Source organism: Streptomyces europaeiscabiei, from assembly GCF_036346855.1.
GTDB lineage: Bacteria > Actinomycetota > Actinomycetes > Streptomycetales > Streptomycetaceae > Streptomyces > Streptomyces europaeiscabiei.
In genome coordinates, this window is sequence record NZ_CP107841.1 from 3,044,347 (window position 1) to 3,102,017 (window position 57,671).

Consider the following 57,671-nt stretch of genomic DNA (forward strand, 5'->3'; position numbering starts at 1 on the left):
GTCTCGATGTCGGACTGGAACAACAGCCCGCCCTTGCCGCTGCTGCTGTGCGAGAAGCCCTGCTTGCCGAAGTACCACACCAGCAGCGCCACCGTGTTGGTGCCGCTGGTCAGGTACGGGGCGAGGTCGATCTCGTCGTAGTACGTGTCCGTACGGTTCGGGCCGCGCTTGAGCCCGCCCTCGAAGACCACCAGCGTGCCGTTGACCCACAGCCAGTACTTCGAGTCCGCCGCGATCTGCGTCACGGCCTTCGAGGGCGCGGAGTCCAGGGTGAACGATCTACGGAACGCCACCCACTGGTTCGCCGAGCTGGACGGAGCCCAGATCCACTTCGCGGTCCACGAGACCGCCGCGGACGCCGTCGGCGCGAGGCCGGGCAGGATCAGGGACCCCAGGGTGGGGGCCATGGCCACGGCTATGGCCGAGCGTAGAGCGGACCGGCGCGTTACGTCGTGCATCGCGGGCTCCTAGAGATGTGCGGGGAGGGTGGCAAACACGTCGGCAGCGCGGACGGGGAGGGGGCGGAATTATTGGTTCCGCGCTTTTGAAACGTTTCAATAACGTGGTTGCAGGCGAGATCTTTGTCCTGTTCATAGCGCTGTGTCAATGGTTGTGCGGTCGGCATTCTCGCGAGCCGCCCGAGCATGCAAGGAGGTCCCCGCAGTTCAGGCGGGTGGAGCAGGCGAGGCCTCACCGCCATGAGCGGTCGATGACGCGAGCGCGAGGGTGAGGGCGAGGCATCGAACTGGCCAGTTCCATTGACGTACCCCTGACCGACATCTATCTTCTGCTCGAACTTGCGAACAATGTTCGATTTTTCGAACCATGGCCGTCAAAGGAGACAGCCCGTGTTGCGCATCCGTCTCCGGCGCACTCCTGAGTCGGCTCCTCTGTCGGCCTTCTCAGCCGCCTTCGTCACCCGCCGGACCGCCACTGCGGCGGTGCCTCCGGTCGCTGCCACACCCCTGCGGAAACCGCGGCTCCGCGGGCGCTGACCGCGCATTGCGCGACATCCCACGGCGCGCGGAGCAGGTACTGCCCCAGCGGCACGAAGGCCGGGCCCCACCCTCGGGCCGGGCCCCACTCTCGACCTCACTCGCACCTGATCATGGCACCCACAAAGACAGGAACCCATATGCCCGCGGTTCTCGCTCGGCTGGCGGCGGTATTCGTCGCCGCCTGCCTGCTCTTCACAGCCCAAGTCGTGACCACACCTCAGCGGGCCGCCGCCGCGGACCCGGGTTACCTGATGACGCACTTCATCGGGGAGGGGTCGACCGGTCAGCAGATGTACTTCTCGTACAGCACGGACGGTCTGAACTGGACCGACCTCAACGGTGGCGGGATGACCCTGCGCTCCACCGTGGGCACCCGTGGGGTGCGTGACCCCGCCCTGGTCCGCTCACCCGACGGCAGCAAGTACTGGATCATCGCGACCGACCTGTGCATCGGCTGCGGCCAGTCGTGGGGCGACTCCACCTCCAACGGCAGCCGCAACCTCGTCGTGTGGGAGTCCACCGACCTGGTCACCTGGTCGGCGCCGTGGCTGCTGAACGTCGCCGGCGCGATCCCCGACGGACGCAACGCCTGGGCCCCTGAGGCGATCTGGGACCCGGCCACCAACAACTACGTCCTGTACTGGGCGACCAACGCAACCCTCAACGGCGTACTGAAGCACCGGATCTACTACGCCCGCACCACCGACTTCCGCACCGTCACCACTCCCCAGGTCTACATCGACCGCCCCGGCACCCAGGGCATCATCGACACCCAGATCGTCGAGGTCCCCTCCGGTGTCGGCAACTTCCGCTACGTACGGGCCTCCGGCGACGGCCAGATCACCCTCGAAGGCAGCAACTCGATCCTCGGCACCTGGACCAACCTCGGCAACCTCTCCGGCATCGGCCTGACCGGCTCCCAGGTCGAGGGCCCGATGTGGATGAAGTTCCGCGACCGCAACGAGTGGACCCTCTACCTCGACCAGTACGCGGCCGGAAAGGGCTACATGCCGGTCACCACGACCAACCCCTCCGCCTCCGGCACCTACAAGCTCCCGACCTCGGGAACCTACTCCCTGGGCGGAACGAAGAAGCGCCACGGCTCGATCCTGAACCTGACCGCCGCCGAGGACGCCCGGATCCAGGCCCGCTGGGCCAACGTGGCGGGCAAGCGACTGCAGTCCTTCAACTTCCAGGACCGCTACGTCCGGCACAGCAACTTCGACGTACGCATCGACCAGAACGTCACCAACGATGACGCCAAGTTCCGGCCGCGGCCCGGCCTGACCGGCACCGGCACCGTCTCCTTCGAGTCGGTCAACTTCCCCGGCTACTACCTGCGCCACGACGGATCCGACTTCCAGCTCGTGTACAACGACGGCACCACCCAGTTCGCCGCGGACGCCACCTTCCGCCAGGTCGCCGGCCTCGCCGACTCGACATGGTCGTCCTTCCAGTCCTACAACCACCCCGACCGCTACATCCGCCACTACGCCTACCAGCTGAAACTCGAAACGATCACCACCGCGACGGGACGCAGCGACGCCACCTTCCGACTGACGAACTGACCAGACCGGGATGCCGGCGCCCTCAGGCGACGCCCCACCTGCCGCCCTCCCCTCCGAGGAAGGCGCCGGCATCCCACCCGCGAACGCGACGCGACACCAGATGTCATTCGGGCGGAACGCGGCACCTCGGCCGAGGCGTCGCGTCCCCCTCCGCAGGCATGTCCTCTTCACCGGCATGTCTTCTTCAGGGGATGTGAACCATGCACAGCGTGCGACTTCAGTGCCGCCGGAGATTCCGGCTGGGCGCCCTGGCCGCCGTGGCCGCCGCCTCGCTCATGGTGGGCGTCGTCGGCCCGGCGGCCCCCGCCCAGGCGGCGGAGATCACCGACGGCCTGGCTCTGTGGTACAAACTCGACGCCACCTCGGGCACCGTGGCGGTGGACGCCTCCGGCAACGGACGCGACGGCACCGTCAACGGCACCGCGGGCTGGTCGGGCAACGGCGAGGGGCTCACCTTCAACGGGTCCAGCACCTACGTCAAAGTGCCGGACAACATCATGAGCGGCATGAACTCGATCACCGTCTCGATGGACGTGCAGATCGACGCCGCCCAGGCCACGCCCTACTTCATCTACGGCTTCGGCAACACCGCGAGCAGCGGCACCGGCAACGGGTACCTGTTCACCACGGGCAACTCGTTCAGGACCGCGATCGCCTCCGGGAACTCGTCCACCGAGCAGAACACCCGGACCTCCGTCGCGTTGCAGCGCTCGGTCTGGAAGCACATCACCTACACCCAGACCGGCACCACGGGCGTCCTGTACGAGGACGGCGTGGAGAAGGCCCGTAACACGTCGGTCACCCTCACCCCCGGTTCCATCGGGTCCGGCATCACCACGGCCAACTACATCGGCAAGTCGGTCTACAACAGTGACAAGCTCTTCAAGGGCAAGATCCGCGACTTTCGGGTCTACGACCGCGCGCTGGCGCCCACCGAGGTCCTCGAAGTCAGCGGGAACACCACGGGCATCGGCGCGGCCACCCACCCCAGGCTGAAGATCGACGCCATCGTCGACAACGCCAACAGCAAGATCACCCTCCCGCTGACCGAGGGCACCGACCTCACCACGCTCGCCCCGCAGTTCACCATCGCCCAGGGCGCGACCCTCAGCCCTGCCTCAGGCGCCCCGCGCGACTTCACCAACCCCGTGACGTACGAGGTGACCGGCTCCGACGGCGCCAAGCGCACCTGGACGGTCGAGGCGCTGGTCATGAAGAGCCCGGTCCTGCCGGGGCTCACCGCCGACCCGAACATCGTCCGGTTCGGTGACACCTTCTACGTCTACCCGACCACCGACGGCTTCGCGGGCTGGAGCGGCACGAAGTTCAAGGCGTACTCCTCCAAGGACCTGGTCCACTGGACCGACCACGGCGTCATCCTCGACCTCGGACCCGACGTCACCTGGGCCGACACCCGGGCCTGGGCCCCGACCATGGCCGAGAAGAACGGGAAGTACTACTTCTACTACTCCGCCGACACCAACATCGGCGTCGCCGTCTCCGACTCGCCCACCGGCCCGTTCACGGACCCCCTGGGCAAGCCGCTGATCGCCCGCGGTGCCTTCACCGGCCAGATGATCGACCCGGCGGTCTTCACCGACGACGACGGCAAGAGGTACCTCTACTGGGGCAACGGCCGCGCCTACGTCGTCCCGCTCAACGACGACATGGTCTCCTTCGACTCCTCCAAGGTCACCGACATCACCCCCAGCGGCTACAACGAGGGCACCTTCGTCATCAAGCGCAAGGGCACCTACTACTTCACGTGGTCGGAGAACGACACACGTGACGAGAACTACCGGGTCGCCTACGCCACCGGCTCCTCGCCCACCGGCCCCTGGACCAAGCGGGGCGTGATCCTGGAGAAGGACCTTTCCGTCGGCATCAAGGGCCCCGGCCACCACTCGGTGGTCGATGTCCCGGGCACCGACGACTGGTACATCGCCTACCACCGCTTCGCCATCCCCGGCGGAGACGGCACCCACCGCGAAACCACCATCGACACAATGGAGTTCGACTCCAGCGGCCTGATCAAGAAGGTCGTCCCCACCCTGGAGAGCATCGACCCGGTCACCGTCGGCGCCGTCCTGCCGACGCACACCAACCGCTCGCTCCAGTCGGTCAACTTCACCGGCCGCTACGCCGCCGTCCGTTCCGACAGCCTCGGCTACATCGACCCGGTGACCTCCTCCAGCACCACCGCGGTCAAGCAGAGCGCCACCTTCACCATCGTCCCCGGCCTGGCCGACCCCACCTGCTACTCCTTCCGCGACTCGTCCGGCCGCTACCTGCGCCACAAGGACTTCCGGGTCCGCGCCGACGCGAGCAACGGCACCGCGACCTTCAACCAGGACGCCACCTACTGCGCCCGGCCGGGTTCGGCCACCGGCTCGGTCAGCCTGGAATCGTTCAACTACCCCGGCCGCTACCTCCGCCACTACAACTTCGAGTTGCGCATAGACCCCTTCCAGGACACCGCCACCTTCCGCGCCGACAGTTCCTTCAGGCCGGTCAACCCCTGGGCCTGACCGCCTCTTCTCGCTCGTCGGCCGCCCCGCACGACTATGCCGTGCGGGGCGGTCGGCACGACTATGCCGTGCGGGGCGGCCGGCACGCGTGGACGCTTCTACACCGGGCGATAAACAGCCTGGTCCGGGTCCGGTCTCACGATCAGGCCGTCCTTGGCCAGCTCACGCAGGTTGTGACGGGCCTCCTTGCCGGCGGCTTCGTCGCTTGTCGGCTCGTATCCGGCGACCCGCAGGGCCAGTACGGCGCGTTCCGTGTCCCAGGTGCCGCCCAGCGCCTGGATCACCGTCGCCAGTGCTTGCTTGTGCGTCAGCGGCTTCTCGGTCATTTCGCCCTCCCCATCGAAAACGGCCACAGCATGACACATGACGGCCTCGTTCCCACCAAGTCCCTTGGCCGTCATGTGAGTTGTCATGCAGGTCGGGCGCGGGGACATGGCCTTTCCGCGGCTCCGCGATCGAGCAGGCGGTGAGGTGGGTGGTGCGGCGTCCCGAGCGCCCTCAGCCTTGGAAGAGGCCGGAGACATCCCCCGGGCTATGCCCTGGGCACCGACCCGCGTGCCGTGATCGTCTGCCGGGTCTCGGTGGGCATGCCCGCCGAGACCTCCGAGTCAGCAGCCCACGGGGCACGCTCGGCAGCATCCATGTCCTCGGTATCGACATCGGCACCGGCACCGGCACCGGCACCCACGCAGTCCCGCAGTCCCGCAGTCCCGCAGTCCCGCAGTCCCGCAGTCCCGCAGTCCCGCAGTCCCGCAGCAGGGTCCGAGACTCTCCGCCACGCCGGGTCGGGTCGGGTCGGGTCGCAGAGGCTGTGGAAACGCCGGTGCGCTGAGACGACCGAAGACAAAGCATAAAACGTTTCACACATGAGTGGGTTCGAGATCAGACACGCCCCCACGCGACACACCAAAAGACATACGACAGCAAGGAGTTCGGATTCCCTGCACCTCCTTTCCATCTGCGACGAAACTCTTCGCCACAACCCATCAGCGCCCCGTTCCGATTCCCGTTGACGGCGGCGAACGAGCGGTCCGACGCACCCCGGCAACCACTGCGGGGCGAGGTCCGCGCCCCGTGCGGCGTCAGCCTGCGGCTGCCCCCACCATCTCCCCCTCTTCTTCGCGGTCCTGCGAGAGGGCCGCCCGCCTACGGACCCGGCATGACCGTTCCCTCTGTCCAACCGGTGACCTGGAGGGGATAGCGTCACCGTCACCTGCCCTGTTCGAGGGCTGGATACCGAGCTGGACCCGGACCAGTCGGCCCGTGACCCTTCCATCACCGACCGGTGTCTGAGAGAGCGCCGAGGTGTGGTCGTCAGGCGGTATCGCCACGGGGCCCAGGCCTCGGGCACACGCCACAGCGCACAGACGACCCCTTCCTCACTCCACGGAGCGGCCCACCGACTCCGCGGAGCCCGGCACACGGCCACCAAGACGGGCCTGCCGCCCTCCGCGCCTCCACAACCTCACGGCCCCACGGCCTCACGGCCTCCACAACCTCACGGCCCCACGGCCCCACGGCCCCACGGCCTCACGCAAAACTTTCCCTCACTAATTCGTTTCTGCAATGCAACGGAGACGTTGACAGTCCCGCATATGCCCCACAGGATGTCAGCCACTCCACTCCACCCACCGGCAGGAAACCCTCCCTGCTCATTGAAACGTATCAAGGACGCGCCCGTGCCCCCTGTCGCTCCCCTCTTCCCCATAGCCAGAAGACACCGAAGAGCCAGCAGAGCCAGAACTCCCCGTACTCTCCTGCTGGTGGTGCTCACCGCCTGGTTCGCCCTCGTCGGTGGCCTGACCGGACAGCTGCCCCTGGCGAGCGCCGCTCAGGACGCTCCCACAGCCCTGACCGCGAACAGCCTGACCACGCCCGTCGACGTGGCCCCCGGCTCCACCCCACTGCTCGGCTGGCAGGTCGGCGGCGAGCGGCAGACCGCCTACCGGATCCAGGTCGCCACGACCTCCTCGGCCCTGACCGGAACCCCTGACATATGGGACTCGGGCCAGGTCACCTCCACCGCCAACAGCAACGTCTCCTACGACGGCCCGGACCTGACCGCCTCCTCCCGCTACTACTGGCGCATCCGCACGTGGGACTCCTCGGGCGCGGCCTCCCCCTGGTCGGCAGCCGCCTCCTTCGGCACGGGGCCGGGCACCACCTGGTCCGGGGCCACCCCGGTCTGGAGCGGCGCCCCGACCGCGTGGACCGACTACACGTTCCGGGGCAGCTTCGTCATCAACGCCAAATACGCCAGTGTCACCTTCCGCGCACAGAACACCAGCAACTACTACCTGTGGCAGTTCAAGGGCAACGGCGAGAACACCATCGCCCCCCAGGTCCAGAAGAACGGCACCTTCACCGCCCTCAAGACCGCCCAGGCCCTCCCCTTCGCCCTCACCACCGGCTCCACCTACGACTTCAAGATCGTCGCCTCCGGCTCGACCTTCACCACCTCCCTGAAGGCGCACTCCGACAGCACCTGGACCCAGGTCGACACCACCACCGACACCACGTTCAACTCGGGCGGCATCGGCTTCCGCACGGGACTGACCGAGCAGGCCACCTTCGACGACATCACCGTGACCGACAGCGGTGACCAGTCCCTCTACAGCAACGACTTCAACGACTCCGACAACGCCGACTTCACCTGCGGCACCATCCTGAGCAACGCGCTGTTCGTCGACAAGGCGAAGAACTGCGGCACCGGGTTCCCGACCGCCTGGACGAACTACACGTTCCAGGGCAGCTTCGTCATCAACGCCAAATACGCCGGCGTCACCTTCCGCGCACAGAACACCAGCAACTACTACCTGTGGCAGTTCAAGGGCAACGGCGAGAACACCATCGCCCCCCAGGTCCAGAAGAACGGCACCTTCACCGCCCTCAAGACCGCCCAGGCCCTCCCCTTCGCCCTCACCACCGGCTCCACCTACGACTTCAAGATCGTCGCCTCCGGCTCGACCTTCACCACCTCCCTGAAGGCGCACTCCGACAGCACCTGGACCCAGGTCGACACCACCACCGACACCACCTTCTCCGCCGGCGGCATCGGCTTCCGCACCGGCAGCACCGAGCAGGCCACCTTCGACGACATCACCGTCACCGACCCCAACAACCGGTCCCTGTACGGCAACGACTTCAGCGACGCCTCGAACGCCGACTTCACCTGCGGCGCCATCACCGGTGGCGCCCTGTCCGTCGGCACGAGCAAGAACTGCGGCACCGGACTGCTGACGGTTCCGAGCTGGACCTTCCTCCGCGGCGCCACCAAGCTGGCCGCCGGCAAGAGCGTCGCCTGGGCCCACCTGTACGCCACGGGCGCCTCCACCACCCCGGCACGGCAGTATGTCTACAAGCTGTGGGTCAACGGCAGCTTCGTCGGCGTCGGCCCGACCCGCCCGGTCGGATCCGAGGCCCGCTACGACGGCTACGACGTCACGTCCCTGCTGAACGCGGGCGCCACCAACACCATCGGCGCGCTCGCCTACACCACCAGCAGCCAGCGCTTCCTCGCCAAACTGGTGGTCCGGTACACCGACGGCACCACCAAGACCTTCGGCACAGGCTCCAACTGGAAGGCCCTCGACGGCACCAGCGTCCTGCCGAACGTCGGCTCCATCGGCACCGGGTACTACACAGCGCCCAAGGAGAACTTCGACGCCCGCCGCTACCCGTTCGGCTTCGCCACGGCCGGCTTCGACGCCTCCGCCTGGCCCTCGGCGGTCACCAAGAGCGCCTTCACCGACCTCCAGCCGACGCCGACCGCGAAGGTCCGGCAGACGTTCAAGACACCCGTCTCGGTCACCGAGTACTCCTCCGGCAACTACTTCATCGACTACGGCCGCACCTGGATCGGTGGTCTGTCCCTGAACCTGACCGGCACCTCCGGGCAGGTGGTTGACATCCGCTACGGCGAGGTCACCTCCGGCACCAACACGGTCAAGTACCAGACGTCGGGCGGCAACACCTACCAGGACAAGTGGGTCCTGAAGTCCGGTAGCCAGCAACTGGAAACCTGGGGCCCGCGCGTCTTCCGGTACGTCCAGGTCATCGGCGCCCCCACCGGGCTGACCGAGGCCGACTTCAAGGCCGAGGCGTACGTCTACCCGTTCGACGAGTCGGCAGGCGTCTTCGACTCCTCCGACACCTCGCTCAACAAGGTCTGGGCGCTGTCCCGCAACACCATCGAGGCGACCAACCTGAACCTGTACGTCGACTCGTGGGAGCGCGAGCGCGACATCTACGAGGCCGACACCTACCTCCAGCTCATGGGTCACCTCTACACCGGCGGCGACGCGACACTGGGCGACTACTCGCTGAACTTCCTGAAGTCCAACCGCACCTGGCCCACCGAGTGGCCCATGTACGTCATCCTGGCCATGCACGACAGCTACGAGACGACCGGCAACACCGCCCCCCTGTCAGCCGCGTACACCGCGCTGCAGGGCAAGCTGCCGGACGAGTGGTTCGAGTCCTCGACCGGTCTGATCCACAAGACGACCGGTAGCTCGGGTGCCAGCAGCTGCAACGACTGCGACATCGTCGACTGGCCCACCTCCGAGCGCGACGGCTACGTCTTCACCTCCTACAACACCGTCATCAACGCCATCGCCTACCGCTCCTACGAGGACATGGCCGACATCGCCACCGCGCTGGGCAAGAGCTCGGACGCCGCCACCTACACGGCCAAGGCCGACGCCATCAAGGACGCGGTCAACGAGCGGATGTGGGACTCCACCAAGGGTGCCTACCGCGACGGGCTGAAGAACGACGGCACGGTGATCGACCACTACGCCGTCCAGGCCAGCGCCTTCGCCACCGCGCTCGGCATAGCCGACTCCTCGCAGGCCTCGCAGGTGGCCTCCTACCTGGGCACCCGCGGCATGGCGTGCAGCGTGTACTGCGCCCCGTTCGTCATCCAGTCCCTGTACGAGGGCAACCGGCCCGACCTCGCCCACACCATGCTGACGTCGACCGGAACCCGCAGCTGGATGAACATGATCAACGACGGGGCGGGCGCCACCATGGAGGCCTGGGACCTGTCGCTGAAGTCCAACACCACCTACTCCCACCCGTGGGCGGCCTCTCCCGCCTTCACCATCCCCCAGAGCATGTTCGGTATCCAGCCCAACACCCCCGGCTACCGAACCTTCCAGGTCAAGCCCCAGCCGACCTCGGTCACCTGGGCCAACGTCACGGTTCCCACCGCACACGGCACCATCGGCGCCGCGTACGACACCACCAGCGGCGGACGCGTCGACATCGGCGTGAGCGTCCCGGCCAACACGACCGCCTCGGTGTACCTGCCCGGCGGAACGGCGAGCACGACCAGCGTCTTCATGAACGGCGACAGCGTCTCCGCCACCTACGACAACGGCTTCATGCGCGTCGACGACGTCGAGCCGGGCTGCCACGTCGTCACCACGACCTCCGACAGCACTCCGTACACCAACACCAAACTGACCGGCATCTGCTGAGCACCGGCCTTCCCTGACTGGGGCGCCTCGGGTTCTCCGGGGCGCCCCGGTGTCATGCCAGGGTCCTGCTGTCCGGCCGGCGGGAGAGGGAAGCGTGGCCGCCACCGGCTCGGACCGATTCAGCGCCGAGAGGATCGTGGTGACCGGACAGGAATTCGTCATCCAACTGGTCGGGCCGTACGGCGACCTGAACGTCCTCCATCCGTGCTGCGAGGGCAACGGCCGTACCCAGCGGGCGTTCCTGGAACAGCTCAGCACCGGCGCCGGATACGCCCTGGGCTGGTCGGGCATGGACCCTCAACGCAACGAGGCCGCCTCGGACGAGTCGGCGACCTACTTCAACGTCAACGGCCGCAAGATCACCGCCGACTTCAACACGTACAGCCACGGCCAGACCAAGCAGAACTACCTCGTTCTACTCGCCCACCTGGAGGACCTGGAGCGCGCCCCTCCCCCGGAGGGCTACCAGGCCCCCTTCTACAAGGCCGGCCGAGCGGCCGAGATGAGGGCCGCGCACGTCACCGTAGCCGAGCGTGCGCCACTTCTCCGTACCCTCGCCTGGGTTCGGATACATGGTGAGGTTGCTGTGACTGGAGCCTTCGACATGGTCCAGACCGAAGACGCGCCCGGCCGGCCCGCAGGAACGCGGCCCACTCCTACACCCCGACTCCCGGGAAACCTCAGTCGAAGCACCCGGTCTTCGCCCCGTCCGTCTCGGAGCCGACCTCGATGTGGAATCCGGAGCCCGAGTCGAACTCCGGCCCGGCGTCGTAGTCGTACTCGATCTCCAGTTGGCGGGCGGTCGTGAACTGCACGGTCAGCGTCAGAGCGTCGCCGTCCCCGCCCTTGGTGAAGCACAGTCCGGCTTCCGTGTCGGCGACGTCCGGGTCCGTGGGGTCGGACTGCACGTGCCAGCCGCCCGCCTCGGCGGTGGTGCGGTAGAAGTCGACGACCTTCTGCCGGGAACCGGGGAAGGCGTAGGTGCGCTCGGCGTACAACCAGGCATCACCGCTGTCGTCGAGGCATTCCGCGTCCACCGAGGCGAAGTCCTTCGGGACGGTCGCACCGGGAGGGACGGAGATCAATATGGGTTGCTCGCTCAGTTCCTTCACCCGTGCCTTGGTCCCCTCGCAGGTGTTGAACGGGGACGGAGAGGAGCAGCCGGTCAGGCCGACGGCCATGAGGGCGGTGGCCAGCAGCAGTGCGGTCGAACGGGCTGGACACATCGGCGAACGCAGCGGCAGCGGCATGAGGGTCTCCAGGAGGGGCGTGGGTGCGGCTCGAAGGGCTGGTGTGGGGGTGGGGCAGCCGGTCCGGAGGGAAATCGAGACTAGCTCGGGCCGGACGATGCTGGGGAGGCGGCGGACGCCGGAGGTGGTGCGCGAGTGCCGGAACACGCTCCCGAAGGGGCCTGCTCCGGCACCCGTTGGCCAGGTCAGCGGGTCAGGGGACGCAAGGGTCACATGACCGCCATGGGATCACCTCGCCAGGAATCCCCGGTTGTAGAGCCAGTTCCCGACGGTGTGCAGGGCGGCCGTAGCTGTTGTAGTAGACCATCTGCCTGCGGTTCCAGCTGCTGCCGACGAAGGCGCGTGCCTGCCGGTTGTTTGTACTGGTCCTTGCGGGACTCGGGGCTGCGGTCTCCGTACTCGTGGGCGTCGCCCAGCCGCTTGGCGGCAGCCGCACCGAAGAAAGAAGGTCAGCGCTGCCTGCCAAATGCAGTGACGGACGGCATTGTTGCGTGACTTGCTGGTGCCGATGTTCCACAGCGGGATGCCCGACAGGTACGACGCGAAGACACACCCGCTGTACCCCAGGCTCCAGCATGCCCTGGCCTCCACACGTTTCTTCTTCGCCGAGCGACCGTCCAGGTCGAACTGGTTGACCGGATCGGCATTGGGGGAATCGCACGCGTTCGCGCTGCCGCCCTGGACGGGGTCGGCAGACAGGAAACGGCCGGTGGCCGGGTCGTACAGGCGGGCGCCCACGAGCGACAGCCCGGTGACGGTCTCCGACGAGCACTGATGCGCGCCGAGCCAGTTGCATCGGGTTGCCTGCTGGCCGGGCCGGGCATTGCCGAACTCGTCGGCGTCCAGAACCGTCGGGGCGACCGCCGTGTCGGCCGGCAGCTGCAGGGCGATGTCACCGTGCAGGTTGGCCAGTTGGAGCAAGGTACCGCCGGTCTTGGTGGTCGCCGCCAGCTTGCCGTTCGGGCCCGAGCACGTTGCGGGTCACCGCGCCGCTGCTCGTGTTCTCGCCAGCGTTCAAGCCGAGCAAACCTGACGAGCGAACGCGGCAAAGAGGGCGAGGTTTGCCCGCCTCCTGAAGGACACGATCAACTGGTTCTGATCATTGATCCACAAGCCTTGACGATAGCTCAGCGCGACGAGACCGTCTGCAGGCTTACCGAAAGCTATAGCGTCACTCGTCGTCATCCCCGTCATCGAAATCGAAGGTCAGCTGCCCCCGCAGCTCCCCGTCTGGCGGAGCCGCGGGCTGGGGCTGCGTCGGATCTACGGAGTCATCGATCTCGTGCGGCAGGGCATAGTCGTCCGCCAACCGCGCGAGGTGCAGGATGAGGGGCATGCCCAGGCCATCGCGGGCCTCTCGGTAGTCCTCGCTGAAACGCTGCTGGTGCACGAACGCCGCCCAGGCTTCTGCATCGTCGCCTGGCTGGAGACAGGCGACCGTGAATTCGAGAAGATCCGGGTTCCAGGCGTTCGCCGTCGGCCGGTGTGCGCTGTTGCCCGACGGGTTGGTGTGCGGCGTCAGCTTCGCGTCATCGTTGGTGAGCTTCGTCTGGGTACTGGACTTGCCGACCGTGCTGTAGAAGACGCGGCCCGGATCGCCCTGTACGCCGGGCTTCCACAACCCCATCGCAAAGCCCCCTCGCTGCTGGCCCTCCAGCTCAGGTTTGAGTTCCTCCCGCTCCGCCCACCACTGCGCCGTTTCGTCCCTGGTGCCATCGGCGACCCGGACGACTCGCAATTGCTTGCCGTAGAGTCCGATCCGCTGCGTCGGCCCTCCGTCGAGACCGAGGCGATCCTGCTCCAGTCCGTCGTTCTTCAGCCACATCCAGCGCTTCCGCAGGTCCTGGGCATGTGCCAGTACGAGCGTCGGGGTGCTGCGCAAGCTCGACAGCGTCTGCTTGATGAAGGCCGCCATGAGCGCCGCCTGGTCGGCGCTGGTCCTCTTTGCCTCAACGCGTCCGGTCAACGCCTTGAGGAGTTCCGGATACGGAACCCATCCGTGCATGTCCGCCGACCTGCCGAGGACGCACTTCGCGCCCGGTCGGATGAGAATCGCGATCGGCGTGAACTGCTGCCTGCCCGTGGGCCCGTCGTGGCGGCGCTCCACGAGATGGAAGGCCACCTGGTTCAGGCCAACGGGGATGAGGTCGCCGAGAGTGTGCTGCGGCAGCAACCGCATACCGGTTTGGCGCATACCGTCTGACCAGGCCGATGCAGCACGCATCCGCGCGTCCTCCATGGCCTGCTCCTGCTTTTCAGCGTCGGAGTCCAAGGGACGGATGAACTGGGTCACCAGGCTCGCGTCGGCGCAGCCGAGACGGATCGCGTACTTCGGGTCGCTGCGCCGCCGGGCATGTTGGAAGGCGTCCTGGCCGTCGAGTTCCACGATGGCCAACCGCATGCCCGGAACGGTCGCGCGCAGGCTGTTCATGGCTTCCGCCACCTGGGTCCGGCGGTCCGCGATGGCCTCGTCGTGCTCCTTGCCCCTGCAGGGCACGCGATCACCACCCAGTGGGCCACCCAGCGAGCCCAGTCGCCGGGCGTGCAGCCGAACCGTCAGCTCCTCCGACTCCCAGACCCACGTGTCGGCTGCCTCCTCCCGCCGGAGCCCGGCGAGACCCAGTCCAGCCTCCGCGGCAGCGACGATCTGATCACGCATGATGTCCGACTGATAGAGAACGAGCGTCGTGAGATCCTCACCCTCCAAAGCCTCGGCCAGCCGGGCGCGGAGCACCTGGGCGTTGTGCGCCGAGAAGAGTTCTCGCTGGTCAAGAATCGCGGCGAGATCCTCGGGCGTCTGCTCCTTCTTGGGAATGGGCGGCAACTTCTTCAACTGCTTCTTTGGCGGTCGAGCGTACGAGCTGCGCGTGAGTGCCGGAATGGGCACGAACTCCGGGGCGATCGCCTGTTCCGCCCACTCGATGAGCCTCCGTCGTTCGCTGGGCATCAGGCCCGTGCCGATGGTGTGCTTACCCATGACCGCGTGATGCCCGACGGCGATCCGGATGCCGTCCCGGCCGTGGATCCAGTGGTCGGCCTCCTTGACCAGCCGGTCCGGAGAGGGCAGCGCGTCAAGAGCGGTGATCTGGGTGAGCATTCCCTCCGGTCCGCCCTGTCGCCACTCGGTCGTGCCGTTCCTCCAGTCCAGCATGGCGACCGCGAAGCGCTGCGGGGCAGGGCCGTCGAGCACAAGTGAGGCGTCCGGCAGCAGGTAGGCCGACACGCCCTTGCCATAAGGAATGAACACCTTGCCGCTCACGAATCGACGGACACCGGCACTCAGGTGGACCCGCGGAACGGGCGAGAACGGCACGGTACGTACGGTGACCCGGATGGTCGCGGCGTAGTACGCCGGCTTTCCGTCGCCTCCTCCGCGACGCTTGGGCACGTACTCGATGAGCTCGGACATCAGCTCGGCGCCGCCGCTGCCCGCTCCGCGGGAGCCGCCGAGACCCGCCACTTGGCGGAAGGTGAGTTGCTTCCCGTTGTGCTCGTACGGCGCCAGGCAGGTGATCCTGGCTGCGAGGACGTCGGGAAGGAGCCGGTACACGTGGGCTGAGGGGACCGCGGTCTGGCGTGGGGTATCCCGTAGTTCGAGCAGATCAACCATGCCCTGCTGCCAACTGAGGGCGGACGTGTCCAGATCCCGGAAGCAGTCCATCAGCAGCCCCGTCGTCTCGGGGTCGTCCGGGTTCCTCTGGAGGCTCTTGAGCCAGGTGGCGACGTAGAGATTGGTCACCGCGATCGGGTACGGACCCGTGCAGTACAACCAGGGGTTCGCCGAGCCGAACCGGGCCGTTGAGTCGACCGTGACGATGTCCGGGGCGGTGGCGCGCAGCAGCTGGTTGATGCGCTTCGTCGGCACTCGCCGGCGTCGCTCGGCCTGCCGCTCGTCCAACCCGTCGCGGTGCAGGCGCAGGACGGGTTCCTCCCAGTGCTCGGGGAGGGCGAGCGTGTGCATCGGGACCGTGAACGGTCCCCGAGCCGGGTCAGGCATGTAGGCGGCGGCCCGGAGGCACTGGTATTCCACGGTGCTGGTTCTCCTTGGAGGCGAAGAGGTCGTGTGGTCTCGAATGTGCCGACGCGCCGTCAGCCCATGTCCGCAAGGGCGCGGTAGAGCGGTTCGTACAGCTCGCGGACCAGCGACTTGTCGATCGGGGGAGGCTCGGGATCGGCCGCGCCGTCTGCGGCGAAGTAGGGGGCGAGGACTTCGCGCATACTCGCCAGAAGACTCGTGTCGGGCGTATCCATGGCCTGGAACCCGGCTTCGCGCGGCGAGAACGCCGCGTCGACGAAGACCACCCTGGCCGGCACGCCGCCGCGTACGAGTCGACCGATGACCTGCCACATGACGACGAGTTGGTCCCAGGTGAACGCCACCTTCTCGTCGTCCCGCAGGCTCGACCAGGCGAGTTTGCGGGTCAGGTAACGGTTCCATTGACGGCGGGCACGGCTGCGGAAGGCGACGGCGGCTCGGTCGGGTGTGGCCTCGGCGAGCGCGCCTTGCCAGAACGTGCCGTCGATGTCGCGGAGTTGGCGTACGGCCCAGTCGTTGATGGACTGGATGGCGAGCGAGATGTCGTCGGGGCGCGGGTGGGGGCGGGCCAGGAAGTACACGGTGCCGATGGCGGCCTTGCCCCCACGCAGCACGATGTTGTGCCCGCGCTCCACCGCGAGGAGCGGGGCGACGAGGAGGTCGCCGCCGACGGAGGGAAACGACTTGACGTCCCCGCGCGGCAGGGTGCGCGCGGCATTGTCCTCCGGCAGCCGCGTCCAGGCGGTGTCCGCGTCCGCGTCGTCGGACACGAGCTGGGTGACACGTCCGTTCCACTCGGGGATCTGGTTGAGGTATTCGGCCGCCCTGCGTGCCTCGTCGTAGCTACCGACGAGGAGGAGGATGCGGCGTCGCTCCGGATCGTCGATCTCGTCCAGTTCGGCGTCCAGCATGCTCACCGAGTCGGGCAGGCTGCGGTCGGGCACAGCCAGCTGGTGCAGCATGTGCAGCAGGACCTGCGGCCGCTCCTCAGGGTCGCAGCCGGACAAGCGCAACGGTTTCGGCTGGTCGCCTCCGGGCCAGTACAGGAACTCCTTGCGGAACTCGCTGCCCAGCACAGCCTCGACCTCCTCGTCGCGGGGTCGCAGTACGGCCCCCACGTCGGTGTGCACGTGGTACCTGCTGGAGGTGCCTGCCCAGCTCGTGGCGGACATCAGGAGGACGTGCGGTCCGGGGCGGCCGTCCACGGCGCACAGGTCGCCCAGCCGCATGAGCAGCTCACGGCCGACGCCGTTGCAGTGGAAGAAGCGGAGTTCGCCACTGCGGTCGCCATCTCGCTCGCGGTCGTCGTGGCGGAACTGGAAGCCGAGGACATTGCCCATGGGCGACTCGGGGATGACCGCCTCATAGTCCTTCGGAGGCCTCCTGGAGAGCACGTTGGAGGCGCTCTCCAGGTTGAGTGCGGCTTCGACGCGCGGCCACAGCGTGGTCATGAAGTCGAGGCGGCTGTGCAGAGCGGACAGGATCAGCGTGAACTCGAAGCGCCGGGCCTGGAGGTCGATATCGGCGAGTACGCCGCAGTCGTCCGAGACGACGTCGGTGAGGGCCTCGCGGAGCCGTTCGCGGGTTCGGGCTCCCTGAGGCGCGTGCAGGAGCTCCAGGGTGAGGTGGACGAAGGTGTTGACCAGGGGAGTCACCTCATCGTCTCCCGTACCGCTCTGCTGCTCGTGCAACGGATCGTCCCTGAACCGTCCGAGTGCGACGTCCAGGCTCCGGGCCGCCGCAGGAGGGCGCTCACCCTCATTCCGGCCGGGAAACCAGCTGTCGAGGAGCAGACTGTGCAGGGTGAAGGCGCTGAAGTAGTCCGTGCTGATCCAGCGCCTGAGGCCGTCGTCCTTGACGAGTAGCGAGTAGAGGCGGTCGGTGGCGGCGCTGACCGTGTTGACGGCGTTGGTCCAGTCGTCGACGTCACGGGCGGACAGCTGGAGCCTTCCGTCACGGGCCATCTGCTGGAACTTGTGCACCGCGACCTCGTCGAACCAGGAGTTCGGGGCTTTGCCCACGAGGGTGCTGGCGGGCGCGAAGGCCGTGTCGAGTTGCATCTGCACCCGGTCCGCCTCGTCCACGATGATGAGATCGCTCATCCGGCAGGCGAGCTCGAGATACCTCAGCTGGTCGTCGTGCTGGTGCTGCGGCACGGAGCTGTGCACCAGGCCGGCCGGCGTGGCGACCCACACCTGGGCGTCGACCAGGTCGCGGGCCCCGCGATGTCGGGGACAGCGGTTCCACAGCGGGCACAGCCGCCGCTGCGGCTTCGGGCGGCGGGAGTCACGCACCGCCGGGCTCTCGTCGTCGAGCAGCGGATCGCCGTCAGCAGGCTCGACCTCGGGCACGGTGAACAGGGTCAGGCACGGCGCCTCACGGATGCCGAGGGGTCGGCGCGCCTCCAGGCCGCGCAGAACGTCGACCGGGCATGCACTGCTCAGATAGGCGAAGCCCGCATGGTCGTGCCCCAGCATGGTGGCCGCACCGGCCGTGGCGGTGCGGCGGTGCAGCCGGCTGATGTTGCGCTCGCGCGTGGAGTGCCCGAGGATCGGCGCGGCCCGCACGCCCAGTCGGTCGAACTGCTCGACGACAGCAAGGGTTTCCGCCACGTCGCCGACGACAATGGTGACGCGACGGGGTGTCTGGGTCACGACGTGGTACGTCAGGATGTCGCGGATCGTGGACTTGCCGGCGCCGACCATGCCCACCAGGTGCAGCAGCCGGTCGACCGTCAGCCGCCCCTTCTCCGTGAAGCTCTCGGCTTCCTCGTCGCGCACGAGCAGTTTGACGCGCCGAAGCCGCCCGGCCCAGTCATTGCGGGGACCATGCGGTGCCGCCGCCTCTGTGGTGTCCATCGTGTCGGCGGCCTTTTCGAGTTCCGCCCACGTGACGTCTACCGGCTCTCCCCGTCCTGCGGGCGGCGCGTCGAGAGCGTGTGCTCGGGGCAGGGTGTCCGACAGCAGTTCCTCCTCGAACACCACGGAGTGGGTGCGGTCCTGTACGCGGAAGGTGTACTCACCCGCCTCGGCGAAGGGAACGGAGCGCGTCGAGAAGTCGGGCGCGGTGCTGAGCAAATTTTCGAAGATCTCGAAGCGGCGCGCGGCGCGTGCGGGCTCGCGGCGACGCGGTACGTCATCGAGTCCGTCGAGGTCGTATCCCCGCAGCTGCTGAGGAACTGTCAGATAGTCGGCCAGTGCCTCGCGCCAGGCATGGCGCCGACGCAGGTCCCACAGGTAGTGGCGGGCCCTCAGGACACGCAGGCGCTGTTCGTCTGTGCGCACGTCGCCGAAGGCTTCGCTGTACGGGTAGCCGCCCAGCAGCGGCCACACGTCGGCGGCAGTACGGGTCGGCGTCACGTTCTGAAGCAGGTACAGGCCCAGTTCGATGTCGAGGAGGTCGCCGGGACGGAAACTGCCGAGGTTCGCCGGCCATACCTCGGTGAGCTCCTTCGGCGAGCAGCGTCGGTGCCATCCACTGCGGTCACGCATGGCGGCCTCCTTCGGTACGCGGGGGTTCTGGCTCCTGTCGGCTCGGGGCGGGGAGTTCGCGGCCCACCAGCCGCAGAAACGCCTGGTCGTCCAGGAGAGTGACCCGCCCGGCCATGTCGTCGGGCAAGTTGCGGCGGAACTGCCGCCCGTACGCCTCGTTCTCGCGGAATCGGTACCGAGGTACGACGAGGAAGGCACGCTCGTACGGCGGGTCACCCCGGAAGGGAGTGGTCGTGCGCGCCAGGAGTGCGGGGTTGACGCGGTCCTTCACATCCACGGCCCAGTGCCGCCGCCCGGGCAGAGGGACGCGAAGGTCGTATGCGTCGTAGTTCGGCCACATCTCGGCCGTGATCCCGAACTTCTTCTTCAGTGCTGCTTCCAGATCCGTCTCGGCGAGTCCGGGGCTGGTGACGAACATGCGGAGGGGACGGCTGAGTTGGAAGACTCCCCCCTTGTAGGGGCGCAGTGGAGTGCCATCGCCCCCTGCCCCGTCACGGCGGCAACGGTCCAGTTCGCAGCGGTGTCCGCCGACGAGCAGCGGCACCATGAGGCAGTGGCAGCGCGCGCACTGCCGATACGCACCCTCACGCAGATAGGACGCGGGAGCAGGTTCGTAGCAGCGCTTGATGACGCTGTGCAGCAGCATCCCGCATTCCGGATCGCCGCCGAGCAGCGCCAGTTCGGCACCGGTGAGCACGGGCCTAGTGGTGAGAAGTGCGCGGAAGGCGGTGTAGGTGCCGGGTGACTTGGCTGCGCGGCAGATCGCGAGGGCTTCCAGGATCCGTTCGTTCTCGAACAGTTCGGCGGCGGGATCGGCCGCGCTCACCTCCCACTCCAGGCACAACTGGTGCGGCAGTCTGGTCTCGGGATCGACCAGCAGAGCCCTACCCGAGCGACCCTCGTCGGGCAGGGTCAACGGCCATTCCTCAAGCGGCCGTTCGCATGCCCACCGAACCATTTCCGGCACACTGCCGGGCGGTTCCTCACTCCGCCGCAGGCAGTGCAGCACGAGGCGGTTGTAGGCGTTCTGCACCTTGGCCGGGTAGACCGAGTTGGGCACGGTCCGCAGTCGGGACAGGCAGGCGAGGGCGCTGGCGACCAGGCGCAACAGCGTCTCGTCGGTGGTCCCGGCGCCTTCGGGAATCGCGGGCAGCAGGTCCGTCGTCGTCATGCCTCTTCCTCTCCAGCAACGGCCGGGCCTGGCCCGGCACTCGGACACCACTGGGATACCGGACAGGACTGACAATGCGGTCCGGGCCAGGCGTCCCACGCCTCGTCATCTCGCCAGGGAGCGCTGTACCGCCGCAGCACGGACCGCGCCTTGGCCTGCTGCTCGGGGTCGGTCGAATCGATGACATGGGGATCGGAGCCGTCCGGCCGGAGGATCTCCACCTCGACGCGCGATCCGCCCGGGTCACCGCCCAGCGCACCCTGTGCCAGCAGCGTGACGGCCAGGGCGAGTTGGGGATACGTCTCCAGGAGATCCGCCTGGTTCCGTCGCCGCTTCCTCGTCGTCTTGAGTTCTCGCCACACCCAGGAGCCGTCCTCCTGGTAGAGCAGGTCGGGCTTGGCGACGACCACGGCCTGTGCGGCGGTGTCGTGGACAACCCGCAGGGCCTCCGGCTCGACCCGCTGGACAAGTCCCCGGTCCTGGAAGGGGCAGGCGTCGACGTGGTGGAGCAACATGTCCCGGCCGGTCGCGGCGTCCTCGTCAGAGACCCGCCACCGCCCCTCCGTCCAGTTCTCGCCTTCGGTAGGCATGTCCGCGACGGCGCAGGGCGGCCACCCTTCACGCCGGTGCAACTTCTCGATCCAGCCGTGCACCGCCTGGCCGAGTTTGGCGGCGCTGCCGTACTCGTCGGACCTGGGCAGGTGTAACGCACGCAGGAACGCCTGTGCGGGGCAGGCCGCGTGGTAGCGGAGGTCGCTGACGGACACCTTCCGCAGCGGTGCGACGCGCGACGGCACTCCAAGGACCCCGGGCCTGCGCGGCACGGCCGGGCAGGCCGTGAACTGCTTGCAGTCCACGCAGGAGGAGCCGGGCGTCGGCGCCCCACCCGCCACGACACGGGCGACGTGCGAGTGCCCGTGCTCGGCGTAGTACGCCTCGGCGTCCTCGGCGGTACCGTCGAACTGCACCCGGGGCCGACCGTCGGCCAGCCCGACCTCGACGACGCGAACGCGCTCGGGCCGGGCGAAGGGGCCGAGCGGCTGGAAGGCCCGCGACCACTTGAGGGGCCAGGCCGCCGGTCGCCCGTGGACCGCCACGTACACGGCGATGGCGATCTCGCCGGGCTCGGATCCCTTGGCCTGGCCGTGCCGCAGCCGCCGGTACTCGCGCAGCCGTCCGTCGGCGGACTCGTACCGCCGCCACCAGGCGTACAGCTCCCAGAACTTGCCGTTCTCGCGCTGCGCCACCCAGTAGGCACGGACAGGGCGCAGCTTCTTGTCGCTTTCCGCAGCCAACGCCTGTATGTACGACCGCAGGGCGTGCTCGGCATAGGTGAGATGTCCGGGGTGGAGGGCGGGCGTCCTGGAGCGCAGCCCCTCCAGGGCCTGGTCGAGTGTCTCCTCGTGGAACTCAACCCGGTCGACGGCGTCCATGACCGGCCCGAGGGTGAAGGTTTCGAGCTCCGGCTTCGGCAGCCGCAGGCGCTGGGCCGGCCACAGCCCCGGTCGGGCCTTTGCGGCGGCGTGCGAGGGGCAGGTGTGCTCCTCGTCTCCGCCGGTACCGGGTCCGACCCGCAGAAGACTGTCGTCCCCCGTGAGCCAGTGCGGCCTGCGCCATGCCATGTCGTGGCCCATTACCTCCCCCTTCGAGACAGACGTCGCCCAGACGCCACCCCTCGGCGTGGCCTGGGGCGTCGATGTCTTCGACCGTAGCATGGAATATTGGAACTCCTTGGAACTCCTTGGCATAGATTGGCTCGTGCGCTAAGGTGCCCCTCATGGCGGCATCACTGGAGGAGCTCGAGCAGCGCCTGTCCCATCTGCGCACCGAGTTGCGCGGCGCCGTACGCGCCCGGGACAAGGCCGAAACCACGCGCATCCGTCGCGCTCTGCGCGAGGCGGAGGCCGCGTGGGAGCAGGCTCTCGATGCAGAGGCCGGGCCGGATGCCGAAGCCGGGCCGGACACCGAGGCACTCGCGCCGGCGGCCGAGACACGGACGCCACCCACGACGACAGGCGAACCACGCCGCCAGGAGCGCCCTGCGCACGGCTCCATCCCGGTCCGCGAACAGGTGCACCAAGCGCTCACTCTGCTGGGCGCTCCCGCGTCCCCGAAACTCATCTCGTCCGCGTACGAGGCGTTCTTCACCGAGCCGCTCGTCGCCGCCAAACTCGCGTCGCTGCGCCGGGACGAGGAACGCTCCTTCACGGCACAGGGTTATGCCCGCCCGTACTACATCTGCGCGGCCCTGACCCACGACCGCCTCGTCCCCGCCCGCGGGCTTCTCGCTCTGTCCACCTGGCCCGTGGAGCGACGGATCATCACCCCGCTCAGCCCCCGGACCGACTTCCTCACCCACGCGGTCGGCACCGCCGAGCAGATCCGGCGACTGGCCACAGCAGGGCATCCGGCCCCGGACGCGGCCTGGCGGCTGCTGCGCCGGTTCGCCCTCACGATCCCGGGCGCCTGTGATTCCGCGGCCCCGGAACCCGACCCCGCCCGTGTGATCGCCGCCGCCCGCGCCGAAGCGGCCGTCCACCAGCAGGAGGACGACCAACAGCGGCGGGCGGCGGCGGAGCGCGTCCGTTCTCAACTCACCGACACACAAAAGCTGTTTGGTGCAGCACCGCTGCGTGATGCCCTGCGTGACGCGAGCGGCAGCATGCACTGACCTCTCCGGCGGGTGAGAGACCACGGTCGTCTCACCCGCCGGCACACCTCCGAAGACGTCCCCGAAGCAGAGACGATGCCCTCTCAGCAGTCCGAACCTCCCGACGACAGACTCGCGCGGCTACGCGGACCGCGCCCTCCCCAGCCGTACACCGCCCGCAAGATCACCGCCCTGACCGCCAACCCCGCCTGTGCCCGCCGCGCCGTCCTCGACGCGGCCGGCGTGGACAAGGCGCTGCTCGCCCAACAGGTCGGATACGAGCCGCGCTTCGGCCAGTCACCCTTCGCCCTCGCCCGCGAACAGGCGTTCCACAGCCTCGTGAAGTGGGGCGGCTACGCCGAGCTCATCCGGCTGCTGCGCGAGCAGCTCACCGTCCCCGTGGCAGAGGCCCATGTCACCGACCTCAACGAGGTGGCGGGCAACACGGCCCTGCACGTGCGCGAGCGTGAGACCCGCCGCCTCATCGCGCACGTGGCCTCCGGCCAGGACGTACGGCTCATCCTCGACCGCCCCGTGCTCACCCTCGAAGTCGCCGGTCAGACGGCGTACTTGGAACCGGACGCGCTCACCCACCGCATCGACGGGAAGTTCCACGTCGTCCTGATCCGCTCGTTCGCGGCGATCGACGGCCAGGCCAACCCGACCGCCGTCGCCGAGGCGGCCAAGCAGGCCGCTGTCTACGTCCTCGCCCTGCGCCGCGCCTTCGACACCGCCGGCCTGCCCACCGAGCAGATCTCCCACAAGTTCCTGCTCGTCTGCCCCAAGGACTTCTCCAACCGCCCCTACGGCCGCCTGATCGACCTCCGGCAGGAACTCGACGCCCTCCAGTTCCAGCTCACTCGGCTGCGGCGCGCCGAGGACCTCGCGGCCCGACTCCCCGAGACGGCGACCCTGGACACGACCCGCAGCACGGACGAACTCGCCTCCTCCATAGAGGCGTTGGACGCGTCGTACACGCCCTCCTGCCTGTCCTTCTGCGAGATGGCGCGCTACTGCCGCGACGAGGCCGACGGATGCGCCTCGCCGGCCCGCCTGGGCAGTGGCGTACGCAACAACCTGCCGGGCATCGACTCCACCCGCACCGCGCTCGACTACCTGGACGGCGTCTCCGCCCCGGGAGAGGCCGAGGCGGAAGCCGCCGACCTGCTGCGCGATGCCGCTCGGCTGCGCCGACTCCGCCGGGGGGCCGCATGAGTGTCCTGTCCACCGTCGCCGCGCTCACGGCGTCCCGCACCGGCCGTGCCGAGCCGCTGACGACCGTCCGCCACCAGCACCTGGACGAGAAGCCGTTCGTCCTGGTGCCGCTCACCCTCGCCGGCGAGGCGTGCGCGCCACTGGCCGCGCTCGCGGGCACGGACCCCGAGCACCCGACCCTCCTCACCGTCCGCCAGCCGCGCAACCGCGCCGAACGCTTCCGGTTCGCCGAGCGCCTCGCCGCACTCCTCCTCGCGTACATCGACGGGTGCCGGACGGATACGGAGCCCTACACCGTCGGCCGCGGCAAGGAGAAGGAGGAACGCCTGCGCTCCCTGCGGGCCCCACAGCTCCTCGTGCCGAACGGCGAGGGCATCGCGTACGTGCGCCTGCTCGGCCGTCTGACCAGACTGCGCGCCACCGAGGGGCCGTACGCGGTCGACCCGTCCGTGCCCGCCCTCGGCAAGTGGCTGACCTGGTACGCGGAGCTGGCCGAGTTCCCGAACTCCGGTGTGCTCCTCGCGATGACCCGGCTGCTCGCCGCGCACTGGGTCACGGGCCAGAGCCCTTCCGAGGACTCCCACCTCGCGTCCCAGCTCGCCTGGCTCGATCCACCGGAGGGCAGCGACGGCGCGCGTGCGGCGCGGGAGGCGGAGGACCCCTCCGTGTGGCCGCCGGCCGGTCCGACCACGGACCCGGTCTTCGACCGGACCCTCCACGAGCTGATGACGCGCTACGACGAGGCGTCCGACGAGCGCGGACGCGAGGCGGTCGGCCGCCAGATCGACCGTGAGCTGAGCGGCCAGATGCTGCCCACCTGGCGGCTCATGTGGCGCGGCGTGGAGCTGCTCCGCGATCTGCCGGAGGGTGCCCACGTCCCCGACCGCTGGGCCCTCGACCGCCGCTGGTTCTCCGAGTACGCCGAGTACCTGGACGCCGACGGCCGCCCGCAGGCCCGCCGCGACCAGGCCGTCAGAGCTGCCCGCCGCCTGGCCCGGCTGGAGGACGCGGTCACCCGCTACGAGGCGGAGCGCGCCTACGACGATCCGCTGGTGATGGCGGAGTACGAGCTGACCGGCGAGGCGTTCACGGGAACGGTGACGGCCAGGGACGAGGACCGCTACGTCCCCGGCGACCGTCCCGGCTCCCAGGTCTGGCGCCCGATGATCACCCTCCGCACCGGCACCGACACCCGCGTCGGTCTCGCGGTCGGCACGGAGGCGAAGTCCCCCGCCCGGCCCGGCCAAGGAGCCCGGATCCTCGAAGTACGGCAGGAGGACGACGGCGGCCACACCGTGGTGCTCCAGCTCAAGGGCGGCTTCGCGAACAAGCGCAAGCCGCCGGCACCGGCCGGCACCCTCGCGGAGACCGGCGAGGAGCTGACGTACACCACGCTCAACCCCACGGCCATGCCGTCCGCCCTGCCCGACGAGGAGAACACCCCCTGGACCCACGGCGGTCCGCCCCAGCCGTACGAGCCCACAAACGAGGACGCAGAGGAGACCTGGGAGTGACCGCCCTCCTTCCCGACACCGGGGAGCCCGAAGCCCTCACCCCCGGCGAACGCGCGGACCGGGCGGTCGCGGGGATCCTGACCAGCCTCGACACCGCGCCCGGCCGGGGCGTCGTCGTGGACTCGCCTCCCGGAGCCGGGAAGTCCACTCTGGTGGTGAAGGCCACCGGGCACCTGACGTCCGCGGGCCACCAGCTCATGGTCGTCGCGCAGACCAACGAGCAGGTCGACGACCTCGTGGACCGCATCGCGCAGAAGTATCCCGGCCTGGCGCTCGGCCGCCTCCACGCCGGCGGCCACATCCTCCCGCCCCGCGTCACCCGGCACCCCAACGTCACCGGGAGCAACCAGGTGACGGACCTGCGCGACCTGCCCGTCGTGGTGTCCACCGCGAAGAAGTGGTCGTTCGTCACCCCGGACAAGTGCGCGCCGTGGCGGTGGGCCATCGTCGACGAGGCGTACCAGATGCGCTCGGACGGACTCCTGGCAACGGCCCCGCTGTTCGCCCAGGACCACTCGCAGGTCCTCTTCGTCGGCGACCCCGGCCAGCTCGACCCCTTCGCCACCGTGGAGAGCGACCGCTGGCACGGCCTGACCTGGGACCCCCTGCGCAACGCGGTCGACGTCACCCTCGCCCACAACCCCGACCTCCTACGCCACCAACTCCCCGTCTCCTGGCGCCTCCCGGAAACGGCGGCACCCTTGGTCGAGCAGGCCTTCTACCCCTTCTACCGGTTCGTCCCCGGCACGACGGCACCGGAGCGCGTGCTGTCGTACGCCAGCCTGTCCCACGGCCCCAGCCCGCTGGACGACGTCCTCGCCCGAGCCGCCGCCTCCGGCTGGGGCCACCTGGAACTCCCCGCCCGCCACACCCTCGACCAGGACCCGGAGGTGGCGGACGCCCTCGCGGCGACGGCTGCCCGGCTGCTGGAGCGCGGTGCGCTGGTCAATGGGGAGCGGCTGACTGAGGCGCGCATAGCGATCGGCACGGCACGCACCGTGCAGGCCGACGCGGTCCGCGCCCGACTCGCCGATCGCGGTCTGACTGACATCATCGTGGACACCGCCAACCGCCTCCAGGGCCGCGAGTTCGACGTCACCCTGGTCTGGCACCCGCTCTCCGGCCGCCAGGACGCCTCCGCCTTCCACCTGGAGACGGGCCGCCTGTGCGTCCTGCTGTCCCGACACCGCTTCGCCTGCATTGTGGTGGCCCGCGCTGGCATCCGCGACCTACTGGACCGGCATCCACGGAGCAGCCCGGTGTACCTGGATGTGCCGCCTAAGTTTCCGGATGGATGGCGGGCCCATCAGGTGGTCATGGGGTGGCTGGAGCGGGGGGAGCACCGGGTGCGGGCGGCTTGAGAACCCCTGAAATCCAATCATCACCAAGCTGTGAAATATCCGAGGAGAAAGTGGTTGAATGCTGCATGTGCTGCGCTTTGGCAGCTTTCGTCAGTGACGTCGGACACTCGTAACTACGCTCTCGATGAAGCAGCGACGTCCAAGGCGGTCGGCGCCGAGTTTCTCAGCGCCTGGTTCTGGGGGGAAAGGTCCTATGCACACCGATGAGGTCGAGCCTGGGGTTCGCCTGACCGGATTGGCCTCGGGGTCGGTTACCGTCGTGGCCGCCACGCCGGTCGGTGACGCTCTTCAAATTACGGTCCGCGACGACTCCGGACACCTGTTCGACCAGGTGCTCTTCCCCGAAGACCTCCCTGGGCTGCGGCGTGAAGCATCAAGCTCACGGTGGTCGTTCGACGCCGACCCTGCACAGTTCCGTCTTGCGGCTGAAGCACTACGCATGCGGCACGCGGGTCTGTCGGACCCGATGCTGGCCGTGGAAACCAGCGACATCGACCCGCTACCCCACCAGATCCGCGCCGTCTACGGCACCCTGCTGGCCCAAGCCGGCTCCCTGCGCTTCCTGCTGGCAGATGATCCTGGCGCAGGCAAGACGATCATGGCGGGTCTCTATCTCAAAGAGCTGCTGCTGCGCGGAGACGTACAGCGGTGCCTGATCGTCGCCCCCGGTGGGCTGGTCGAGCAGTGGCAGACCGAACTCGCGGAGAAGTTCGGGATCGAGATGGCGATCTTGACACGCGATCTCGCCGAGGCCGACCGCGATGGCGACCCGTTCCGGCGCAACCCCATGCTGATCGCGCGCATGGACCAGCTCGCCCGCAACGAAGAGTGGCAGACCATCCTCGCGGAGTCGGAATGGGACCTCATCGTCGTAGACGAGGCCCACCGTATGAGCGCCTCCTGGTTCGGCAACGAACTTAAGCGCACCCGCCGCTACGAGCTCGGACAGCTGCTCGGCAGGATCACCCGACACTTCCTGCTGATGACCGCGACCCCTCACTCGGGGTCGGAAGCCAACTTCCAGACGTTCCTCGCGCTACTGGACCCCGATAGGTTCGCCGGGCAGTACCGCCAGGGCGTGCACTCCACCGACACCACCGGACTGATGCGCCGGATGATCAAGGAGGACCTGCTCACCTTCGAGGGCAAGCCGCTATTCCCTGAGCGGGTAGCGGAGACCGTCGAGTACACGCTTTCCCCACCGGAGATGCGTCTGTACGAAGAGGTCACCGAGTACGTACGCACGGAGATGAACCGGGCCGAGCGAACCGACGGCAGACGACGCACCGTCGGCTTCGCGCTCACGGTCATGCAGCGACGCCTGGCGTCGAGCCCGGAGGCGATCTACCGGTCGATACGGCGCCGTGCCGCGCGCCTGCGCGCCCACCGTGAGCAGATCCTGGCGGGCCCGTTCGTTCCCCCACCCGAGACACTGTCGTTCGACCCGGACGATTTCGACTCCGACGAGTTGGGTGCCGCCGAGCTGGAGCAGCTGGAGAGCGAGGTCCTGGACGCCGCCACCGCCGCACGCACGGCAGCCGAGCTGGACGCCGAGCTCGCGGTCCTGGCACGTCTTGAAGAGATCGCTGAACAGGTCCGTACCTCGGGTGAGGATCGAAAGTGGCAGGAGTTGCGTTCCCTTGTCCTCAAGGCCCGCGAAGAGGGCCTGAGCAGTGACCGCCACGCCCCGCACAAGATCATTATCTTCACCGAGCACCGCGACACCCTCGACTACCTCGCAGGCCGGATCACCACCCTGCTGGGCGGCGATGCGGATGCCGTGTGCACCATCCACGGCGGCACCGCGCGACAGGCTCGTCGGGAGACCCGAACCAAGTTCAGCAACGACCCTCGCTGCCACGTTCTGATCGCCACCGACGCCGCCGGCGAAGGACTGAACCTTCAGGCCGCGCACCTGATGGTCAACTATGACCTCCCCTGGAACCCCAACCGAATCGAGCAGCGCTTCGGACGTATCCACCGCATCGGCCAGCGCGAGGTCTGCCGCCTGTGGAACCTCGTGGCCTCCGAAACCAGGGAAGGTCAGGTCTTCCAGCGCCTCCTGACCAAGATCGAGCAGCAGCGTCGCGCCTACGGCGGCAAGGTCTTCGACGTCCTGGGAGAGAATGCCTTCGCGGACGAGCCGCTACGTGACCTGCTTATGCGAGCCATCCGCTACGGCGAGCAGCCCGAGGTCCGCGCCCACCTGGACCAGGTCATCGACAAGTCCGTAGCCGACGGCCTCCAGGAGCTGATCAAGGAACGCGCACTGGCCACCTCGGAGATCGGAACGGAGGAGCTGGCCGAGCTGCGCCGGCAGATGGATGAGGCCCGTGCCCGGCGCATGCAGCCCCATTTCGTGCAGGCCTTCGTCATGGAGTCCCTGCGTGCCCTGGGCGGGCGGGCCTCCAAGCGGGAGAAAGACCGATTCGAGCTGACCCAGGTGCCCGCCGTCCTACGCGAAGGTCGGCGTACCGTCAGCCCGCGCTATGCACGCATCACCTTCGAGCCCTCAGCCGTGATCATGCCGGGCCGCCCGGACGCCGAGCTCATAGCGCCCGGTCATCCTCTGATGGACGCGATCATCACCGAGATCCTGAACAGGTACGGCGACACGCTGACCCGTGGAGCGACCTTCCTGGACCGGACCGTCACCACTCCCCAGCTCGTGTTCGCCTTGCTGGAAGAGCTCTCGGACGGGCACGGCGCGGCAATCAGCAAGAGGTTCGAGTACGTCTCCGTGCTGCCCGACGGAACCGCAGAGCAGGCAGGCCCCGCTCCGTACCTCGACCTGTCCCTGCCCACAGACCTGAACCTGGAGCAGCACACCGCGCTGACCCTTGCCATCAACTCCGAGCTGTCCTCGGCCTGGCTTGCCGACGGCGTTGAGAAGATCGCCCAGAGCTGGGCGATCCAGCACGGTCTGCCCGAGCACCGTGCCGACGTCGTCGCTCGCGTCGTCCCAGCTGTCGAGCGGACGCGCAAGCTTATGCGTCAGCGGCTGCTGGCTCAGATGAACTACTGGGACGGCGAGTCGATCAAGCTCGCCGAGGCGCAGGCGGCAGGCAAGAAGATCCGTATCTCGCCGGCCACCGCACGCGATCGCGCCCGGTCGCTGGAGACCCGGCTCGAACGCCGTCAAGGCGAACTCGACCTCGAAATCCAGGTCAACGTGCACCCGCCGCAGATCATCAGCGCAGCGCTCGTCCTGCCCGCCGCGGTCGTCCCAGGCACCGCCGGCGATCAGCCGACACCTGACAACTTCGCTCTGGACACCACCGTCACCGAGCGTCGTGCCGTAGATGCCGTACTGGCTGCCGAGCGTCGGCTCGGCCGGGTACCCGAGGAGATGGCGCACTCCAACAAGGGCTTCGACATCCGTTCCTGCAAGCCCGACGGCCACCTGATCTTCATCGAGGTCAAGGGGCGTGTTCTGGGCGCTGACAACTTCACTGTCACCACCAGCGAGGTCGGCTACGCCAAGAACGCCGAGCCCGACTACCGGCTCGCCTTGGTCGCCGTCGACCCCGACACCCCTGACGGGTCGAACGACCAGGTCCGCTATGTGCTCAACCCCTTCGCCGACTTAGTCCTGGACAAGTACGTCGACGACCTGCGCCGCAAGTGGAAGGCCGAGTGGGGCCGCGGTGTAGAGCCCCTCTGACACACACGATCCACACGCCTTCATCCGCTCGAACGCCACCCGAGGCACAGTTCGAGCGCCTCGGAATCTAGATTGAGCAGGTGAACACCGCAGTGCAGCCCGGAACGCCATCAGGTTCTGTCCCTCGACGCAAGCTCATCGAGGTCTCCCTCCCGCTGGAGGACATCAACGCCGAGTCCGCCCGTGAGAAGTCGATCCGCCATGGCCACCCCTCTACGCTGCACCTGTGGTGGGCCCGCCGCCCCCTCGCCGCAGCACGGGCGGTGCTGTTTGCACAGCTCGTTGATGACCCGTCTTCACACCCCGAGTTGTTCCCCTCCGAGGAGGAGCAGAAAGCAGAGCGCGAGCGCCTGCACAGGATCATCCGGCGGCTGGTGGTCTGGGAAAATATCTCCGATGAGGGCCTGTATCGGGAAGCTCGTGAGGAGATTCTCAAGGGCACTGGAGGAAACCCGCCAGCGATCCTGGACCCGTTCGCGGGCGGCGGCACGATCCCGTTGGAGGCCCAGCGCCTAGGCCTGGAGGCTCATGCGAGCGATCTCAACCCGGTGCCCGTACTGATCAACAAGGCCCTCGTCGAGATCCCACCCAGGTTCGCAGGCCATCCGCCCGTCTTCCCAGGGGCTGCAGAGACTCGAATGGGACCTTGGCTGCGTGCCACAGGTCTTGCAGAAGATGTGCGCCACTACGGCGCCTGGATGCGAGACCGCGCCCAAGAGCGAATCGGACACCTGTACCCCAAGGCGCAGGTTCCTGTATTGGGACCCGCCGGTGAGCCCACTGGGAAGACCACAGAAGCCACTGTCATCGCATGGATTTGGGCACGCACGGTGACATGCCCAAACCCGGCGTGTGGTATTCGTATGCCGCTGGTGCGCTCTTGGTGGCTCGGCAAGAAGAAGGGCAAGGAGGCGTACGTCGTCCCCACAGTAGTCCCAGACGTCACAGCATCTAGTGGGCGGAGGGTCGACTTCTCCATCGGGCACGACCCAAAGCATGGGCCGAAAAAAGATGAGGATGGCACGGTAGGACGTAAGGGAGCACGCTGCGTTGCCTGTGGCTCCACGGTGGAGTTGAAGTACGTCCGGATTGAGGGTCGCGCAAAGCGCATGAGCGAGCAACTCATGGCCATTGTCACCGAAGGGAATCGGCAGCGAATTTACCTAGCTCCAACAGTCGACCATGTAGAGATCGCACGTTCCCCCCGACCGGATGGCATTCCCCTAGGAGAACTCGGCTACTATCCGCGCGACATTAAAGCACCAACCTACGGCCTTACCGAATTTGGAGACCTTTTCACAAAAAGGCAGCTCGCAACACTCATAACTCTTAGCGATCTCGTCAGTGAGGCTCGAGAGCAACTACTCGCCGACGCCGTTGCGGCAGGTATTCCCCAGGGTGAGTCTTTGACTGATGGCGGAGACGGAGCCGAGGCCTACGCCGACGCTGTAGCAACGTACCTCGGAATGGCGGTAAGCCGTTTGTCTGACTACGGCGGAACGATCTCTACCTGGATGCCCGACCCGAAGAACGAAGGCATTCGAAACACATTCGCCCGCCAGGCACTCCCAATGACTTGGGACTTTGCCGAGGCGAATCTTTTTAGCGAATCTTCCGGAAACCTTGGATTCATGCTTCGCGGTATCACCCGAGTACTTAACGAACTTCCCGCGCTCGGCGCGGGAAATGCGAAACAGGCCGATGCCGCCAGCCGCGATTACACGGGTCTCCTAATTTCTACCGACCCGCCTTACTACGACAACATCGGGTACTCGGACCTCTCCGACTACTTCTATGTCTGGCTGCGTCGTTCCCTACGCGTCATCCACCCGGACCTGTTCGGCACGATGCTGGTCCCAAAGAATGAGGAGCTCGTAGCCAACCCATACCGCCACGGCGGCAAGGAGCAGGCTGAGAGGTTCTTCGAGGAGGGCTTTGAGCAGGTCTTCGCACACGCACGACAGTCGGCATCCCCGGACTACCCGATCACTGTCTTCTACGCCTTCAAACAGGCTGAGCTGGAGAAGGAGGGTGTCGCTTCCACAGGGTGGTCCACCTTCCTGGAGGGCATGGTCCGTAATGGCTGGACCATCACCGCGACGTGGCCGATTCGCTCGGAACGTGGCGGTCGAATGCTCTCTGTGGGTACGAACGCACTCGCCTCATCGATCGTGTTGGCTCTCCGTCCCCGCGAGACAACTGCCCCGGCGACGGACCGCACAGGGTTCCTAGTTGCGCTGCACACAGAACTGGAGGAGGCGCTGCCTCGTGTCCGTGAGGGCGCGATCGCTCCGGCGGATCTGCGGCAGACGATTCTCGGCCCTGGAATGGCTGTGTTCTCCCGCTTCTCTCGGGTGCTGGAAGACGACGGCTCCACAATGTCCGTGAAGACCGCACTGGCGCTGATCAACCAGACTTTCGATGCCCTTCAGAACGAGCATGACGCCGAACTGGACGCCGACACCCGTTTCTGCCTGGACTGGTTCCGTTCCTACGGCTGGGACACACGCCCCTACGGTGACGCCGAGTCGCTGGCTGTGCCGCTGGGCCTCTCGGTGGATGGAATCGCCCGCGGCGGAGCCCTCACCTCTGGCGGCGGAAAGGTCGCGCTGATCAAGCCGCTGGACCTCGACTCCGGATGGGACCCGGCCCACGATGACCGGCTGTCCCTGTGGGAGGTCACCTGCCACCTGGCGCGCGCGTACGCGACCGATGGGCGCGAGGAGGCCGCCAGGCTCATGGCCGAGGTGAAGGGGAGTGTGAACCTGGACGAAATCAACCGCCTGGCAACCCGCCTCTATGAGCTGATGGAGTCTCAGGACTCCTCGACTGCTGGCCTGTTCAATGGGCTCGGAGGTGCGTGGGCCGATGTCTCCGCGACGTCGACCACGATCCGCCCGGCCGCTGTGGCCGAGATGCTCTTTGGGGAGGAGATCTGATGGCGCTGACGAACAATGAGAAGGTACTGCGCAGCTTCGACCAGCTAATCGAAGGCATGCGACCGTGGGTCGACATGCGTATGTCCGCCCAGGCTCCTGCCGGCAAGGACTGGATCGAGCTGATCGCCGCTGAGGACACTGCGAAGTTCGGCACGGCCAAGACGTACTCGCGGGACGACGTGCGATTTTTGTTGCGCATAGTCACAGAGAGATGGAAGGTTTTCGAGAAGGACCTCTCGCGCCCACAGTCCGCGTTGGCCTCCGAATTGCGGGAGACAGCGAACGCGGCTCACCACGGGCAGAAGTTCTCCTCGGACGACACCTACCGTGCGCTGGACACGATCGAGCGTCTACTGACGGTGATCGGTGCCGGTGGCGAGGCCGATGCGGTCGCGAAGATGCGCATGGAACACCAGCGGGAGGTCTTCGAGAAGCAGACCCGCAACCGGCTCATCCGTGAGGCGCAGGCGGTCAAGGTGGCCGGTATGCAGGCCGGTACGGCGATCAAGCCGTGGCGTGAAGTCATCCGGCCGCACGCCGACGTGATCCGCGGGCAGTTCTCCGCCGCGGAGTTCGCTGCCGACCTGTATGCGGTGGCCCATGGCCACAGCGCGGCGCCGGAGTATCTGAACCCGGCTGAGTTCTTCTCCCGTACCTATCTCACCAGCGGTCTGTCCGATCTGCTGACTCGTGCGCTCAAGCGCCTCTCCGGGGACGCCGGAGCAAGCCCGGTCATAAACCTGCAGACCCAGTTCGGTGGCGGCAAGACGCACTCGATGCTGGCCCTGTACCACCTGTTCTCCGAAGGCCTGGCTACAAGCGCACTGTCTCAGTCTGTCCAGGACGTTGTGCATGCCTCCCTGCCCACGGAAGAAGGCGATCCGCTGAGGTCTTTGGACGTGAAGCGGGTCACCTTGGTGGGCACGAAGCTCTCCCCTAGCCAGCCGATCCCTAAGGACGACGGCACGCAGGTGCGCACGCTCTGGGGGGAGTTGGCCTGGCAGCTCGGAGATCGCGAGGCATTCGACCGCGTCGCGATGGCTGATGCCACCGGCACCGATCCCGGCGACGCTCTGGACGCCGTCGTGCGCGACGTCGTCGCTGGCGGCAAGAGCGTGTTGATCCTGATCGACGAGTGGGTGGCCTACGCCCGCCAACTCGTGGGCCGCGACGACCTGCCGGGCGGATCCTTTGCCACGCAGCACACCTTCGCCCAGCACCTGACCGAGATGGCCAAATCCATCCCGGGCGTCATGCTCGTGGTCTCGATCCCCGCTTCCGACTCCCTGGACAACGGGGGCGGCGGCTCGGCGCTGGAGGTAGGCGGCCCCAACGGGCACGTCGCCCTGGAAACCCTGCAGCACACCATCGGCCGGAACGCCGACGACTGGCGACCGGCCAACAACATCGAGTCCTTCGAAATCGTGCGGCGGCGTCTGTTCGAAGAACCCGACGCCGTGGCCCTGGCGGACATCGCCGCAGTGGCCAAGCAGTACGTGAAGTACTACCAGGAGAACACCGGGTTCTTCCCTCGCGAGACGACCACCGGCGCGTACGAGCAGCGCATCCGAGCGGCGTACCCCATCCATCCCGAGTTGTTCGACCGGCTCTACGAAGACTGGTCGACGCTGCCGAAGTTCCAGCGCACCCGCGGCGTGCTGCGTCTGATGAGCGTGGTCATCAACTCGCTGTGGGCCGCCCAGGACACCACACCGCTTATCACCCCTGGCGCAGTGCCCGTCCACGACACCCAGGTCTTCAGCGAGATCACCAAGTATCTCGATGACAACTGGAAGCCAGTGGTGGACAAGGACGTAGACGGCGAGGGGGCAACCCCCGTTCAGATCGACCACGAGCGTCCGTCGTTCGGGCAGCGAGCCCTGACCAGGCGTGTCGCCCGGTCGGTATTCATCGCAACCGTCCCGACGCTGCGCTCAGCACACAAGGGCGTGGACATCCAGCAACTCCGCTTGGGCACTGCGGTTCCCGGCGACGTCATCAACCACATCGGTGATGCCCGTGCCTTGCTGGGCCAGCGTGCCACGTACTTCTACGAAGACGGTGAACGCTCCTGGTACGACCTGGCTGCTTCGGTCTCCCGCGTGGCCGCCGACCGCGCAGCCGGCTACAGCCAGGCCGACGTGCACGCCACGATCGTCGAACGCCTCAAGACGACGGCGAAGGCATCCAAGGCTTCCTTCGGTGCCTTGCACGCCGCGCCTCTCGACACCGGGGACATCCCCGATTCCGAGGTGCTCAAGCTCGTCGTCCTGCACCCGAAGTTCACCTGGGGCAAGGACGCCTCCGCCGCCACGGATTTCGCCGCGCGTCTCCTTCGGGAGGCAGGCGCCGGGCAGCGGCAGCGCCGCAACATGCTGGTCATGGTTGCCGCCGATCGCGACACCTACCCCGAACTCGAAGGGGTAGTGCGGGAGTACCGGGCCTGGAAATCCATCGCCGACGAGGCCGAGGAGCTTGAGCTCAGCGCCCAGCAGCGCAAGCAGTCCGTCACCCGCGCACGCCAGTTGGACGCGGCCGTCGACGACCGTATCCGCGCGGCCTTCACCGCAGCGCTGATCCCGACCGAGCTGCCCGGCCAGAAGCCGACCATCTCTTTCACCCGTGTCGCCAAGGACGGTGGTTCCCTCGCGGAGCGCGTCACCGCAGCGCTCAAAGCCAAGGGCTGGATCACCCCGGTGCTCGGGGCAACGCTGGTGCGTATGGCTCTCGAAGGCGCCCTGGCCAACGCCTGGGGCAAGGGGCATGTGAGGTTCGGCGACCTGTGGTCCTGGTACACGCAGTACCCCTACCTCAAGCGCCTGCCCAACCGACAGGTACTTGAACAGGCCGTACTCGGTGCTGCCGACGTCCTTCTCTGGCAGCAGGACGCCTTCGCCCTCGCCGACGGCTACGACGAGACCACCGACGAGTACCAGAACCTCTGGCTCCACGGCGACAAGCCCGATCCCAGCTTCGTCACCGACGAAACGCTCCTCGTTCAGCCGGCCCGAGCCGTCGCCCAGCGCGCACGGGTTGTGGCCGCCCCGCCGATCGAACCGGTCACCCCTGCGGATGGTGGCAATAGCGGTGAAGGCAGCAGCCCGTCTTCCAGTCCCGGTGCTGTCACGCCTACGCCGGGCCCCGGCTCCCAGCCTTCGACTCCGCCGGCGAAGAAGGTCACGCGCAGGTTCTGGGGTGTCAAGACCCTCAACCCCAACCGTCCCGCTGCCGACTTCGCCAATATCCAGCAGGAGGTCCTGGCACACCTCGAAGCCGCCGACGGCGTCACGCTCGAAGTCCGTATCGAGATCACGGCAAGCACTGCCGACGGATTCACCGAACAGCAAGTGCGTACCGTCCGAGAGAACGCCGCCCAGCTGAAGTTCGAGGACACGGGTTTCGAAGAGAACTGAGTTGGCCCGACGATCCGCGCGCACATCGTTCTACTCGGAGGAGTCCGTGACGGTGAGCCCGGGAGACAGTGACATTGTGTATGCGGCCTTCCACTCTCGACGTCATCGATGAACCTGGGCAAGGCTGACGCTACATATTGCTGGTGAGGGAGGCCCAAGGTCTCCCCCACCAGTACTGAGCGATGCGAGACCGAGGGCATCACCACCACACCGGTCACCGGCCGTTGGCGCCCGTGTCTCTCACACCTCTGTCGCGAACTCCACGAACCGCGACCACTCCTCACAGCCGACGGCGAAATGAGGGCGCGTCACATCCTTGGAGTCACGTACGCAGACGGCCTGTTCGGTGATGGCGACCTCCACGCAGCTGTCACCCTGAGTGCCGCTGTAGCTGGACTTGAACCACGCCAGTTCCGTCGTGTTCATAGCTCTCCTCGGAGTCGCTCCAGCAGGCCACGCGAGTCCTTGGGGTTCAGGGCCTGCGAGCGCAGTGTGTCATAGCGCTGGCAGAGGAAGCTCACCTCTTTCGGGTCGGAAATCAGTCGGCCGTTCTGCTGTCCCTCCGAGTACGCGAGTCGCCGCTGTCGAGGCGTCTCCAAGAGCTGTACAGGACCGTCCAGGCAAGCGTGGAACTCAGTATTCAGCGGCATGACCTGAAGCGTCACGTTGCGCGGAGCAGTCAGCTCCAATACGTGGTCAATCAGCTCCCTCATGACCGGAGGCCCGCCCAGCTGACGCCTGAAGACGAACTCCTCGACGATGAAGCTGAACACGGCATTTGGCCGCTCCCCGAGCAACTTCTGGCGCTCAAGACGTGCCCTGACCTGGTCCTCCAACTGCCCGTCCGTCAGTGGCGGAATGGCATTGTCGAACACAGCCCGCGCATACCCCTCCGACTGCAACAACCCCGGCACCAGCCGGCACTCGTACGTGCACAGGCTCACCGCCACCCGCTCCAGCCGAGCCCACTGCCGGAACCACGCCGCGAGTCCGACATCCCCGCGTCCCCGTGTCACGTACTTCGACGCCTTCCGCAGCGCCCCCGTGTTCCCCAGCGTATCCTCCGACCGCTCCACCAACGCCACGTCTGGCATCCGGCGCCCCAACTCCACGGACTCCACCGTGTGCTTGGAGAAGCTGACCAGGTTCGCGAACTCGGTTCTGCTGTACCCCGCGTGCTCGCGCAGTGCCTGCATGACCGCCCCGAACGTCCGCAGGCTGTCCGAGGGATCGGGCTCCCGGTCCGCCTCGCCGCACGACACGTCTTCGTCGTCCACCACACCGCCGTCGGTCATCCGCGGCCACCTCCGGTTCCATACCCGCGCTGTTCGCCGTCCCACAGTCGACGACACTCAGCGTGACGTATGAACCGTCGTACCGTCCACGGAATGTGCCCGTACGCTGACGCAACGTACGGACCGCACCTCTGGAACGCGCCCCCGTGCACCCGTCACCGTGGCCTCATGAGCGCAATCACACCCCAACTTCCCTCCACCGTACATACGTTCGTGCAGCTCCTGTCGTCCACCCGTCGCGGAGCCCGGCTCGCCCGCCTCCTCGCCTGCGAGCAGTTCCGCGCGTGGCCGATGTCACCCGGCGTCACCGAACGCGCCGAGCAGATCGTGGCCGAACTCGCCACCAACGCCGCCCTGCACGGTCGGGTTGGCAGCCGCGACTTCCGGCTCGCCCTCACCCTCGACACGGCGGCCGGCTTGCTCCGCATCGCCGTCACCGATGCCCGGGGCGAGCGCCTCCCGTCGCCGCCTGCGGATTGCGGAACGCCCCTGGACGCCGAGTCCGGCCGCGGCCTGCTCCTGGTCACCACCCTCGCCGACCGCTGGGGCGTCGAGCCGTACCCGCCCGGCGGCAAGACGGTCTGGGCCGAGTGCGCCTGCAAGACCCCCGGCCCGGACTCGCACAGCGGGCGGCTCTAACCGCGACGGCTGGGCGTGGGGGGGGCGGTCAGGGGCGTGACGAGGCGGAGTGCGCCGGTGCGGCGCCCCTGGGAGGTGCCGACGGTGATCTCGCAGTCGATGGGGCGGGCCGCAACGGCTCCGAGCCTCGACAGGTAGGGAGCTGTCGGGGAAACACTCCAGAACTGGCAGCCCGAGTGGGAGACTTGGGGCCTAACGACCTAAGGAGCTCAAGGTATGACAACAGGCGCCCACGACGGACCGGTTCCGGCAGAAGACGGACGTGGGCAGCGAGTCCTCGACCTCCTGGACAAGGCAATCGACAGCCAGAGCGTACTGGTGCGCAAGAACATCGCCCGGGCCCGCCAGCGGAACCCGGAGGCGACACCGGCACAGGTGATCCGCAACCTGGAGCGGATGTACGTCAGCGCCTTGACCGGGACGGGTGCCGCGGTTGGAGGAGTTGCAGCCGCGCCCGGCGTCGGCACGGGAGTCGCTCTGGCACTGTCGGCAGGCGAGACTCTCTCGTCTCTTGAACTGAGCGCCCTCTTCGCGCTCTCGCTCGCCGAAATCCACGGAGTCCCCATCGACGAGGTCGAGCGCCGCCGGACGATCGTCATGGGAATCATGCTCGGCGGGAGCGGCTCCGCCACCATCACCAAGGTCGCCGAGCGTACGGGGCAACACTGGGGACGTCAGATTGTCGCCAAGGTGCCAGTCGAGACGTTGCGTCAGATCAACAAGATCCTGGGGAAGAACTTCATCACGAAGTTCGGGACCAAGCAGGGAATCATCGTTCTCGGTCGAGTGGCACCCTTCGGTATCGGCGCTGTGATTGGTGGTGGCGCCAACGCTGCTCTCGCCACTCTGGCGGTGAGGGCCGGTCGTCGCGCCTTTGGCCCACCCCCGACGTCGTGGCCATGGCTGACGCACAGCACACCGCCGAAGTCCGAGAACTCGCCTGACTGACCCTCGGCGCAACCCAAGGGGGTGCTTGTGGGCGGCGGAGGGTTCAACCGCACGTGTGTGAAGTGCCGCAACTCCATCGAGGTAGACCAGGACGGCCGGGTGGTCGCCCATGACAGGCTGGTGAGCCATTTCCCCTGCCATGCCTCCGGTCAGCTCGCGGCACTCGTGTCGGTCGAGTGGGGGCCCGGACCTCGGCGTAGCCGGCAGATTGCGGGTGGGGGCGAAGGACGCAGGCGTGACCGACGGAAGACAACCGAGTACCTCAAGCCCCCTGAGTGGCTGCCGAATTATCGGGGTGAGCACCTGCCGACAATCGGCTTGCCCGCCAACGGGTGGTTCAGTGTCTGGTTCCCGGCTCACACGATGTGGGAGCACGAACGGAAACTCTCCGGCTGGGTCGGAAGCGATCGATCGTTCCGGTGGGACGGCCGCGTGGAGTGTTGGACGGTTGCCAGCGCTCACTTCCCTCGCATAAGCCGGGAGCTGCTCCGCAGGCACCCGAGCGTCCTCATCGGCCGTGAGTACAACCCGCGTGAAAGGTGCAACTCGTCCTGCCAGAACGCCCAGGGCTTTCTGTGTACCTGCTCCTGTCGTGCCAAGTACCACGGCCGTGGTAAATGGCGAAGCGGGTGGAGGACCCTCGGCGAGTTCAGCGGTCGGCGCGGGGGGAGGCCGTGGCACTGGACGGCCATTGCCGTTGCCGGCTGATCGCTTCGGCACCCGCTCGCGGAGTAAGCCTGCGCAGGGCCGAGCCCCGCGCCCCGCGCCTGCCGCCGGAGCCCGTGCACCGCCCTGCGCAGCCATCCGGACGGGACGGGGCGTGGCTCTCGGCCATCAGACAGCGACCACGTGCACGTCCGTCGGCGCGAGGACCGTCAGGTAGGCGTGGATGTCCCCCGGGTCGGTGGTGAAGATGACCGCGCTGCCGTGTCGGGCCGCTGCCAACGCCACCCAGGCGTCCACCGCGTCCGGCCGCTTCTTCGTCGGCAGGGCCGCCTGCCCCAGAGCGGTGCCGATGCGCCGCCAGTCCGTGAGGTCCGGGCCCGTCGCGCAGGCCAGACACTCCGGACGGCCCGCCTTCGTCTCACGCATGGGCGGCTCGGACGTGCGGGCCTGAGGGACCACGCAGTCCTTCAGGACGCCGGACAGGGCGTGCACCAGCGACGGCTGGGGGCGCCACACCTGGGCGAGGACCGGTCCGAGCACCAACGCCCGGTGCGGGACCGCGCGCAGCCCCTCGTGGAGAGCGACCGCCTTCGCCTTGCGGTCGGCGAGTGCGATGAGCATGCCCGTGTCGTAGACCGGCACCCGTGCGCTCACGCGGCGTGTCCCTGACGGCGGCCTTGCCGGTCCCGGCCGTGGACGAGGCCCAGGGCTTCCTCGACCTCGCGGCGTTCCTGCTCCGTCAGTTCCGCGGCCGGTTCCGGGGCGGGTTCGGCGGGCAGTCCGTCGGCTGCCTGCTCCGCGCGGGCGATGAGTGCGTCCACCTCGGCGAACTGTTCCTCTATGGCATCGCTCTCGGCCATCTGGCGCGTTGCGGCATGCACCAGGTAGGCCGAGACGTCCATGCCCGCCCGTTCCGCGTGCTGCCTGATGCGATCGGCCTGGTCCTGCTCCAAGCTGATGGTGATGCGCGTCTTTGCCACGAAGGCATCGTAATACGCGTATGACGACAGTGCGAGTGTGGTGGAGGTGGGCCGCTGGGGACGCCTCCCTCTCCCCGGCGCCCCCCTTCCGTACCGGCCCCCCGCCTACCGGCGTCCGCCACCCGCCCCGCGCGGAGGACCTGGGGTCCGGCAGCGATCAGTCACTGCGTCCGGGCGCCAAAGCTCCGATCACCCGCTCGACGTCGTCCCGCCACGCACACAACTCCCCCTGCGTGGGAGCCAGTTCGTACCCGTGGTAGTGGCAGGCCCGGCTGAGGCCGGCCCAGGTCGCCGACCAGCGGCGGGCCGTGTCGGGGTCGGCGTAGGACTCCAGGCACAGGGCCTGGGCGTGCGGCGGGCAGCGGGCCAGCTGCGGTTTGCGGGCGTGCCAGTAGCGGCGCAGGGCCTCTTCGAGGGCGTGGCGCAGCAGGAGTGCCACGGCGCGCGGCCAGACGCCCGTGGTGGAGGCGGTGGCCGTGCCGAGCAACCGGTCCGCGCCCGCGAGCAGTTCCTCGGGCGTCGAGGTGGACGGCGGCGGGGGCGGCAGGGCTGCGGGGAGCCGGGGCGGGAGTGCGGACGGTACGGGTGTGGCCGGGCGGATCGTGGTCACAGGGATCGCACCGCCTTGGCAAGGTCCGCGGTGCGGCGGATGATCTCCTCCGCGTCGTCGACGGGCACGGCTTCGTGGGAGCCCCTGTTGCACCAGCGGATGTGGTCGGTGGCCTGCTGGCCGTAGGCCCGGGTGAGGTCGGTCATGGTCTCGCCCACCCGGTCGGTCTCCCCGTAGAGGGCGAGGGAGGCCAGTTCGGTGAGCTTGTGGGCCTTGGCGATGCGCTGCTCGATCTCGGCGTGCGGCAGGCCCGTGCCGAGGAGTCGGCGTCGGGCCGGTTCGAGGAAGGCGGCCTCCAGGGCGGTGCGGCACAGGCCGGGCAGAACCCGCGCTACGACGTCGCCGGGCAGGTCGCGGGTCCTGGCGAGCGCCTTCGCGTCGTACAGGGCCTGCTTGACGGGGTCGTCGCCGGAGCGGACACGTACGGCGGAGTGCTCACGGCGGTCGACGGTGAGGACGGTGGCGGGCAGCCGCAGGTACTTCAGGGCCTGTGGCAGGCGGGTGTCGTGCGTGAACACGACGACCTGGCGGTGTTCGGCGAGGAGTGCGAGGACGCGGGCGAGGCCGTCCACCTTGGCGGGGTCCATGGACTGCACCGGGTCGTCGATGACCAGGAACCGGAAGGGGTTCTCCGGCAGGAAGGTGCGCGGAAGGAAGAGGGAGAGGGCGAGGGAGTGCAGTTCTCCCTGGCTCATCACGCCGAGTGCGGGGGCGTCGATGTCGTCGACGGTCACGTCGAGGGCGACCTTGCGCTGGGTTGCGGAGCCGCTCAGGCGGACCGGGCCGAGGGCGACGTTGCTCTGCTGGCGCAGGTTGGACCAGATGCGCTGGGCGTCCTCGGCGATGGGCCGCATCCGGTCGGCCCGGATCTCGTCGTGGGCGGCCTTGAGCCATTTCTGGGCGGCCTTGACGCGGGCCAGGCGCGGGATCGCCCGCTCGGCGGCATGTGCCTTGTCGAGCCAGGCCGCGAGCGCCCGTGCGGCGTCACGCCAGGCGTCGTCCTGGTCGGCGAGGCGCCCTGCGGCCTCCTGACGGGTGACACGCGCGGCGTCTGCCGCGGTCCGTGCGGCGTTCTCCGCGACGGACGCCAGTGCGGCCGGGTCGGAGACGGTACGGCACCGCAGCCAGTCGTCCCAGGCGGCGGCAATCTCGGGCGGCAGCCAGCCCGGAGGCGGCACGGCGAGATCACGGACGGCCTGGCCGGCCGAGTGAAGTTCCCGGCGTGCGGTGAGGGCCTGTTCGGCCTCGGCGCGCAGGAGGCGTTCCTGCTCGGCCGCCTCCAGCGCCCAGTCCTCGTCCAGCCGTGCCGCGCCACCGCACACGGGACAGGTTGCGAGTTCGGGGTGGGCGCGGTGGTGGGCGAGAGCGCGGGCGAGAAGTTCGGCACGTTGTAGCGCGTCCTCTGCGGAGGTGCCCCGCAGGTCCTCGGCAGCGGCGATCGTCTCGCGCAGCCGGGCCACAGCCGTGGCCACCGCCTCGGTGTCGGGTCCGGTCAGGGTGGAGCGGCGGCGCAGGTCGAACAGGAGTGACTCGTCCGCCGCACCCGTCCCGGCGGCCAGTTCGGCCGCCCGCGCGAGGTCCGGGCGCCGCCCGTCGAGTGCCGAACGAGCGGCCCGGGCGCGAGGGTCCTCGGTGTTCTCCAACAGGGCGAGCAGGGCGGAGAGTTCAGCCTTGGCTTCCTTCGCGGGCGCGTCGTACTCGCGGGCCAGGTCGCGCAGCCGCTTGTCTGCGGCGGCGAGCTCCTCCAGGCCGAGGATGGAGGCGACGGCGTCGTACATCTCGCTGGGCCTGCCGCCGATGACCTGGCCGAGTTCGGAGTACGACAGGAAGGGACGGTAGGTCGCCAGGTCTTCCTGCCAGCCGAGGTCCGGGAGCGGAACGGGGTCGTGGCCGGGCCGGTCGAGTTCGGCGGCGGAGTCGGCGACGTCGTCTCCGTGCCACGTGCGCAGCACAGTGGCGGACTCCGGGTCGCCGTCGATGCGCAACTCCACGGCGATCTGCGGCTCCTGGCCGTGGTGAAGGTTGCGCCAGCTTCTGCGCCAGATGTCACTGCGGCCGCGCCAGCGGGCGTTGTCGCCGGTCAGCGCGATCTCGGTGGCTTCCGCGAAGCTCGACTTGCCGGAGCCGTTGCGGCCGGTGACCAGTGTGAGCCCCGGGCCGGGGGTGAGCGGGAGGCGTGTGGTCCGGCCGATGCCGCGGAATCCGCTGACTGTGACGGACTGCAGATAGGCGCCCGGCATCCGTCCGCGAACCGGTCCGTCGTCCTGGAAGGCGTTGAGCAGGTCGGCCTTGGCGTCCTCGTCGAGATCCGAGGCGGCGAGCCGTTCGGCGATGAGGAGAGCGAGGGTGCCGGGGGCCGTCGGCTGCCCGGCGGACTGCTGTGCGGGGGACGGGTCCGGAGCGGAATCGGCGGATTCGGGCATGGCGTGAACTCCCGTGGAAGCGACGGCTGCGGAGCCAGCGGTCGGACAGACGTACGGAGGCAGCGCAGCGTGATGGTCACGGGCCGCACAGAAGCGTCGGCGTGACGTGTGGGGCGTGAGCTGGGGATGACCCTAGCCCAGACACCCACAAGAATGGAAGTCATTGGAATTGTTTGGAAATCACTGGGATCGGCAAGCAGGGGACCGCGAAGCCTCTCGCCCCGCGCCTACAGGCGCCACTCCTCAGCGAGCACGCCGACCAGTTCGTCCTGCCTCGCCCTCAGCAGCCCGGGGCTCCACTCGGCATGCTGAAGCACCTGGCTCGTCAGCGCGAAGGGGACCACTCCCCCGCGGCCGGTGAAGTACTTGGCCTTCTTCTCGGCGAAGTCGTAGTTCTGGGCGGCCGAGTTCTTCGCACGGTTCAGCAGGACCAGGTTGCCCAGGCGATGCGTCCACCGTGCGCGCTGCTCCTCGTCGAACAAGGCGGTCCACCGCGATCCGGAACCCGGGTTCTGCGGCAGAACATGCTCGACGGTGATGAGCCCATGGTTGTAGGTCACCCCCTGCCCACGCGCCAGCAACTCATCGAGCCGAAGGAGCACGTACTTGCGGATCTTGCCGACGAGATAGAGATCGCCGTCGAGCCTGGCGCGGGTGTCCGCCTTCTCGTCGTCCGTCAGCTCGAGTGCGGGGGAATCGAGACCCTGTCCTTCATCGAGTTGCCGGAGCAGTTCGGCATAGCGTCTGACCCGAGGGGTGGTGTACTCGCGGCGGATGAACAGACTTGCCGACAGCCGCTCCAGCGCCCGCATGAACGCGTCGAGCCAGGCCGGATCGTGCTCGTGGTAGCGCAGCGCCCAGAGAGCGGCGGGCCGCCAGTCGTTGTTGTCGACTTGCTGGAGCCTCCGGAACCAGGCGTTGACCGCGTCCGCGCCCGATGCGGACTCGTAACGCGCCTCCCGGATCCTGGCGTACGCGTCGGCGTACGGCCGGACGACATCGTGGACGAAGACCTCGGCCTTGCCGGGAAGGTAGTGGCTGAGCACCTGCTCCGGGAATTCCTTGAGCAGCTCCTGTTCAGCGCGCTTCTTGGCGAAGATCATCCGCAGGTGGAGGAAGAGCTCGGCGAAGTCGTCGCGCCCGAGCATCTCCTCGGCGTCCTCCCAGACGGTGGCGCACTCGTCGGACGCCTCCGGTCCGAGATCACCGATTATGCGTGACTTGAAGATGTCGGTCGGGGACAGGTCCAGCCCCCGGGAGTTCATGACACTGAAGATCCGATGTGCGCTGTCGAGGTCGGGGGTACTGACGACGACCAGAAACGTCCGCTCGGCGAGCATCTGAGACAGCTTCAGCCGGTCCTCCTCAGGCGATGCCGAGAGGCTGCGGTGCAGGACTGTCGCGTTGCGGAGGATGGCCTTCTGCGCATCGGTGCGCAGGGCGTCCTCCTTGAGCGTCAGCAGAGTGCCTACCGCGTCTTTCGTCTGCACGTACTTCCCGAAGAAGTCCGCGTCGCGACTCCGCAGGGTAAGCCGCGGTCTCGGCGCGAGACCACGGATCTTGGCGCCCGGCTCCATCACCAGCCTGTCGAGGTCGCTGCGCAGTTCCGGATCCTCGGTGAGATCACGCAGGACCGACAGGAGGATGGTCAGGGTCGTGAGGCGCTGCTGGCCGTCGATGACGTCCGCCCTCGGAGCCCCTCCGTTCTTGACGAGCACGACAGATCCAAGGAAGTACGGTTCGTCCGTCCCTCGGTCCAGGGCTTCCTGCAGGTCTGTCAGCAGTTGAACCGCCTGCTCCTCCTGCCACGCGTAGGGGCGCTGGTAGTCGGGGATCTGAAAGTCGTAGTCACTGCTGAACACCTTGTGCAGGGGCATCTCATGCGCCTCAAGCTTTTGCATGCCCCCGATGATGGCGGAAAGGCCGAGCTTCCCGGCACCCGGTCGGCTCAGCTTCCTTCGATCCGGCAGCGGCCTCGTCGGTGCGGGGACCGCCCCACGCCCGAACGAGGTGTCTACCGCACAGTCACGCTTGGGAAAGCGGAACCCATCGGGCTGGCTGGGCAGCTGCCAGGGGCGGCGGAGGTCTTCGGCAAGCGGGCGTGACGGGGGTCGGGTGTGGACGGCGATGACCGGCCGGACCCACGGGTCGGCGGTCTGCGGGGCGCATATCACATCCACACCGCGCCTGACACGGCCGATTACACCCGTGACCTGGACGACTGCCCTCGTTCCGCTGGAACGACACCCGTCCCGAACTGCTCGGCGCCGAAACTCGACCGCCCCGAAGCCGGCTATGCCATGGGAAGTTGTCAACCGTAAAGCGGGAAGACGAAACCGCCCACGGCACCCACCGAGTCATGACCCTGATCCTCGACATCTACGACCTCATGGCCGAGGATCAACAATCCAATACCCCTACCCGCCCATTCTCGCCCCCGGCCAGAACCCCCACGCACCCCGCCTGAGCACCCCACCGGCGCGCTGCAAGCGAACCGCAGCGCGGCGTACTCGGCGATTCAAACCGCCCACCCATCACACCGCGCAGGCAGCCGCCCTTGGAACCCCGTAATTACCGCATGGTCGTCTCGACCACGAAGGACTTCGTCACGGCCTCCGCCGAAGCCGACCGCCAACTCGCGCTTGCCGCGTGCCGGGACTATGCGCAGGTAGGCCTCGCTCGGCTCCTTGGGGGCACCGGCGAACCAAGTGGAAGGCGAAGGTCACCCACTCATGGGCCCTGCTTTATCCCAGTCGGGACCAGGCTAGCCAGCATGGCCTGAGTCTCGGGATCGGTTGAGTAGAGTACGGTACCGACCATCCCCCGCGTGAGTAGCACTTTGTAGGTATTTCGAATAAGGCGTCCGAAGGCTTCTGGCTCCGCCTTTTTCACGGCGTGGTCCTTGCTCTCTCTAGGAGCAGCGCGCCACTCATTCCCGCGCCACACCAGGTCGGGACCGAAGATCATTCCGTTCCAGGTGTACTCGAATCCTTGGGCCGTGTAAATGCACCCGATCTGCCCGAAGCCTGACGGATCAGTGGCCCACAGCGAAGAAACGGGTGCCCCTCCGACTGGTTGCTCACTTCTAAGGTTCCAGGGCCTGCGCCATTCCCCAATAACCACGTCGTCGACGAGGCTGCCGTCAATCCGCGGATCGCTCCACTGCCAGCAGAATCCTGCCGTCATGCGAGAGGTGTAGCCGGCTTCCTGCTGGCCGCGTAGGTAGCCCTCCATCCCTTGGGGCGATTCGGCGACGAGTAACTCGAAATCTTCCTCGGGCTGCCACTGAATCGGACCACCGGGCTCAAGGCCGAGGAGACGGAGGACCCAATGTTCGTAGGCACGGCTCCCGCCGCACCGGAACTGGCTGTTGAGATCGACATGGCGAACAATGCACCCGCGCGCGTGAGCAGCCTCGTCGATGGTCTCGACACTTCCCATCTCCCCGGGTCTCACGACCTGATGCTCGTCGATCAGGAAGACGGGGACCCTGGCTGCGTCGATGAGTTCCTCCACTTGGCTTCGACCGCTCCGATGCCCGGCGTGCGCGCCCTGCCTCGACGACCGCTGGCGAATGCGGTGGGCTTCATCACAGATCAAGACGTCCAGCCCGTTTCGTTCAGCACTTGTGAAGTCGAAGAAATAACGGAAGAGCTTTGGAATTCGGCCGTTCTTAGTGCCGACGACATGCCGAAGAGTGGTAGTGAAGGACTTGGACCCGGTGGCGTGGACAACGCTTCGCCCGTTCCTCCCGAGGTGTCCCATCAGGTGCAGCGCAATGATGCTCTTACCCGAACCAGGACCCCCGGATATCACTATGACTTCCTTTTGGTCCGACTGTCGCGACAGGTCCGCCGCCCGCTTCACCAAACGCGCCGCTACCTCTTGCTCATCCATCAAGAGGAACTCACCGCCGTCGATTATCTCGGCAGCAGCGGCACGCATTAGTTGACGGCCGGGAGCACGGGGGCTATCCAGGAGATAATCACCCTCTACCGAACCATCCAGGGCAGAAAGGCGGGTCTGTAGATACTTAATAAGTTCTCCGCGGGATGTATCCGTGAAGAGTTGCGCCTTTGCGTCGGGTAATCTTAACAGTTCACTGACATCTTGATCGGCTGCGTAGTGCAGATAGGCCACGCCCGCGACGGCGCCCTCCTGATCGATCAGCACACTGGTGAAATCCTGCAGGTATTCGCAGTAGCGGCGCACCTGGGCCACGGGATGTAGAGCCGGTCGATTACCCATTCTCGCTACTAGACATAAATTGTCAGTGCCAGGAACGAGGCGCGCTTCGCTCCACTGCTTGAGTTCGACGATGACGTAGGACGGTCTGCCCGTCGCGGGGTGGGAGCCAGCAAGGATAATGTCTGCGCGAAGGCTGGTGAGGGGTAATCGGTGCTCTATCAGCACCTCGATGTCATCAAGCCCTGCATCGCACAGAACCTCTGCCAGGGCCGGGATGCTGTTCTCCCACGAGCGGCGTTCACTGGGCGACGGGTTCTGGAAGAGCACGGAGCGGTACTTCTGGGCGAGCCGCTCAGAGAGAACTCCGTCACTGCACTGATCGAACAGTGCGCGTGCGGACATGCGAAGAAGAGGCACGGAAGATCTCCGTAAGGGCGGTGGACTCGAAGGCAAGGGGCCAGCGGGGGCTTGCTCCCGGAACCCCTGAAGTGCATCTGGGCAGTCAGGCGAGCGGTAGGCGGTACTCGAAGCTCCGCGGCCTCAGGTCCTCCTCAGCCGGCGCCCAGTCATAGAGGTGCAACACCCTGCCGCCACTCGCTGTGTAGTTGTCGGTCCGCAAGTCCACCTTGATGTCACTGACCACAAATAGGTCCACGGTGTTCTGCGGGTCCCGGGCATGCTCGACCTCGTTGATCGTCAGGTCGACGCTCGTGGCCGCTCCCGTTGTGCCCTTCACCTCTACGCGACGCTCTTCCCTGTCACGGGTGCAGTGGAGGTCGTAAGGCTTGCCAAGGCGTTCGACCGTCCAGCCCTCCTCCTCGTAGTGAGCGACTGCCATGTCCTCCGCGTGCAGTTCGATGGCCTTGCGCTTCCTGGGGTCGAAGACGAAGCCCGCTCCACTGGAGGGCCGCTTCGGTGGCTTGGGCGGCTTCACCTGCTCCGCGGTGAAGCCGGGCGTGCGGTTCAGGGCCACCGTCTGCCGTTCGGACCAGTTCGCTGGGATCCCTGCCGCATCGAGCAACGGCTGCGGATCCATGTCTACGACCATGCCTATGCCTCGTTGAGTCCCCGAAACACGTATGGCGTCACTGGCGGCCATTCCAAGCGGCCCGTCCTCATCGAGACGGACGTCGTGGAGTACAGCCAACGGCTCGATGCCGAAGCGCACCGGGTACTTGATGGCGTTCTCGGCTTCCTCGTCCGGCCAGTGAGGGGCCTCTGCCTCGTAGAAGTTCTCACGTACTTCGAACAGGTACAGAGTGATCTTCTTGGTACTCCATACGTCGAGTTGTACGCGCGGACCCACTCCCGTGGCCAGCACGGCGAAGCGCGGGCGCGCGGACCGGTACTCGGGCCTCCATACAGGGAACCCCCACGACCGAGTTTCGATCCCGTACTGCAGATTGCGCTGGGTTCCGGACGCTTGGCCTACGTGGACCATCACGAACGAGGATGTCCGCGAGGGATCGTGGAGGGGAGCAGGATCGTCGCCCTTGCGGCTGTCCTCGTGCCTCGCCAAGTGCCTTCCTCCGTGACCGCCTACCTCTGCGCCGATCCCAAACGATCGACTGAGCCCATGACCATGCCACATGGCAGTCAGATTTTCACACAACTAAAGCCAGCGGTTGGCGAGTTGGCAGCACAAATCGGACACAGGACGGGAGGACACCTCAGAGGGCGTTCGAAGTGGGCAGATTGCCGTTTACGCCCTAGTACGTTCCTCGCCAGGTGGGTGTCGTCTCGTCCGTTATGCGCCTGGCGAGGTTGTCGATCGAGGCGATGTGGATCATGGTCTCGGAGCTGGCGGTGAGGGTCTCGTAGTCGCGGGCGAGGCGGCGGTGCATCATGATCCAGCCGATACTCCGCTCCACCACCCAGCGCCTTTTCACGACCTGAAAGCCGCGGCTCTCCGGATTCCGGTTGACGACTTCGACGTCGATTCCGAGGGTGGCGCCGTGCTCGACGACGGCATTCTTGAAGCCGGTGTCGACCCAGCTCTTCGAGATGGTCGGGTACATCTCCTTCGCCTGGTCGAGGAGGCGGATTCCCAGGGCGTTCTCCGAGAGGCCGGCGGCGGTGACGGTCACGGCGAGGATGAGTCCGATCGTGTCGGTGAGGATGCCCCGCTTTCGGCCCACGATCTTCTTCGCGGCGTCCGTTCCCTGGCTGGTCACGGGCACGTTGGTGGAAGTCTTCACGCTCTGCGTGTCGATCACGGATGCGGTCGGCTCGGGCTTGCGCCCCTCTTTTACTCGCGCCAGTCCGGTCAGGTCGTAGTTGAGCTGGGCGAAGATTCCTTCGTCGCGCCAGGCGGCGTAGTAGGCGTAAACGGTGCCGTGGTTCGGGAAGTCGTGCGGGAGGTATTTCCAGGGAATTCCGGTGCGGTTCACGTAGAGGATGGCGTTGAAGACGTCCCGTAAATCGACCTTGGCCGGCTGTCCGGTTGGTCTGCGGTCGAGTCGGGCCTTTCTCCAGGCCGTCAACGTCGGCTCGATCAGGGCCCATCGGGCGTCGGACAGGTCGCTGGGGTACGGCTTGCGCTCGCTCACGGCGTAGCGTGATCACGTGCGAGGCGGAGGGCTCGGTTCCGTCACTCGCTGGGCGATTCCATGGCAACTTCAAACCAGACGGACTTCCAGGCATGGAAGTGAACGAGACGGATGGCTGAGCATCCGCCCTGGAGACCATCATTCGCCGCCTATGGGATGAAGGCCCCCAAAGCAGGGCAGGGGCGAGAGCCATATTTAGGGCTTGACCTGCATAAACGCCCTCTCAGTGCCCGCTCAAGGCGCTCTGCTCAACAGGACGGCGCCCCGCGTTCACACGCACGCCCAGTGGCTCGGACCCCGAAGGCGGACCACGCCCACTTGCTGAGCAGCGTTAGAAGCCGTTGTCTTTCCGAGAGTGACGGGCGTGTTTCTGCTGGTCAGGTGTAGGGGTGGTGTTTCGGCGGGAGGGACGGGTTGTTGTGTCGTCTCTTCGGTGGAGGTGCCGGGATGCCGTCGGTGATGGGGTTGCTGGAGGAGCGTGAACGCGTCGCTCGGCAGCGGGTGGATGCTCTCCAGGCCGAGCTGCGGGAAGCGGAGGCGGTGTGGGAGCGGTTCGTGATTGCCCGTGAGACGGTGGGTGAGGTTCTGGCGGAGCCTCGCGGAGGCGAGGACGTGGCGCCGGTCGTGGTGGCCGGCGAACGGCCGGTGCAGGTCAGGCAGGCGGTGCCCGGCTCAGTGGTGCCTCACTGGGAGGAAGGGCTCGCCCCGGCGGTTCTCGCGCCGGACTACCAGCGGATCATGGACGTGCTGGCCGGCGGGAACGGGATGCGCGGGGAGGCGATGGACTGTCGTCAACTCGCGGCCGGCCTCGGGCTGGAGCCGGTCCCGGCGAAGGTGGAAGGGGTGCGGTCGAAAGCCAAGCGGCTGGCCGCGCGGGGCTGGCTGGCTGAGGAACGTCCGGGGCTGTTCAGCGTGCCCGTCGGGCGAGGCGGCGGCTCATGACTGTGCTCATCGCCCACTTGATCACTGCCTCCGAGGTGTCGGTGCGCGTCTCGTAGTCGCGGGCCAGCCGGCGTGAGTGCATCAGCCACGCGAACGTGCGCTCCACCAGCCACCTCTTCGGCAGCACGATGAAACCGCTGGTGTCGTCGCTGCGTCTGACCACGGTCAGCGCGATCCGCCATGCGTCGCGGGCGAGGTCGACCAGGCGCCCGGTGTAGCCGCCGTCGGCCCACACCCGCGTGATGCGCCAGTGCCGTTCACGCAGCCGGGCCAGGAGTGTCTGCCCCGCGTCCCGGTCGGTGACCGAGGCCGCGGTCACCGTCACGGCCAGCAGCAGTCCGAGGGTGTCCACCACGATGTGCCGCTTGCGGCCGTTGACCTTCTTCCCGCCGTCGAAGCCCCTGGTCGCGCCCGGCACCGACGCGGCTGCCCTCACCGACTGCGCATCGATGACGCCGGCCGTCGGCTCCGGGTCCCGGCCCTCAGCCCGGCGGACCCGGTCGCGCAGCCGGTCGTGGAACTCGGCGGTCAGGCCCTTGTCCCGCCAGCGCCGGAAGAAGGCGTAGACGCGGTCCCACGCGGGAAAGTCCGCAGGCATCGCCCGCCAGGTGATACCGCCCGCGACCAGATAGCGCACCGCGTCGACCATCTGCCGGTGGCAATAGCTCTCCGGTTGCCCGCCACGGCCCTCCAGCCAGCCGGGAACCGGCATCGCCTCACGTACGACGGCCCACTCCGCGTCGCTCATGTCGGACGGATACTTCGGTCGCCTGTACGGCCGGTCCCTGGCGTTCCCGAACCGGTGTGCGAGGCAATCACACTCCAGGGAAGCTTGGTTGGACGCCATCGACGCCGGCACGGAAGACTGCAGCACCAGGGGCCTCCTGTTGCTCGGTTGGATTCGACACCCACGAGCTGTGCGGGAGGCCCCGCTTTCATGCCCGGTCGGCCACGAGATCACCCGACCGAGTCGACAACCTCGAACTCACGCCCACCAAGATCGATAGAGCAACAGCTTCTTAGGGCGTGCAGATCATTAACTCGTCTTTTTGACCTTGCTTCGAGTGGGGTCGGAAACGAGGAAGGTCGCGACGTCGGCTGGTGTGCGGAGGCGTGCGGTTGAGGCGTTGATGTGGTGGCCGTGTGCTTCCAGGAGTGGGCGGACTTCCTGTTTCGCGCGGCTGATGGTCGGAGCGGTGACGTCGAAGAGCTGCCCGAGGAGGTCCATAGTCGCGAGTTTGCGCAGGTGGAGCACGGTGGCCAGGATCCGGTCGGCTGGGGTGAGCTTGGCTTTGGCACCAGTGCCAGGGGCGACCAGGCGCTCGTGACCGCGACGTGTGCGGAGCACTTGCTCGCGTTGAACCTCCAGCGCAGGAGTGAGCGCGTTGATGAGTTCGCTGAGCTGTTGGCGGGTCATGCCGGTCAGTTCTGGGTCCTGCAGCGCGTGCTGCGTGAGGCCGGGCGGTCTGGTCGCCGGGGCCTGGTCTGAGGTGCTGTTGTCCGGCGTCGCGTCCAGCGGGTGCCGGGGGTGCAGGGTGTAGTTCCAGTCGCCGTGGAAGCGGTGCCGGGTGATCGGCAGGGCGGCGATGTCGTCGTCGCTGACCTGGATGCCGGTGGGGTAGGCGTTGGTGTCGAGTTCGGCATGCACGGTCAGGCCGGTTTTAGTGGTGGTCGCCGCGATGCTTTCGACGATGACTTCGTGGCTGGTCAGGGGCCTGCCGCGCCAGTTCATGGTGATGTGGGAGAACAGCCGGTGCTCGATCCGGTTCCACTTCGACGTGCCCGGAGGCAGGTGGCAGACAGTGATCGTCAGGCCGGCCTCGACGGCGAACCGGGCGAGTTCGGTCTTCCAGGTGCGGGTGCGATAGCCGTTGGAGCCGCCCGCATCGGCGGTGATCAGCAGTCGGCCGGCCGTCGGATAGGCGGCTTTCCCGGCGCCGTTCCACCAGCGGCGGATCGACTCGACGGCGAACGCGGCGGTGTCGTGGTCGGTGCCCACGTTGACCCAGCCGGTGTTCGCGGCGACGTCGTAGATGCCGTAGGGCACCGCTCTGCCCAGCTCGCGGTCGGGAAAGTCGTGGGTGTCGACCCGCACCGGCTCGCCTCTCGGCTCCCATTCACGGCCGTTGTTCTTGAACGGGCCGACCAGTTCCTTCTTCTTGGTGTCCACGCTGATGACTGGAGCTCCGCCGTCCTGGTGGTCGCGGGCCTGTTCGTTGAGGTAGTGGAACTGTGCGTCCCGGTCGGGGTGCTGTTTGCCTTCCATGGTCTTGGCGTTGCTCTGCAGGCTGAAGCCCTCCTCGCGCAGGAGGTCGCCCACCGTATCCGCACAGATCCTGTGGCCTTGCCGAGTCAGTTGCTCGGCGAGCTTGCGGGTGGATTTGGTGGTCCAGCGCAGCGGCGACATGGGATCTCCGCGGACGTCGGGCTCGACCAGCGCAAGGAGTGCCTCCCGAACGGCAGGGTTGCGGTCGACGACGCGTTTGCGGCCGGCGCCGGGCCGGCGGATACGTCCCAACGGAGCCTGGCCGGAGTCGAGTTCCCGCACTCCGACAGACACAGTGGCCTCGCGAACACCGGCGGCACGGGCGACCGCTCTGATCCCGCCGTGGCCGAGGGACTGGGCCTCCGCCCCTATCAACAAGCGACGCTGCCGCTCGTCGAGGTGCGGCAAAATCGCCTCGAACTTGGCTGCCAGCACGGCCCGTTGCCCATTCAACCCGCTCATGCCAGACCAACGAACCACCGAGCAGAAAGCCGCGAGTTAATGATCTGCACGCCCTTAGGAGTCCTTGCAGAAAGATCGTGTTGTGGCACGGTGGAGATGTACGTGATCCCGTCTTCTGTGGGGTGTGAGCATGGCGCGGCGGAAGCCGTGGGAGATCAGCGACGAGTTGTGGGCGGTGATCGAGCCGCTGTTGCCGAAGCATGAGCGGCGGTTCCGGTACCCGGGGCGCAAGCGGATCGATGACCGCAAGACGCTCCAGGGAGTCCTGTTCGTCCTGTACACCGGTGTCCAGTGGGAGTTCCTGCCGCAGGAGTTGGGGTTCGGTTCAGGTCCCACCTGCTGGCGGCGGCTGGCCGAGTGGCAGGGGGCCGGAGTGTGGGAGGAACTGCAGCGGGTGCTGCTGGACCGGTTGCGGGCTGCGGACCGCCTGGACTTCTCCCGCGCCACGATCGACGCCTCGCACGTGCAGGCCAAGCGGGGGCGTGGCAGCCCAAAAGTCGGTCCGAGTCCGGTTGACCGCGGGCGGCCGGGCTCGAAGCATCACGTGCTGACCGACGCGCATGGCACCCCGCTGCGGGTGTCACTGACCGGCGGTCACCGCCACGATGTCACCCAGCTTCTGCCGCTGGTCGACGGGATGCCGCCGGTGCGGGGCAAGCGGGGCCGGCCCCGGCGCAAGCCCCTGACCCTGTATGCCGACCGCGGCTACGACTACGACGTCTACCGCCACCGGCTGCGTGAACGCGGCATCACACCGAAGATCGCCCGACGCGGACAGCCGCACGGTTCTGGCCTGGGCAGGGCCAGGTGGGTTGCCGAGTCCGCCATCGCCTGGCTCCACGGCCCCCGCCGCTTACGGACCCGCTGGGAAGCCCGAGACGACATGCACGACACCTTCCTCCAACTCGCCCACTGCATGATCCTCGCCCGCAAGAACCCAGCATTCTGAAAGGACTCCTAAGGGCCGTCCTGGCAGACGAGGTGCACGCCTTCGCCGGCGACGACCGGCTCTTCGCAGACCCCATCGCCAGACCCAGCAGCAACTCAAGCGCCAGAAGCGCTTCTCTCGGCCCATGGTCGTGATCAGCAAACGTCCGGCTGAGGCCGCTGACCGGGCCGTTCCCGGCCAGTGGGAGGACGACCTGATCGTCGGCAAGGAGAACGGCTCCGCCATCGGGACGCTGGTCGAACCCAGCACCCGCTTCGGCATGCTCATCCATCTGCCCGCCTACCACACAGCCATCAGCGTCCGCGACGCCCTCCAGGCAACCGTGCAAGCCCTGCCGCCGCATCTGAAGCGGTCCCTGACCTGGGATCAGGGCTCCCAGATGGCCGCCAACTACGAGTTCACCATCGCTACGAATGTCCCGGTCTACTTCGCGACCCGGCCAGCCCCTGCCAACGCGGCTCCAGCGAGAACACGAACGGCCTGCTGCGACAGCACTTCCCCAAGAGCAGCGACCTGTCCACCCACACCCGCCGGGACCTCGACGCCGTCCCTGTCGAACTGAACAATCGCCCACGCAAGACGCTCGGCTGGAAAACCCCAGCCGAGCGTCTGTCTAAACTGCTCGCTGCCTGATCAACCGACTACGTGTTGCGACGATCACTGGAATTCGCCCAGTTCCCCTGGAGCTCGGTGCCAGTACTCATCGAGCCCACCGTCCAGCACCGCGCCCCAGTGCGCACGCATGCACACTTGCGCGGAGCTTCAGGGAACTCGCAGGTAGAAGCGGGAAGCGCCCGAAAACACGAAAAGGGCCCCGACCAGGCAATAAGACCAGGTCAGAGCCCTGTTGGCAGACGAGTCGGGCTGTATGCCGGGGAGAATCACCGCAACGCTATGACCTGCAAAAACGTGCATGGAGAACGCTTCCGTGGCTACCTTGATGGCTGCGCAAGGATGCGCCCCGCGCCGGAGCGGTCCGGACGAGGGCTTCGTCGTTCTCGGAGAGGCCGGTTCTGGTGGCCACCGAGACGGACTGCATCACCGCCGACGTGGTGATCACCGAACTCAACCGGCGCGATGTACCGATGGTCCGGTTCAACCCCGCCGACATCGGCGAGGACCTCGCCGTCTCGGCTGGTGGCAGCCTCCGGGACGGAGTGAGAGGTGCCTCCAGGGCCGCCCGAGGCGGGACACTCACCGGAATCCGTACTAGAATCTGTACAGAATCAAGCCTCTATATGGGTACGGTGCCAGCATGGAGATTCCTGAGGTCGTGACCGTCAGCGACGCGCGCGCGGGACTGTCGCGGATCCTGGCTGACCTGTCTGAGTCCGGCGCGGATGCCGACCCGGTCCTGATCGGCGCCCACCGCAAGCCCCAGGGCGTCCTCCTGTCCGTCGAGGTCTTCGAGGCGCTGAGCGGCCGAGCGGCACGACGTGCGGCCGTCGCCTCGGCCACCGGATCCATTGAGGC

At 67.5% G+C, this 57,671-nt stretch carries 35 protein-coding genes and 2 pseudogenes (2 of these 37 only partly in view); 17 read left to right on the plus strand and 20 right to left on the minus strand.

Translation table 11 applies throughout. The features are described 5' to 3' along the window. Window positions 1-458 carry the start of an alpha-L-rhamnosidase-related protein gene (locus OG858_RS13190; RefSeq protein ID WP_328544888.1) on the minus strand. The gene continues 2,905 nt to the left of window position 1, outside the view, so 458 of the gene's 3,363 nt are visible here — the first part of the coding sequence; its start codon is at window positions 456-458; its stop codon lies off the left edge, out of view. A 677-nt stretch (window positions 459-1,135) separates the two neighbouring features. Here OG858_RS13190 and OG858_RS13195 point away from each other — a divergent pair. Both OG858_RS13195 and OG858_RS13200 read left to right on the plus strand, forming a co-directional pair. After that, window positions 1,136-2,566: a glycoside hydrolase family 43 protein gene (locus OG858_RS13195; protein ID WP_328544887.1), complete on the plus strand. Its 1,431-nt coding sequence runs from the start codon at window positions 1,136-1,138 to the stop codon at window positions 2,564-2,566. A gap of 242 nt (window positions 2,567-2,808) precedes the next feature. Continuing rightward, window positions 2,809-5,094 (plus strand): annotated as a pseudogene (locus OG858_RS13200) (family 43 glycosylhydrolase); the annotation flags it as partial. Window positions 5,095-5,192: 98 nt separating this feature from the next. Here the strand turns inward: OG858_RS13200 and OG858_RS13205 are convergent. Continuing rightward, window positions 5,193-5,420: a hypothetical protein gene (locus OG858_RS13205; RefSeq protein WP_086753792.1), complete on the minus strand. Its 228-nt coding sequence runs from the start codon at window positions 5,418-5,420 to the stop codon at window positions 5,193-5,195. A gap of 1,437 nt (window positions 5,421-6,857) precedes the next feature. Here OG858_RS13205 and OG858_RS13210 point away from each other — a divergent pair. Then, window positions 6,858-10,577: a family 78 glycoside hydrolase catalytic domain gene (locus tag OG858_RS13210; protein ID WP_328544885.1), complete on the plus strand. Its 3,720-nt coding sequence runs from the start codon at window positions 6,858-6,860 to the stop codon at window positions 10,575-10,577. Between the two features lie 680 nt (window positions 10,578-11,257). Here OG858_RS13210 and OG858_RS13215 read toward each other — a convergent pair. From OG858_RS13215 to OG858_RS13240, 6 genes are all read right to left on the minus strand, one after another. Next, window positions 11,258-11,827 carry a hypothetical protein gene (locus OG858_RS13215; protein ID WP_328544884.1) on the minus strand — a complete coding sequence of 190 codons (570 nt, stop codon included), beginning with the start codon at window positions 11,825-11,827 and terminating at the stop codon, window positions 11,258-11,260. 228 nt (window positions 11,828-12,055) lie between these two features. After that, entirely contained in the window at window positions 12,056-12,748 is a 693-nt protein-coding gene (locus OG858_RS48125) for an RHS repeat-associated core domain-containing protein (protein WP_408059390.1), read from the minus strand. A 250-nt stretch (window positions 12,749-12,998) separates the two neighbouring features. After that, window positions 12,999-15,824, minus strand: coding sequence for a pPIWI_RE module domain-containing protein (locus tag OG858_RS13225; RefSeq protein WP_328545341.1), 2,826 nt, complete (start codon window positions 15,822-15,824; stop codon window positions 12,999-13,001). Between the two features lie 92 nt (window positions 15,825-15,916). Further along, window positions 15,917-19,354 (minus strand): pPIWI_RE_Z domain-containing protein, encoded by a 3,438-nt coding sequence (locus OG858_RS13230; protein WP_328544883.1) that lies wholly within the window; start codon window positions 19,352-19,354, stop codon window positions 15,917-15,919. After that, the gene (locus OG858_RS13235) at window positions 19,347-20,525 is read right to left on the minus strand and encodes a pPIWI_RE_Y domain-containing protein (RefSeq protein ID WP_328544882.1); all 1,179 of its coding nucleotides are present in this window, start codon (window positions 20,523-20,525) and stop codon (window positions 19,347-19,349) included. Before OG858_RS13235 ends, OG858_RS13230 begins: the two co-directional genes overlap by 8 nt. Further along, a complete protein-coding gene (locus tag OG858_RS13240; protein ID WP_328544881.1) occupies window positions 20,522-22,159 on the minus strand; it encodes a PD-(D/E)XK nuclease family protein in 1,638 nt (545 codons plus the stop codon). Before OG858_RS13240 ends, OG858_RS13235 begins: the two co-directional genes overlap by 4 nt. A 143-nt stretch (window positions 22,160-22,302) precedes the next feature. Between OG858_RS13240 and OG858_RS13245 the strand changes: the two genes are divergently transcribed. The 7 genes from OG858_RS13245 (at window position 22,303) to OG858_RS13275 (ending at window position 37,281) form a co-directional block, all read left to right on the plus strand. Continuing rightward, complete coding sequence (locus OG858_RS13245) at window positions 22,303-23,196, plus strand: hypothetical protein (protein ID WP_328544880.1); 894 nt, start codon at window positions 22,303-22,305, stop codon at window positions 23,194-23,196. Between the two features lie 75 nt (window positions 23,197-23,271). Beyond that, window positions 23,272-24,390 (plus strand): hypothetical protein, encoded by a 1,119-nt coding sequence (locus OG858_RS13250; RefSeq protein ID WP_328544879.1) that lies wholly within the window; start codon window positions 23,272-23,274, stop codon window positions 24,388-24,390. Then, window positions 24,387-25,904, plus strand: coding sequence for a hypothetical protein (locus OG858_RS13255; RefSeq protein ID WP_328544878.1), 1,518 nt, complete (start codon window positions 24,387-24,389; stop codon window positions 25,902-25,904). The genes OG858_RS13250 and OG858_RS13255 overlap by 4 nt, the downstream gene beginning before the upstream one ends. Next, on the plus strand, window positions 25,901-27,265 hold the full coding sequence (locus OG858_RS13260) for an AAA family ATPase (protein WP_328544877.1): 1,365 nt from the start codon (window positions 25,901-25,903) through the stop codon (window positions 27,263-27,265). Before OG858_RS13255 ends, OG858_RS13260 begins: the two co-directional genes overlap by 4 nt. Before the next feature lie 193 nt (window positions 27,266-27,458). Next, the gene (locus OG858_RS13265) at window positions 27,459-30,929 is read left to right on the plus strand and encodes a helicase-related protein (protein WP_328544876.1); all 3,471 of its coding nucleotides are present in this window, start codon (window positions 27,459-27,461) and stop codon (window positions 30,927-30,929) included. An 80-nt stretch (window positions 30,930-31,009) separates the two neighbouring features. After that, window positions 31,010-33,868 (plus strand): DUF1156 domain-containing protein, encoded by a 2,859-nt coding sequence (locus OG858_RS13270; RefSeq protein ID WP_328544875.1) that lies wholly within the window; start codon window positions 31,010-31,012, stop codon window positions 33,866-33,868. Beyond that, the gene (locus OG858_RS13275; protein WP_328544874.1) at window positions 33,868-37,281 is read left to right on the plus strand and encodes a Swt1 family HEPN domain-containing protein; all 3,414 of its coding nucleotides are present in this window, start codon (window positions 33,868-33,870) and stop codon (window positions 37,279-37,281) included. Before OG858_RS13270 ends, OG858_RS13275 begins: the two co-directional genes overlap by 1 nt. Window positions 37,282-37,521: 240 nt before the next feature. On the opposite strand, the gene OG858_RS13280 is transcribed toward OG858_RS13275, so the two are convergent. Together OG858_RS13280 and OG858_RS13285 are read right to left on the minus strand one after the other, a co-directional pair. Further along, on the minus strand, window positions 37,522-37,707 hold the full coding sequence (locus OG858_RS13280; protein WP_328544873.1) for a DUF397 domain-containing protein: 186 nt from the start codon (window positions 37,705-37,707) through the stop codon (window positions 37,522-37,524). Next, on the minus strand, window positions 37,704-38,576 hold the full coding sequence (locus tag OG858_RS13285; RefSeq protein WP_328544872.1) for a helix-turn-helix domain-containing protein: 873 nt from the start codon (window positions 38,574-38,576) through the stop codon (window positions 37,704-37,706). The genes OG858_RS13280 and OG858_RS13285 overlap by 4 nt, the downstream gene beginning before the upstream one ends. Before the next feature lie 168 nt (window positions 38,577-38,744). Between OG858_RS13285 and OG858_RS13290 the strand changes: the two genes are divergently transcribed. Then, window positions 38,745-39,215: an ATP-binding protein gene (locus OG858_RS13290; RefSeq protein ID WP_328544871.1), complete on the plus strand. Its 471-nt coding sequence runs from the start codon at window positions 38,745-38,747 to the stop codon at window positions 39,213-39,215. Between the two features lie 216 nt (window positions 39,216-39,431). Further along, the gene (locus OG858_RS13295; protein WP_328544870.1) at window positions 39,432-40,163 is read left to right on the plus strand and encodes a hypothetical protein; all 732 of its coding nucleotides are present in this window, start codon (window positions 39,432-39,434) and stop codon (window positions 40,161-40,163) included. Window positions 40,164-40,997: 834 nt separating this feature from the next. Here OG858_RS13295 and OG858_RS13300 read toward each other — a convergent pair. The 8 genes from OG858_RS13300 to OG858_RS13335 form a co-directional block, all read right to left on the minus strand. Further along, complete coding sequence (locus OG858_RS13300; protein ID WP_328544869.1) at window positions 40,998-41,483, minus strand: hypothetical protein; 486 nt, start codon at window positions 41,481-41,483, stop codon at window positions 40,998-41,000. Next, complete coding sequence (locus tag OG858_RS13305; RefSeq protein ID WP_328544868.1) at window positions 41,480-41,809, minus strand: plasmid mobilization protein; 330 nt, start codon at window positions 41,807-41,809, stop codon at window positions 41,480-41,482. Before OG858_RS13305 ends, OG858_RS13300 begins: the two co-directional genes overlap by 4 nt. 157 nt (window positions 41,810-41,966) lie before the next feature. Next, window positions 41,967-42,419, minus strand: coding sequence for a hypothetical protein (locus tag OG858_RS13310; protein WP_328544867.1), 453 nt, complete (start codon window positions 42,417-42,419; stop codon window positions 41,967-41,969). Beyond that, window positions 42,416-44,842 carry an AAA family ATPase gene (locus tag OG858_RS13315; RefSeq protein WP_328544866.1) on the minus strand — a complete coding sequence of 809 codons (2,427 nt, stop codon included), beginning with the start codon at window positions 44,840-44,842 and terminating at the stop codon, window positions 42,416-42,418. The genes OG858_RS13310 and OG858_RS13315 overlap by 4 nt, the downstream gene beginning before the upstream one ends. A 227-nt stretch (window positions 44,843-45,069) precedes the next feature. Beyond that, entirely contained in the window at window positions 45,070-46,743 is a 1,674-nt protein-coding gene (locus OG858_RS13320; RefSeq protein WP_328544865.1) for a DUF262 domain-containing protein, read from the minus strand. An 829-nt stretch (window positions 46,744-47,572) separates the two neighbouring features. Beyond that, entirely contained in the window at window positions 47,573-49,432 is a 1,860-nt protein-coding gene (locus OG858_RS13325; RefSeq protein ID WP_328544864.1) for a DUF2075 domain-containing protein, read from the minus strand. A 100-nt stretch (window positions 49,433-49,532) separates the two neighbouring features. Next, window positions 49,533-50,549, minus strand: coding sequence for a protein NO VEIN domain-containing protein (locus tag OG858_RS13330; protein ID WP_328544863.1), 1,017 nt, complete (start codon window positions 50,547-50,549; stop codon window positions 49,533-49,535). Window positions 50,550-50,739: 190 nt separating this feature from the next. Then, the gene (locus OG858_RS13335) at window positions 50,740-51,579 is read right to left on the minus strand and encodes an IS5 family transposase (protein ID WP_328544862.1); all 840 of its coding nucleotides are present in this window, start codon (window positions 51,577-51,579) and stop codon (window positions 50,740-50,742) included. Between the two features lie 447 nt (window positions 51,580-52,026). Here OG858_RS13335 and OG858_RS13340 point away from each other — a divergent pair, with 447 nt between their 5' ends. Continuing rightward, complete coding sequence (locus tag OG858_RS13340) at window positions 52,027-52,521, plus strand: hypothetical protein (protein WP_179201440.1); 495 nt, start codon at window positions 52,027-52,029, stop codon at window positions 52,519-52,521. On the opposite strand, the gene OG858_RS13345 is transcribed toward OG858_RS13340, so the two are convergent. Both OG858_RS13345 and OG858_RS13350 read right to left on the minus strand, forming a co-directional pair. Beyond that, the gene (locus tag OG858_RS13345; protein ID WP_086753550.1) at window positions 52,487-53,269 is read right to left on the minus strand and encodes an IS5 family transposase; all 783 of its coding nucleotides are present in this window, start codon (window positions 53,267-53,269) and stop codon (window positions 52,487-52,489) included. The two genes, OG858_RS13340 and OG858_RS13345, sit on opposite strands and share 35 nt — an antisense overlap. 288 nt (window positions 53,270-53,557) lie before the next feature. Beyond that, window positions 53,558-55,249, minus strand: a complete 1,692-nt coding sequence (locus OG858_RS13350; RefSeq protein ID WP_328544056.1) for an ISAzo13 family transposase — start codon at window positions 55,247-55,249, stop codon at window positions 53,558-53,560. A gap of 130 nt (window positions 55,250-55,379) precedes the next feature. On the opposite strand from OG858_RS13350, the gene OG858_RS13355 reads away from it, so the two are divergent. The 4 genes and pseudogenes from OG858_RS13355 to OG858_RS13370 form a co-directional block, all read left to right on the plus strand. Continuing rightward, entirely contained in the window at window positions 55,380-56,198 is an 819-nt protein-coding gene (locus tag OG858_RS13355; protein ID WP_330346562.1) for an IS5 family transposase, read from the plus strand. A gap of 10 nt (window positions 56,199-56,208) precedes the next feature. After that, a pseudogene (locus tag OG858_RS13360) lies at window positions 56,209-56,831 on the plus strand (IS30 family transposase); the annotation flags it as partial. Between the two features lie 383 nt (window positions 56,832-57,214). Further along, complete coding sequence (locus OG858_RS48130) at window positions 57,215-57,475, plus strand: hypothetical protein (protein ID WP_408059391.1); 261 nt, start codon at window positions 57,215-57,217, stop codon at window positions 57,473-57,475. Beyond that, window positions 57,454-57,671, plus strand: partial view of an antitoxin VbhA family protein gene (locus tag OG858_RS13370; protein WP_328544861.1) — the 5' portion only. 133 nt of this gene lie beyond the right edge of the window; the window shows 218 of its 351 coding nt (coding positions 1-218); its start codon is at window positions 57,454-57,456; its stop codon lies beyond the right edge, outside the window. The genes OG858_RS48130 and OG858_RS13370 overlap by 22 nt, the downstream gene beginning before the upstream one ends.

Bases quoted from the DNA above. Each gene is read 5' to 3' on its own strand.
- OG858_RS13265 (WP_328544876.1), top strand. From the start codon at position 27,459: ATGCACACCGATGAGGTCGAGCCTGGGGTTCGCCTGACCGGATTGGCC.
- OG858_RS13355 (WP_330346562.1), top strand. From the start codon at position 55,380: ATGGCGCGGCGGAAGCCGTGGGAGATCAGCGACGAGTTGTGGGCGGTG.
- OG858_RS13240 (WP_328544881.1), bottom strand. From the start codon at position 22,159: ATGGGCCACGACATGGCATGGCGCAGGCCGCACTGGCTCACGGGGGAC.
- OG858_RS13195 (WP_328544887.1), top strand. From the start codon at position 1,136: ATGCCCGCGGTTCTCGCTCGGCTGGCGGCGGTATTCGTCGCCGCCTGC.
- OG858_RS13280 (WP_328544873.1), bottom strand. From the start codon at position 37,707: ATGAACACGACGGAACTGGCGTGGTTCAAGTCCAGCTACAGCGGCACT.
- OG858_RS13235 (WP_328544882.1), bottom strand. From the start codon at position 20,525: ATGACGACGACGGACCTGCTGCCCGCGATTCCCGAAGGCGCCGGGACC.
- OG858_RS13340 (WP_179201440.1), top strand. From the start codon at position 52,027: ATGCCGTCGGTGATGGGGTTGCTGGAGGAGCGTGAACGCGTCGCTCGG.
- OG858_RS13290 (WP_328544871.1), top strand. From the start codon at position 38,745: ATGAGCGCAATCACACCCCAACTTCCCTCCACCGTACATACGTTCGTG.
- OG858_RS13255 (WP_328544878.1), top strand. From the start codon at position 24,387: ATGAGTGTCCTGTCCACCGTCGCCGCGCTCACGGCGTCCCGCACCGGC.
- OG858_RS13285 (WP_328544872.1), bottom strand. From the start codon at position 38,576: ATGACCGACGGCGGTGTGGTGGACGACGAAGACGTGTCGTGCGGCGAG.
- OG858_RS13225 (WP_328545341.1), bottom strand. From the start codon at position 15,824: ATGCCTGACCCGGCTCGGGGACCGTTCACGGTCCCGATGCACACGCTC.
- OG858_RS13325 (WP_328544864.1), bottom strand. From the start codon at position 49,432: ATGTCCGCACGCGCACTGTTCGATCAGTGCAGTGACGGAGTTCTCTCT.
- OG858_RS13345 (WP_086753550.1), bottom strand. From the start codon at position 53,269: ATGAGCGACGCGGAGTGGGCCGTCGTACGTGAGGCGATGCCGGTTCCC.
- OG858_RS13250 (WP_328544879.1), top strand. From the start codon at position 23,272: ATGCCCTCTCAGCAGTCCGAACCTCCCGACGACAGACTCGCGCGGCTA.
- OG858_RS13230 (WP_328544883.1), bottom strand. From the start codon at position 19,354: ATGCGTGACCGCAGTGGATGGCACCGACGCTGCTCGCCGAAGGAGCTC.
- OG858_RS13295 (WP_328544870.1), top strand. From the start codon at position 39,432: ATGACAACAGGCGCCCACGACGGACCGGTTCCGGCAGAAGACGGACGT.
- OG858_RS13205 (WP_086753792.1), bottom strand. From the start codon at position 5,420: ATGACCGAGAAGCCGCTGACGCACAAGCAAGCACTGGCGACGGTGATC.
- OG858_RS13315 (WP_328544866.1), bottom strand. From the start codon at position 44,842: ATGCCCGAATCCGCCGATTCCGCTCCGGACCCGTCCCCCGCACAGCAG.
- OG858_RS13245 (WP_328544880.1), top strand. From the start codon at position 22,303: ATGGCGGCATCACTGGAGGAGCTCGAGCAGCGCCTGTCCCATCTGCGC.
- OG858_RS13350 (WP_328544056.1), bottom strand. From the start codon at position 55,249: ATGAGCGGGTTGAATGGGCAACGGGCCGTGCTGGCAGCCAAGTTCGAG.
- OG858_RS13215 (WP_328544884.1), bottom strand. From the start codon at position 11,827: ATGCCGCTGCCGCTGCGTTCGCCGATGTGTCCAGCCCGTTCGACCGCA.
- OG858_RS13320 (WP_328544865.1), bottom strand. From the start codon at position 46,743: ATGCAAAAGCTTGAGGCGCATGAGATGCCCCTGCACAAGGTGTTCAGC.
- OG858_RS13275 (WP_328544874.1), top strand. From the start codon at position 33,868: ATGGCGCTGACGAACAATGAGAAGGTACTGCGCAGCTTCGACCAGCTA.